Source organism: Pedobacter sp. CG_S7, assembly GCF_040544395.1.
Lineage (GTDB): Bacteria > Bacteroidota > Bacteroidia > Sphingobacteriales > Sphingobacteriaceae > Pedobacter.
Genome location: NZ_JBEONS010000012.1, coordinates 1 through 57,671, shown reverse-complemented (window position 1 = coordinate 57,671; position 57,671 = coordinate 1). Strand labels below are relative to the sequence as shown.

Annotated in this window: 59 protein-coding genes (1 of these 59 running past the window's edge); 22 read left to right on the top strand and 37 right to left on the bottom strand. The window is 37.1% G+C overall.

Features of this window, described 5'->3' with window-relative positions; genetic code table 11:
* Positions 1–1,589, bottom strand: the 5' portion of a protein-coding gene (locus AAKU52_RS08670; protein ID WP_354332363.1) for a RagB/SusD family nutrient uptake outer membrane protein. Its footprint begins 313 nt before the window's first position; the window shows 1,589 of its 1,902 coding nt (coding positions 1–1,589); its start codon is at positions 1,587–1,589; the stop codon falls past the left edge of the window.
* A 21-nt stretch (positions 1,590–1,610) separates the two neighbouring features.
* Complete coding sequence (locus tag AAKU52_RS08665; RefSeq protein WP_354332361.1) at positions 1,611–4,892, bottom strand: SusC/RagA family TonB-linked outer membrane protein; 3,282 nt, start codon at positions 4,890–4,892, stop codon at positions 1,611–1,613.
* A gap of 494 nt (positions 4,893–5,386) precedes the next feature.
* On the opposite strand from AAKU52_RS08665, the gene AAKU52_RS08660 reads away from it, so the two are divergent.
* The 3 genes from AAKU52_RS08660 to AAKU52_RS08650 are packed head-to-tail and all read left to right on the top strand — an operon-like array spanning position 5,387 to position 8,565.
* Positions 5,387–6,292, top strand: coding sequence for an ABC transporter ATP-binding protein (locus AAKU52_RS08660; protein ID WP_354332359.1), 906 nt, complete (start codon positions 5,387–5,389; stop codon positions 6,290–6,292).
* A 5-nt stretch (positions 6,293–6,297) separates the two neighbouring features.
* Complete coding sequence (locus tag AAKU52_RS08655; protein ID WP_354332357.1) at positions 6,298–7,629, top strand: ABC transporter permease; 1,332 nt, start codon at positions 6,298–6,300, stop codon at positions 7,627–7,629.
* A 15-nt stretch (positions 7,630–7,644) separates the two neighbouring features.
* The gene (locus AAKU52_RS08650; protein ID WP_354332355.1) at positions 7,645–8,565 is read left to right on the top strand and encodes a Ppx/GppA phosphatase family protein; all 921 of its coding nucleotides are present in this window, start codon (positions 7,645–7,647) and stop codon (positions 8,563–8,565) included.
* Here AAKU52_RS08650 and AAKU52_RS08645 read toward each other — a convergent pair.
* The 17 genes from AAKU52_RS08645 to AAKU52_RS08565 form a co-directional block, all read right to left on the bottom strand.
* Positions 8,555–9,124, bottom strand: a complete 570-nt coding sequence (locus AAKU52_RS08645; RefSeq protein WP_354332353.1) for a Maf family protein — start codon at positions 9,122–9,124, stop codon at positions 8,555–8,557. The two genes, AAKU52_RS08650 and AAKU52_RS08645, sit on opposite strands and share 11 nt — an antisense overlap.
* A gap of 82 nt (positions 9,125–9,206) precedes the next feature.
* Entirely contained in the window at positions 9,207–9,605 is a 399-nt protein-coding gene (locus AAKU52_RS08640) for a DUF4890 domain-containing protein (protein ID WP_354332351.1), read from the bottom strand.
* A 90-nt stretch (positions 9,606–9,695) separates the two neighbouring features.
* Positions 9,696–10,223 carry a KdsC family phosphatase gene (locus AAKU52_RS08635; protein WP_354332348.1) on the bottom strand — a complete coding sequence of 176 codons (528 nt, stop codon included), beginning with the start codon at positions 10,221–10,223 and terminating at the stop codon, positions 9,696–9,698.
* Between the two features lie 17 nt (positions 10,224–10,240).
* Positions 10,241–10,483, bottom strand: coding sequence for a Fe-S cluster assembly protein IscX (iscX, locus tag AAKU52_RS08630; protein WP_354332346.1), 243 nt, complete (start codon positions 10,481–10,483; stop codon positions 10,241–10,243).
* An 18-nt stretch (positions 10,484–10,501) separates the two neighbouring features.
* Complete coding sequence (locus tag AAKU52_RS08625) at positions 10,502–10,834, bottom strand: 2Fe-2S iron-sulfur cluster-binding protein (RefSeq protein ID WP_354332344.1); 333 nt, start codon at positions 10,832–10,834, stop codon at positions 10,502–10,504.
* Between the two features lie 40 nt (positions 10,835–10,874).
* A complete protein-coding gene (locus AAKU52_RS08620) occupies positions 10,875–11,642 on the bottom strand; it encodes a Rossmann-like and DUF2520 domain-containing protein (RefSeq protein ID WP_354332342.1) in 768 nt (255 codons plus the stop codon).
* Between the two features lie 6 nt (positions 11,643–11,648).
* Complete coding sequence (ccsA, locus tag AAKU52_RS08615; RefSeq protein WP_354332339.1) at positions 11,649–14,126, bottom strand: cytochrome c biogenesis protein CcsA; 2,478 nt, start codon at positions 14,124–14,126, stop codon at positions 11,649–11,651.
* A gap of 6 nt (positions 14,127–14,132) precedes the next feature.
* Positions 14,133–14,543 carry a cytochrome c maturation protein CcmE domain-containing protein gene (locus AAKU52_RS08610; protein ID WP_354332337.1) on the bottom strand — a complete coding sequence of 137 codons (411 nt, stop codon included), beginning with the start codon at positions 14,541–14,543 and terminating at the stop codon, positions 14,133–14,135.
* Positions 14,544–14,736: 193 nt separating this feature from the next.
* Positions 14,737–16,158 carry a Glu/Leu/Phe/Val family dehydrogenase gene (locus AAKU52_RS08605; protein WP_354332335.1) on the bottom strand — a complete coding sequence of 474 codons (1,422 nt, stop codon included), beginning with the start codon at positions 16,156–16,158 and terminating at the stop codon, positions 14,737–14,739.
* A gap of 145 nt (positions 16,159–16,303) precedes the next feature.
* Positions 16,304–16,522 carry a CcmD family protein gene (locus tag AAKU52_RS08600; RefSeq protein ID WP_354332333.1) on the bottom strand — a complete coding sequence of 73 codons (219 nt, stop codon included), beginning with the start codon at positions 16,520–16,522 and terminating at the stop codon, positions 16,304–16,306.
* Positions 16,523–16,574: 52 nt separating this feature from the next.
* Positions 16,575–17,237 carry a cytochrome c biogenesis protein CcsA gene (gene ccsA, locus AAKU52_RS08595; RefSeq protein ID WP_354332331.1) on the bottom strand — a complete coding sequence of 221 codons (663 nt, stop codon included), beginning with the start codon at positions 17,235–17,237 and terminating at the stop codon, positions 16,575–16,577.
* Between the two features lie 152 nt (positions 17,238–17,389).
* Positions 17,390–17,683, bottom strand: a complete 294-nt coding sequence (locus AAKU52_RS08590) for a hypothetical protein (RefSeq protein ID WP_354332329.1) — start codon at positions 17,681–17,683, stop codon at positions 17,390–17,392.
* 101 nt (positions 17,684–17,784) lie between these two features.
* Entirely contained in the window at positions 17,785–18,444 is a 660-nt protein-coding gene (locus AAKU52_RS08585; protein ID WP_354332327.1) for a heme exporter protein CcmB, read from the bottom strand.
* Positions 18,431–18,823 (bottom strand): hypothetical protein, encoded by a 393-nt coding sequence (locus tag AAKU52_RS08580; RefSeq protein WP_354332325.1) that lies wholly within the window; start codon positions 18,821–18,823, stop codon positions 18,431–18,433. Before AAKU52_RS08580 ends, AAKU52_RS08585 begins: the two co-directional genes overlap by 14 nt.
* A 14-nt stretch (positions 18,824–18,837) precedes the next feature.
* Entirely contained in the window at positions 18,838–19,170 is a 333-nt protein-coding gene (gene gldC, locus AAKU52_RS08575; RefSeq protein WP_354332323.1) for a gliding motility protein GldC, read from the bottom strand.
* 8 nt (positions 19,171–19,178) lie between these two features.
* The gene (locus AAKU52_RS08570; RefSeq protein WP_354332321.1) at positions 19,179–19,484 is read right to left on the bottom strand and encodes a hypothetical protein; all 306 of its coding nucleotides are present in this window, start codon (positions 19,482–19,484) and stop codon (positions 19,179–19,181) included.
* Positions 19,457–20,770: a DEAD/DEAH box helicase gene (locus tag AAKU52_RS08565; protein ID WP_354332318.1), complete on the bottom strand. Its 1,314-nt coding sequence runs from the start codon at positions 20,768–20,770 to the stop codon at positions 19,457–19,459. The genes AAKU52_RS08570 and AAKU52_RS08565 overlap by 28 nt, the downstream gene beginning before the upstream one ends.
* Positions 20,771–20,828: 58 nt before the next feature.
* Between AAKU52_RS08565 and AAKU52_RS08560 the strand changes: the two genes are divergently transcribed.
* Genes AAKU52_RS08560 through AAKU52_RS08540 form a run of 5 tightly spaced genes read left to right on the top strand, consistent with a single transcriptional unit; the run spans position 20,829 to position 27,176 of the window.
* On the top strand, positions 20,829–22,163 hold the full coding sequence (locus AAKU52_RS08560; protein ID WP_354332316.1) for a dihydroorotase: 1,335 nt from the start codon (positions 20,829–20,831) through the stop codon (positions 22,161–22,163).
* 1 nt (position 22,164) lies between these two features.
* Positions 22,165–23,289 (top strand): DUF3810 domain-containing protein, encoded by a 1,125-nt coding sequence (locus tag AAKU52_RS08555; protein WP_354332314.1) that lies wholly within the window; start codon positions 22,165–22,167, stop codon positions 23,287–23,289.
* Positions 23,290–23,312: 23 nt separating this feature from the next.
* Positions 23,313–25,169, top strand: coding sequence for a Fe-S protein assembly chaperone HscA (gene hscA / locus AAKU52_RS08550; RefSeq protein ID WP_354332312.1), 1,857 nt, complete (start codon positions 23,313–23,315; stop codon positions 25,167–25,169).
* Between the two features lie 38 nt (positions 25,170–25,207).
* Positions 25,208–26,164, top strand: coding sequence for a zinc dependent phospholipase C family protein (locus tag AAKU52_RS08545; protein WP_354332310.1), 957 nt, complete (start codon positions 25,208–25,210; stop codon positions 26,162–26,164).
* A gap of 37 nt (positions 26,165–26,201) precedes the next feature.
* On the top strand, positions 26,202–27,176 hold the full coding sequence (locus AAKU52_RS08540) for a YpdA family putative bacillithiol disulfide reductase (RefSeq protein WP_354332307.1): 975 nt from the start codon (positions 26,202–26,204) through the stop codon (positions 27,174–27,176).
* A gap of 37 nt (positions 27,177–27,213) precedes the next feature.
* On the opposite strand, the gene AAKU52_RS08535 is transcribed toward AAKU52_RS08540, so the two are convergent.
* The 6 genes from AAKU52_RS08535 to AAKU52_RS08510 all read right to left on the bottom strand — a co-directional run bounded on the left by AAKU52_RS08535 (position 27,214) and on the right by AAKU52_RS08510 (position 32,064).
* On the bottom strand, positions 27,214–27,684 hold the full coding sequence (locus AAKU52_RS08535; protein ID WP_354332305.1) for a DUF6428 family protein: 471 nt from the start codon (positions 27,682–27,684) through the stop codon (positions 27,214–27,216).
* Positions 27,685–27,746: 62 nt separating this feature from the next.
* Positions 27,747–28,076, bottom strand: a complete 330-nt coding sequence (locus tag AAKU52_RS08530) for an ArsR/SmtB family transcription factor (protein WP_354332303.1) — start codon at positions 28,074–28,076, stop codon at positions 27,747–27,749.
* A 242-nt stretch (positions 28,077–28,318) separates the two neighbouring features.
* Complete coding sequence (locus AAKU52_RS08525) at positions 28,319–28,978, bottom strand: VTT domain-containing protein (protein WP_354332301.1); 660 nt, start codon at positions 28,976–28,978, stop codon at positions 28,319–28,321.
* Positions 28,979–29,054: 76 nt separating this feature from the next.
* A complete protein-coding gene (gene dnaN, locus AAKU52_RS08520) occupies positions 29,055–30,179 on the bottom strand; it encodes a DNA polymerase III subunit beta (RefSeq protein WP_354332298.1) in 1,125 nt (374 codons plus the stop codon).
* Positions 30,180–30,547: 368 nt separating this feature from the next.
* Positions 30,548–31,078 carry an outer membrane beta-barrel protein gene (locus AAKU52_RS08515; RefSeq protein ID WP_354332296.1) on the bottom strand — a complete coding sequence of 177 codons (531 nt, stop codon included), beginning with the start codon at positions 31,076–31,078 and terminating at the stop codon, positions 30,548–30,550.
* 65 nt (positions 31,079–31,143) lie between these two features.
* Positions 31,144–32,064: a glycerophosphodiester phosphodiesterase family protein gene (locus tag AAKU52_RS08510; RefSeq protein ID WP_354332294.1), complete on the bottom strand. Its 921-nt coding sequence runs from the start codon at positions 32,062–32,064 to the stop codon at positions 31,144–31,146.
* A gap of 50 nt (positions 32,065–32,114) precedes the next feature.
* On the opposite strand from AAKU52_RS08510, the gene AAKU52_RS08505 reads away from it, so the two are divergent.
* From AAKU52_RS08505 to AAKU52_RS08495, 3 genes are all read left to right on the top strand, one after another.
* Positions 32,115–33,596 carry a glycine--tRNA ligase gene (locus tag AAKU52_RS08505; RefSeq protein ID WP_354332292.1) on the top strand — a complete coding sequence of 494 codons (1,482 nt, stop codon included), beginning with the start codon at positions 32,115–32,117 and terminating at the stop codon, positions 33,594–33,596.
* 217 nt (positions 33,597–33,813) lie between these two features.
* A complete protein-coding gene (locus AAKU52_RS08500; protein ID WP_354332290.1) occupies positions 33,814–34,527 on the top strand; it encodes a CAP domain-containing protein in 714 nt (237 codons plus the stop codon).
* 19 nt (positions 34,528–34,546) lie between these two features.
* The gene (locus AAKU52_RS08495; protein WP_354332288.1) at positions 34,547–35,020 is read left to right on the top strand and encodes a GtrA family protein; all 474 of its coding nucleotides are present in this window, start codon (positions 34,547–34,549) and stop codon (positions 35,018–35,020) included.
* On the opposite strand, the gene AAKU52_RS08490 is transcribed toward AAKU52_RS08495, so the two are convergent.
* Both AAKU52_RS08490 and AAKU52_RS08485 read right to left on the bottom strand, forming a co-directional pair.
* Complete coding sequence (locus AAKU52_RS08490; RefSeq protein WP_354332286.1) at positions 35,017–35,370, bottom strand: hypothetical protein; 354 nt, start codon at positions 35,368–35,370, stop codon at positions 35,017–35,019. The two genes, AAKU52_RS08495 and AAKU52_RS08490, sit on opposite strands and share 4 nt — an antisense overlap.
* A complete protein-coding gene (locus tag AAKU52_RS08485) occupies positions 35,354–35,674 on the bottom strand; it encodes a helix-turn-helix domain-containing protein (RefSeq protein ID WP_354332283.1) in 321 nt (106 codons plus the stop codon). Before AAKU52_RS08485 ends, AAKU52_RS08490 begins: the two co-directional genes overlap by 17 nt.
* A 238-nt stretch (positions 35,675–35,912) precedes the next feature.
* On the opposite strand from AAKU52_RS08485, the gene AAKU52_RS08480 reads away from it, so the two are divergent.
* Genes AAKU52_RS08480 through AAKU52_RS08470 form a run of 3 tightly spaced genes read left to right on the top strand, consistent with a single transcriptional unit; the run spans position 35,913 to position 38,702 of the window.
* Positions 35,913–37,691: an aromatic amino acid hydroxylase gene (locus tag AAKU52_RS08480; RefSeq protein WP_354332281.1), complete on the top strand. Its 1,779-nt coding sequence runs from the start codon at positions 35,913–35,915 to the stop codon at positions 37,689–37,691.
* Between the two features lie 15 nt (positions 37,692–37,706).
* Positions 37,707–38,408 carry an SDR family NAD(P)-dependent oxidoreductase gene (locus tag AAKU52_RS08475; protein ID WP_354332279.1) on the top strand — a complete coding sequence of 234 codons (702 nt, stop codon included), beginning with the start codon at positions 37,707–37,709 and terminating at the stop codon, positions 38,406–38,408.
* Positions 38,409–38,444: 36 nt separating this feature from the next.
* Positions 38,445–38,702, top strand: coding sequence for a hypothetical protein (locus tag AAKU52_RS08470; RefSeq protein WP_354332277.1), 258 nt, complete (start codon positions 38,445–38,447; stop codon positions 38,700–38,702).
* A 53-nt stretch (positions 38,703–38,755) separates the two neighbouring features.
* Here the strand turns inward: AAKU52_RS08470 and AAKU52_RS08465 are convergent, their stop codons facing one another.
* Together AAKU52_RS08465 and AAKU52_RS08460 are read right to left on the bottom strand one after the other, a co-directional pair.
* On the bottom strand, positions 38,756–39,649 hold the full coding sequence (locus AAKU52_RS08465) for a flavin reductase family protein (RefSeq protein ID WP_354332275.1): 894 nt from the start codon (positions 39,647–39,649) through the stop codon (positions 38,756–38,758).
* Positions 39,649–40,644 (bottom strand): fumarylacetoacetate hydrolase family protein, encoded by a 996-nt coding sequence (locus AAKU52_RS08460; RefSeq protein WP_354332273.1) that lies wholly within the window; start codon positions 40,642–40,644, stop codon positions 39,649–39,651. The genes AAKU52_RS08465 and AAKU52_RS08460 overlap by 1 nt, the downstream gene beginning before the upstream one ends.
* A gap of 379 nt (positions 40,645–41,023) precedes the next feature.
* Here AAKU52_RS08460 and AAKU52_RS08455 point away from each other — a divergent pair, with 379 nt between their 5' ends.
* From AAKU52_RS08455 to AAKU52_RS08445, 3 genes are all read left to right on the top strand, one after another.
* Entirely contained in the window at positions 41,024–42,190 is a 1,167-nt protein-coding gene (locus AAKU52_RS08455; RefSeq protein WP_354332271.1) for a homogentisate 1,2-dioxygenase, read from the top strand.
* A 45-nt stretch (positions 42,191–42,235) separates the two neighbouring features.
* A complete protein-coding gene (gene hppD, locus AAKU52_RS08450) occupies positions 42,236–43,366 on the top strand; it encodes a 4-hydroxyphenylpyruvate dioxygenase (RefSeq protein ID WP_354332269.1) in 1,131 nt (376 codons plus the stop codon).
* Positions 43,367–43,465: 99 nt separating this feature from the next.
* The gene (locus tag AAKU52_RS08445; protein ID WP_354332267.1) at positions 43,466–44,377 is read left to right on the top strand and encodes a YihY/virulence factor BrkB family protein; all 912 of its coding nucleotides are present in this window, start codon (positions 43,466–43,468) and stop codon (positions 44,375–44,377) included.
* 148 nt (positions 44,378–44,525) lie between these two features.
* Here AAKU52_RS08445 and AAKU52_RS08440 read toward each other — a convergent pair whose 3' ends face one another.
* Positions 44,526–45,104, bottom strand: coding sequence for a porin family protein (locus AAKU52_RS08440; RefSeq protein WP_354332265.1), 579 nt, complete (start codon positions 45,102–45,104; stop codon positions 44,526–44,528).
* 84 nt (positions 45,105–45,188) lie between these two features.
* A complete protein-coding gene (locus AAKU52_RS08435; RefSeq protein WP_354332263.1) occupies positions 45,189–45,485 on the bottom strand; it encodes a hypothetical protein in 297 nt (98 codons plus the stop codon).
* A 161-nt stretch (positions 45,486–45,646) separates the two neighbouring features.
* Here AAKU52_RS08435 and AAKU52_RS08430 point away from each other — a divergent pair, with 161 nt between their 5' ends.
* Positions 45,647–46,816, top strand: coding sequence for a tetratricopeptide repeat protein (locus AAKU52_RS08430; RefSeq protein ID WP_354332261.1), 1,170 nt, complete (start codon positions 45,647–45,649; stop codon positions 46,814–46,816).
* A gap of 1 nt (position 46,817) precedes the next feature.
* Here AAKU52_RS08430 and AAKU52_RS08425 read toward each other — a convergent pair whose 3' ends face one another.
* Genes AAKU52_RS08425 through AAKU52_RS08415 form a run of 3 tightly spaced genes read right to left on the bottom strand, consistent with a single transcriptional unit; the run spans position 46,818 to position 49,935 of the window.
* On the bottom strand, positions 46,818–47,402 hold the full coding sequence (locus tag AAKU52_RS08425) for a riboflavin synthase (protein WP_354332259.1): 585 nt from the start codon (positions 47,400–47,402) through the stop codon (positions 46,818–46,820).
* A gap of 4 nt (positions 47,403–47,406) precedes the next feature.
* Entirely contained in the window at positions 47,407–48,894 is a 1,488-nt protein-coding gene (accC, locus tag AAKU52_RS08420) for an acetyl-CoA carboxylase biotin carboxylase subunit (RefSeq protein ID WP_354332257.1), read from the bottom strand.
* 15 nt (positions 48,895–48,909) lie between these two features.
* Positions 48,910–49,935: a threonine aldolase family protein gene (locus AAKU52_RS08415; protein WP_354332255.1), complete on the bottom strand. Its 1,026-nt coding sequence runs from the start codon at positions 49,933–49,935 to the stop codon at positions 48,910–48,912.
* A gap of 488 nt (positions 49,936–50,423) precedes the next feature.
* Here AAKU52_RS08415 and AAKU52_RS08410 point away from each other — a divergent pair, with 488 nt between their 5' ends.
* Positions 50,424–51,281, top strand: a complete 858-nt coding sequence (locus AAKU52_RS08410; RefSeq protein WP_354332253.1) for an N-acetylglucosamine kinase — start codon at positions 50,424–50,426, stop codon at positions 51,279–51,281.
* A 65-nt stretch (positions 51,282–51,346) separates the two neighbouring features.
* Here AAKU52_RS08410 and AAKU52_RS08405 read toward each other — a convergent pair whose 3' ends face one another.
* Entirely contained in the window at positions 51,347–52,036 is a 690-nt protein-coding gene (locus tag AAKU52_RS08405; protein ID WP_354332251.1) for an NUDIX hydrolase, read from the bottom strand.
* Positions 52,037–52,149: 113 nt separating this feature from the next.
* Here AAKU52_RS08405 and pfkA point away from each other — a divergent pair, with 113 nt between their 5' ends.
* The 3 genes from pfkA to gap are packed head-to-tail and all read left to right on the top strand — an operon-like array spanning position 52,150 to position 54,994.
* Complete coding sequence (gene pfkA, locus AAKU52_RS08400) at positions 52,150–53,136, top strand: 6-phosphofructokinase (RefSeq protein WP_354332249.1); 987 nt, start codon at positions 52,150–52,152, stop codon at positions 53,134–53,136.
* A gap of 9 nt (positions 53,137–53,145) precedes the next feature.
* On the top strand, positions 53,146–53,988 hold the full coding sequence (locus tag AAKU52_RS08395; RefSeq protein WP_354332246.1) for a hypothetical protein: 843 nt from the start codon (positions 53,146–53,148) through the stop codon (positions 53,986–53,988).
* Between the two features lie 4 nt (positions 53,989–53,992).
* A complete protein-coding gene (gene gap, locus AAKU52_RS08390; protein ID WP_354332244.1) occupies positions 53,993–54,994 on the top strand; it encodes a type I glyceraldehyde-3-phosphate dehydrogenase in 1,002 nt (333 codons plus the stop codon).
* A gap of 84 nt (positions 54,995–55,078) precedes the next feature.
* Here the strand turns inward: gap and AAKU52_RS08385 are convergent, their stop codons facing one another.
* Positions 55,079–56,980, bottom strand: a complete 1,902-nt coding sequence (locus AAKU52_RS08385) for a TonB-dependent receptor domain-containing protein (protein WP_354332242.1) — start codon at positions 56,978–56,980, stop codon at positions 55,079–55,081.
* Between the two features lie 12 nt (positions 56,981–56,992).
* Positions 56,993–57,541: a carboxypeptidase-like regulatory domain-containing protein gene (locus AAKU52_RS08380; RefSeq protein ID WP_354332240.1), complete on the bottom strand. Its 549-nt coding sequence runs from the start codon at positions 57,539–57,541 to the stop codon at positions 56,993–56,995.
* Positions 57,542–57,671 lie beyond the last annotated feature (130 nt).

Genomic DNA, 57,671 nt, shown 5'->3' with positions numbered 1-57,671 from the left:
AAAGAAAGCTCCACACGGCGCTCATGAACAATCCGGTCAAAAGTTATTTCACCGGCCGTTAAAGGAATAATTAATCCTGCTCTTGCACGAACCTGGTTCATATAAAGCGCTGCAGCACCTTTATCACCTAATTCAAATGCCGCTTCGGCAGCATTTAGCAATACCTCTGCATAGCGGTACCGGATAAAAGGAACTTCACTATTTGTACCCCTAGAGCCTGCACCTGGAGATGGATCAAGGTATTTACGAATATAAAAACCACTTTGAGCTGTAAATTCTTTCCCACTTACCGGCCCATCAAAACCTACCACTTGAACGGGTGTGCTAGTTCCAGGCAAAGTTTTTTGTGCCCCTCTATCATCACCAGTAATAATGCTTCCATCTGCTAATTGATAGCCTGCCCAAATGTCTACTTTTCTACCTTTAAACTCAGTTCCTGGCAAAATCACTGTGCCTGCAAGTCTGGCATCACGACCTGCAAAAATATCCGTTTGATCTGTATAATAAATAGGATTACCTAAAATATCATTAGCCGGAATTGCGGCATAGGTATTGTCAAGTTTTTCAAAAGCCTGAACTAGGTTAAGAGATGGATTTAAACGACCACCCTCTTCCTCTTCTGCACCATAACGAGGTTGGTTAACTACAGTAAAGCCATGAACCTTACCACTTTTCAATTTAAAATCTTCAATAAAAATAGATTCTGGATTATTGTTTTTATCGAGAAAAATACTGGCGAAATTTTCAGATAAATTAGGCTTGCTATTATATAATGCATAAGTACCTGCCGAACCGCTTATAATTTCTTTTGCAGCTTTTAAAGCAATGGTGTAATAGGCATTGGACATGCTGGCAGGTATTCCAACCTCTCCGCCGGGTAGAGATACCTGAGCAGAATTAACACCATATTTTGCAATAGACCCAGCATACAATGCCGCTCTCACTTCCATAGCTAAGGCAGCACCCTTTGAAGCTCTCGACTTGGTATTTGCATCACTAGGTAAAAATCCCTTTATTGCTTCTGCTTCGCTAATTACAAAATCATAAATCTCAGATTCTTTTGATCTTGCCTTTTGAAGATAGGTAGGATCTCCTTTAAAGTCATAAAGCATCGGCTCTAAAATTAAAGGAACACCACCCATTCTTTTTACAACTTCAAAGTAAAAATTTGCTCTAAGGAAACGCGCTTCAGCCAGAAATCTAGCCTTATCTGAAGCCGATAAAGTTTTTGCAGCCTCTGCCCGAATAAGAAACAAATTTAATTCGCGGATATAAGCGTAAGAATCAAACCAATTAATACCCCATTCACCAAAACCCCAGCTATTTCGCTGAACAATATATGCTCTTCCATTTTCAGAAGGAAAGCTTTCGCTAAAATCGGCCATACTTGCCCAGTCTTTCACCGTCGAAAAATCTATCTGACGATTATATAGGTTTGCCAATATGGACAATACCTGTGCAGGATCAGAGAATGCTTGCTCATTATCAAGTATGGAGATAGGCTTAACATCCAAAAATTCACTGTCTTTTTTACACCCCCATGCACCAAGCATTAAAGTGAGTATAGTTATTTGAATAATCTTTTTCATAAAATTTGTTATAAAGATTTACTAAAAGGAAAGGTTTACGCCAAAGTTTATCACTTTGCTCTGTGGATATTGAAGTCCGTTCTCATCTGCTACCTCTGGATCAACACCAAAGCTTTTTAAATTATCAAATGAAAACAGGTTGTATCCATTAACATAAAACCTTGCTTTTTGAATCTTAATCTTGTTAATTAAAGTGCTTGGTAAGGAATAACCAAACTCAATCGTTCTCACTCTTAAATACTTAACATTATGAGCCCAAAATGTAGAACCGATATTATAATTCCGATGTCCGCCTTCATTAAATCTATTAGCGGGATATTTACCTGGAATCCATTTACTGTTTACATCATACATATCCTCCCGATGCCATCTATCTGTAAATATGGTGTTTAAATTACCATCATTTTGAAAGGCCCACCTTGTTTCATAGTTCTGATACCATGTGTAGCCTGCACCTCCAGAAAAATCAGCATGAAAGTCAAATCCTTTATAAGCTAATCCTATATTTAAGCCAAAATTGATATTAGGTTGTGTACCCACACCATAGCCAATTGGTCTTTCATCGTAACTGTTAATTTTTCCATCATTATTAAAATCTTTATAAATCAAATCTCCAGGAAGCATTGTTCTATTTCCTTGTCCATCATTATTAACCGGATAATTATTAATTTCTTCCATGGAAGCAAATTGACCAATCGTCTCATATCCCCAATTGATTCTAGCATACCGGTTTTCTTGAGAATTCCGATATTGATCCCATGAATTAAAGAAAACAGGATTATAAGAATCTAGATTTTTGGACCTGGAATAAGAAGCGTTGCCACCAAGAGTGAAATTTAATTCACCTGCATTGCCATTATAAGCTAATGATATTTCCTGACCAGTTTGCGCATCACTGTTCACGTTCTCCCGGGGCAAGCTATAGCCTAATTCACTTGGAACTAACACATCGTATCTTGTGCCAAGCAAACCTGTTCGTTTTCTATTAAAGTAATCGAAGGTACCTGATAGTTTGCCTTTGAAGAGACTAAAGTCTACACCTACATCGAATATTTTACTTTTAAGCCAGGATATATTTGTAATTGGAACACCCCTATCTCTTGACCCAACAACAGCTCGTCCATCTAAAATGGCAACTCCTTCATTATAATTATATCCTTCCAGGTAAGCAAATGGATCAACTAATCCTGCATCATCACCAAGAACACCATAGGAAGCCCTAAACTTTAGCTCACTAATAATTGGCTCATCACCTAAAAGGTTTTTAAAGAACCCTTCCTGTGAAACTCTCCAACCTGCGGAAACTCCAGGAAAATAACCTACGCGTTTATCTGGAGCAAATAAATAAGAGGCATCTCTTCTGGCAGATACATCTATAAAATACTTATTGGCAAAACTATAATTTAATCGTGCGATGTAACCGATCCTTGCTTCTCTATTTTCGCTATCATTATAAGAATCTGCTGTGTTAAAATAAATAAGCGGAAGCACATTAGTACTAGGTACAGCATGGATCCAATTTCGGAGTCTGTTATTGTTAATTCTTTCCCCCACTACCGTTGCATCAATATTATGGTTGCCAAAGGTTCTGTTATAATTCAATTGTAGCTGTGCACTTTGATTAATATTCTTTGCCTGCTCGCGCTCGCGCCAAGGGTTGGTACTACCTCCTGTAGCCAGGTAGGAATCATTTAATTTATTATAAGTATAAGTTTTATAGGTATACTCATGGTTATTTAAAACTTTATCAGCAATATAATAAGAATAAACTCCACTTAATTTTAAACCTTCCACTGCTGGTATTTGATATTCTGCTGTAAAGTTGGTTTGTAAAACACGCCAATCGTCACGATATCTACCCGCATTTTTATAATTAAGGTATGCCCAGTTGGTTTCATTATGTTTAATATCGTTCAAGTATTCAGGGTTATCATTGGCATAAGGTCTTTCCAGTGGCGTATTTCTTAAAATAGCAAATCGTGCCAACCAATAATCATCTCCTCCTGGCACCCCAGGATTTTCCCTACTTTCAATACGTCCATTTATATTGACACCCACCTTTAAGCCCGACGCAATTTTTGCCGTTACATTAGATTGGATATTAGTACGCATAAATTTAAATTCACGACCTAAAACAGAATTCTGATAAAGATGAGTACCCGATAAATAATAATTAATATTTTCAGAACCTCCAGTAGCATTTAAGTTTATGGAATTAAGTGGTGCATTATTTTTTAAAATAAAATCTTTCCAATCAAAACTCTGATAACCTAATTCAGTACCGGTTTTATATTTATCTAATTCTGCTGGTGTAATTGTTGTACTTCCATATCGATTAATTTCTGCATCTGCCCGATATCGCATATAATCATAAGAGTTGTCTAACACATTAACAAATCTTGACCAATTTTGAAACCCCATATAAGAGTCAATATTGATGGTGTTAGGTGTATTTAGTGCACCTCTTTTTGTAGTGACCACTACTACTCCATTTGCAGCACGCACACCATAAATTGCAGCAGAGGCATCCTTTAACACGGTAATACTTTCAATATCGTTGGGAGCCAAATTATTAAACTGACCAGCATCTTGCTGAATACCATCAATAACATATAGCGGATTACCAAGGTTACGTATCTGAATATTAGCGCTTGCTCCTGGTCGTCCATCTGGCATACGGAAAGTTACGCCGGGTAGTTTTCCTGCAAGTGCTGTTCCTACAGTAGATCCACCGTGTACACGCCCAATATCTTTTGACGTAATTGTAGAAATAGCGCCGGTTAGGGTTTCTTTCTTACGGGTTCCATAACCTACAACAACCACTTCTTCTAATTTACTGGCTTCGTCAAGCAAGGTGATATTAGTGATATTGGTTTGTCCTTCTTTCAGAGTGACCGTTTTACTAGCTCCTATAAAACCTATATAATAAAAGCTAATGGTATAAGTTCCTTCTGTCAGGTTGATGAAGCTGTAATTACCTTTGGCATCAGTAGCCTTGGTTTGTTTTATGGAACCATCAATTTTCACCGTTACATTAGAAAGCGCGATGCCGTTGTTATCGCTTACTTTTCCATTAATAATACCGGTTGGTGCTTGTGGTGGCGGAAGTAAATTTCGCCCGTTTCCTGCCATGCTTATCTGAAGGCATACTGTACTCAACAGAATAATGGTAAGGTTAATACGCATGCTCATCTGTTTTGTAAAAGCCGGCTGGAGTCGAAATATTCTCGAATTCCTACCCTGCATAAATTGGTTAGATGTATAAGCGGCAAGCTTATACACCAATAAATAGTAAAATTTCATACATCAAATATTTGGTTAGTAAGTTGATTATCAAATATGACGTTTTAGGCTTAGGTTACTCAACAGATTTGTATCAGAACTTCCTCATTTTGTCTCAATTTAAATGGGAACTCGGAAAGTTATGAGTAAAAGAACCACACGTCCTTTCCTTATCCTTGGTAGGTGGTTGGTAGGTCCTTGGCAGGTCTAATTGACCTACCAAGGACCTACCAACCACCTACCAAGGACCTACCATGGATCTGCCAACTTTAATTTGAAAAAATGCTCAATTATAGAATAATCTTTAGGTTTTTTAAAAATCGATTGAAGAATTGACTTTCACTAGAAATGGCGTTACCACAAAAAAAACTATAAAATTATTTATTACGAGCAGCAAACATTAATTTTAAAATTCATGTAACTTTTAAGGGCTTTCTGGTACTAATGTATACAGAATCAAAAAACACTTTGGTTCAGGAAATACCCGATTTCTATTAATAACTTAATAATTAAGCATGCTCCGTGTAAATAATATAGTAAAACAATACGCATCGCACCTTGCGCTGGATAATGTAAGTCTGGAGGTTGAAAAAGGAAAAATCTATGGTCTGCTTGGCCCAAATGGTGCCGGAAAAACATCACTCATCCGTATCATTACTCAAATAACGGCTCCAGATAGTGGCGAAATACTGTTTAATGGAAAAAGATTAAATACAGATCATATTTCGCAAATTGGATACTTGCCTGAAGAACGTGGCTTGTATAAAAAGATGGAAATTGGTGAACAGGTACTTTACCTGGCTAAACTGAAAGGTTTAAGTACTGCTGATGCTACCAAACGCGTTAAATTCTGGTTTGAGAAATTAGAAATGGGTAGTTGGTGGAACAAAAAAGTGGAAGACCTGAGTAAGGGTATGCAACAAAAAGTGCAGTTTGTTGCCACAGTACTCCATAATCCTGAACTTATTATCTTAGATGAACCTTTCTCTGGTTTTGACCCTGTTAATGCGGAAATTATTAAAAACGAAATCCTGGAACTTAACCGACAAGGGTCAACTTTCATCTTTTCTACCCATAGAATGGAATCTGTAGAAGAATTATGTGATAACATTGCTCTGATACACAAATCTAAAAAGATTCTGGATGGTGCTGTTGATGACATTAAAAATGATTACCGCAATAATACCTTTTGGGTAGAATACTATGGCATTCATGACCTTCCACACTTTTCGTCTGAATTCAATGTCCTTGAAACCGATATTACCAAAGGCAACACCAGAATAAAGGTGCAACTAAAGCCAGAACAAAGTGCTAATCAATTGTTGACTACCTTATTGCCTTATGTGTCTTTAAGCAGGTTAGATGAGGTAATACCCACAATGAATGATATTTTTATTGACAAGGTTAAACAAAAAGACTAAAAGCTATGAACAAAATTTTACTCATCATACAAAGGGAATATTTATCAAGGGTTAAAAAGAAATCCTTTATTGTTATGACCATGCTTACTCCTATCCTTATTGCAGGTTTTTATGGTTTAATATTCTATTTTTCCATTCAGGGAATTAAAGGTACAAGCAACAAAATTGCTGTAGTTACTGAAAACAAAACTTTAACAGAAAAACTTCCTTCTAATAAAAACAGGACTTATGAGTATGTTGATCAATCGCTTAAAGAGATGAAAGCCTCTTTAAAGAATTCTAGCTATGATTATGTGTTGTTTCTCCCAGAATTTGATTTAAACCACCCAAAAGGGATACAAGTACTGGGCACTAAACAAGCAGGACTTGCTCTTTCCAGTAACATTTCGGATGATATTGAAGAGCTGATCAGGATTCAAAAGCTTAAAGCTTCAGGTATCTCACAAGATGAACTTGATAAACTAAAGACATCGATTGACATTGATACCAAGAAAATTAACGAAAAGGGTCTGGAAGAAGATTCGAGCGCTGGTGCCAGTACCATTATTGCCTATGTTTCTGGTATTTTAATGTTCATGTTCATCATGCTTTATGGTGTACAAGTAATGCGGGGCGTTATTGAAGAAAAGACAAGCAGGATTATAGAAATCATGATTTCTTCGGTTAAACCTTTTCAGCTAATGATGGGGAAAATTATCGGTATTGCACTTGTTGGTCTGACCCAGTTTATTTTATGGATTGTACTTACTGCATCTATTTCTACCGTGGCGGTTAAAGTTTTTGTAGACAAAGATGATTTGAAACAGGCTACCAGTGTTTCTGCAACCCCATTAAAAGGAACCCCTGGTGCAGAAATAGCAGCCAGCAATGCCAGTCCGTTCAATGATATGCAGAAAAGTTTGGCAAACCTGGAGATCACTAAAATATTAACTGTGTTTATATTCTTCTTTATTGGTGGTTATTTATTCTATAGCGCACTTTATGCCGCTATAGGTTCGGCTGTTGATAGTGAAACCGAAACGCAGCAATTTATGTTTCCGGTAATGATGCCCTTACTTTTGGGTTATGTGCTCTCTTTGAGTGTAGTAACCAACGATCCTTATGGTCAAATGGCTTTTTGGCTCTCTATTATCCCCTTTACTTCTCCCATTGCCATGATGGTGAGACTTCCTTATGGTGTTCCAGATTGGCAGCTGGCTTTGTCGATGGGCTTATTGATTGTAGGCTTCATAGGCACTGTATGGGTAGCGTCGAGAATTTACCGTGTGGGGATATTAATGTATGGCAAGAAAACCAGTTTAAAGGAAATGGTTAAATGGTTTACCTATAAAAATTAAAACGTAACAACCGATATGAAAGCAGCCGTTATTGACTTGGGCACCAATACTTTTCATCTAGTTATAGCCAATATTGCTGATGGAAAAGTAAAAGTGCTTTATAAAACCAATATCCCGGTAAAATTAGGCGAAGGCCGTTTAAATGAAAACATCATTATACCTGAAGCTTTTGAGAGAGGGCTTCAGGCCTTATTGCAATTTAAAGAAGAAATTTCAAAACATCAGGTTACTATCGTAAAAGCTACAGCAACCTCTGCCATTCGCAGTGCAATAAATGGTAGTGATTTTGTAAAAGCGGCTAAAGAAAAAGCAGGAATAGCCATTGAAGTGATCAATGGTGAGCAAGAAGCCAGTTATATTTTCAAAGGGGTGCAAGCAACGGGCGTAATTACCCAAACTTCTTTAATTATAGATATTGGAGGTGGCAGTACAGAGTTTATCCTGTGCAGGCCGGATGAAGTGCTATGGAAAAAAAGTTATAACATAGGTGCAGCCAGGCTTATGCAAGCCTTTTTTAATTCAGACCCGATCAACGCTGCAGATCAATTACTTATTAAACACCATTTGGCAACTGAACTTAGCGATTTAAAGTTAGCTTGTACCTTGCACCGCCCAACTATACTCATCGGTTCTGCCGGCGCCTTTGAAACCTTCGCGGTTCTTTTGCAAAAAAACCTGGATTTGAAAAGTATTGCCTCCACACCTATCTCACTTCCCGCTTACAGGTTTTTAGCGGCACAATTAATTGCTTCAACACATCAGGAAAGAAAACAAATTGAAGGTTTAATTCCATTAAGGGTAGACATGATTGTGATGGCCGCTATGATAACGAATTATGTGTTGGATGAATTTAAATTGACAACAATCAATTTATCTACTTACGATTTGAAAATGGGGGTATTATATAGCTTAGCAAGTAAAAAAACTATAGAGTAGAAAGTGCTAAATATAATTTTTCTGTTGGCAAACCCATTACATTGGTATAAGAGCCAATAATTTTTTCAACTGCTACCATTCCAATCCAATCCTGTACACCATAAGCACCAGCCTTATCATAGGGATTATAATGGTCTATGTAGTACTGAATTTGTTTCTTGCTCAGGGCTCTGAAATAAACTTCGGTCACATCATAAAAAGAGGAAACCTGATCTGCAAAAGTCAGGCTAACCCCGGTATACACTTCATGACGGCCACCAGATAACTTTGTCAACATTTCCAATGCATGCTGAGCATCTTCAGGCTTGCCCAATATTTCATTGTCGTGCGCCACAATAGTATCTGCTGTAATCACTAAACTATCCTTGTAATCGGCCATAAATGCGCCCGCTTTTTTTTCGGCAATGTAAACAGCAATTTCTGCCGGATTAAGACCTTCTGGATAGCTCTCTTCCACTTCTTTCAAAACAACCTTAAAATCAAGGTCCATTAATGATAATAATTCTTGTCGACGGGGAGATTTGGAAGCAAGTATAATTGGAAGGTTTTGCGTATACATTATTATAATTTTATGCAAAAATAATAAAAGCGACCTAAAGCCGCTCTTATTATTTTAAAAAATCAATCTAAAAAATGGAAACTTACATTTTCTTATGTTCGTGGTGTTTCTTGTTTCCACCACGTTTTTGCATTGCAGCTTTTCTTTCTTCTTTCATTGCTATGTACGCTTTTTTCTGATCTTCCGTTAAAAGGGAATTAATTTTAGCATCATTAGCTTCTGCAGCCGACTTCATTTCCATGCGTTTGGCTTTTTGATCAGCACTAGCCTCTTTCATGTGTGTAGTCATCTGAGAAGCCTGCGCTGTATAAATGGTCAAAACTTTTGCTTTTTGATCTTCAGAAAGTTTCAACTTTTCAGCAAGTTTTTCTGTGTTTCTTTTCGCTCTATCTTCTGGTGACATTTTACGACCACCATCTTGTGCATTTGTCATGGTGATTACACCAAATAACAACCCGCAAATCATCAATAACTTTTTCATATTCTTTTATGTTTTGTTACTGATTAGTGAAGAAAACTACCGCAAGGTTTAATACTTATCAGTAACTATTTTGTTGCATTAAAAAAATGCTTACTTCGCAGAGTCGGAAGCGGAGGGGTTTTCATCGAACCATTGGCCCTGTACCTTTAATACTTTCTCAATTACATCCCGAACAGCGCATTTACCACCAGCAAGTGGAGAGATGTAGGTTGATATCGCTTTAATTTCTTGTACGGCATCTGCCGGACAAGTAGGTAAGCCAACCAATTGCATGACTTTATAATCGGGCATATCATCGCCCATGTACAGTACTTCAGCATGCTGCAAGCTATGCTGTTCTAAAAAATCCTGGTATACTCTTACTTTATCTGACACGCCAAGGTAAGCCGCTTCAATACCTAATCCGGCGAAGCGCTTTTGCATGGCTTGTCCGCTGCCACCTGAAATGATACAAACATGGTATCCTTTTTTCACGGCAAGCTGCAGTGCATAGCCATCCTTGATATTAAAAGTACGCAAAAACTCACCGCTGTCTGAAGCGAGGATATCACCATTGGTTAAAACGCCATCGACGTCAAAAACAAACGCGGTAATTTCTTTGAGTTTTTGCAAAAACATCTCTATATACTTTTAAACTAATCCTGATTATCACGCCATTCGTAAACCCAGGCAGATTGGATTTGCTCCAGGTGACCTTCATTACTTTCTTCTTTAGTACCTTTGAAGTTTGGTAATTCTAGCACCCACTGCAATAACTCAGTAAACCTGATGCGGTAAATTTTACCTTCATTAAATTCATCACCAAACTTTTCGTATAATTCCTGAGCGATATCTTCGTGATCGTTCCAGTATATGGGCAGAGAAAATTTATCTTGCATATTGTCTTTTTCTATTGATTAGTGGCCTAAAAATTCTGATTGATCGGGTATAGTAACTTCAATATCTCCATTAATTACCACACACTGGCAACCCAGTCTGGAAATAATTCTAGGGCGTACTGCACGGTCAATAAAATCTTCCTCTTTATCGGAGATCTCCTGTATATTGTCCATTCCCTTATTCACATATACATGGCATGTACTGCAACCGCAAACACCACCACAATTATGTTGTAACTCTATACCGTGATCAAGGCATGCGTCAAGCACCGATTCCCCACCAGCAATGGGAAGTTCCATGGGGTCTTTACCTTTTTCTTCAAAATTTATTCTTAATTTATAAATACTCATAATTTGTTTTCAAAAATAAGCAGCAAAAACGGCAATCTTGTTATAGATATGTTTTTTTAATGCTTTTGCTTAAAGTTTCATAGATATTAACGAGTTCCGGAGTGCTTTTTAATAATTGTAAATGCTTTCGCATTGTTAATTCATCATTCCTTATCGCCGGACCGGTTTGCACTTCTTTCGGCAAAGCTGATTGTACTTTAGCAGCAGTTTCGGTAATTAAAGGCTTAAGCATGTCAAAGTCCAAATGGTTTCGCTCAAGGATGTCTGCACTGATTTGGTATAAATGATTTGTAAAATTACAGGCAAAAACTGCAGCTAAATGTAATATCTTCCTGTCAACACTGTTTACCTGATAAATTAAAGGACCAAGCTTTGCTGCTATTGACCTCAATTTAGTTAAGGTTTCTTCCGAATCTGCTTCAATACATAAAGGAATAGTAGAAGGATCTATTTTACGATTTTTAGAGAATGTTTGAAGGGGATAAATTACACCGTAATTAGTCAAACTTAAATTTGAAAAGACATCCATCCCTGTTGCCCCAGAAGTATGTAAAACCAAACCTTTAAGTTCAGTTAATTTTGAAGCAACCTCAATTATAGCATCATCTTTAATACAGATCAGGTACAAATCTGCATCCTTATCAATTTCGTTTAAATTATCGATGGCCTGGCTTTTTAAAACACTTGCCAATGCTTGTGCATTAGCAAGTGTTTTACTCCAAATCTGGACAATTTCTGCACCGCTAGTTTTAAAAGCACTGGCGAGGTTTGTTGCCACATTTCCGGACCCAAGACATACGATTTTCATTATGACTTATTTCTTTCTGTTTAGTTCTTTTCTTCTTTTAACAATCGAAATACAGAAACCTACTACCATTACTATGGTACCTACCCAATAAAGGTTGATATAAGGAAATTCGATAGACTTAAACACAACCCAATCCTTTGCTTGCTGTGGCTTCTCATAAACTTGTAATTCTACTTTATTTTCATTTGGAAGAATTTTAGTAAATCTTAACCTTAAACTTAATTCCTCAATGTTTCTGGCAAAGTCAAACGTGTTATTTCCTTTAATCAAAAATAATGGTTCTGCTTTAAACAATTTACCATTAAGGTCAACCTCCAGAGGCAAGCCTACTGCGATATCTTTACCTTCAAGCTTCAAGTCTTTAACAACCGGCTTGAAGTTAAGTGCTTTTACAGTAATAATTCCGCTGCTGGTATGAATAGTATCCCCGGCACTGACAGTAAGAATTCTTGGTGCTTTGTAGTTCTCTTCTTCTGAATGCCCTTCATGAGAACCATGTTCTTCAGTTTTATCAGGAGCACTGGTAATGTGGGTATAAATATCAGTAGTAAGGTAATGTTTGGTATCTGGAGAAGCAATTAAGCCCATCTTTTCATTCACCTGAACATGAGGATTCAAATCAAAATCTTCTTTTACTTTACCTGTCTTTTTATCAATAACTTTGAAGTTAAGTTTGTAATAAGTATTAGGTGCAATAGTAGTATCACTAACATAAGTAACCGTATATCGACCCATTTCCTTGGGCTCACTTCTGTATAAAACCATGTTTTGACCTGGCTTCTCTACTTTTTCAAAATCTTTAACTGGAATAAAGTTACTGGCATTAATGGATATTGGTCTGCTGGTTGCCGCAGCTACCAACGCACCCAATAACAACAAAGCAAAACCCATGTGTGCAACAGCAGCACCAACAAGCTTACCTCTTCCACCGAAGCCTTGTGTAAGTACCCGGGCATTTGAAGCAATAGCGAAAATACAACTAAAGGATAGCAAGATATACATCAAATTACTGTAAACACCTGTTATCCAAACAAATAATCCAGTCACCACTACTGCAATCACAATAGAGGCCACTAAGCTGCTATAGAATTTACGGGGATCAGTTCTTTTATATTTCAAAAACTGGGAGAAACCAGAAATCATAGTCACCAATATTGCAAAGGGAGCCTGCCATTGGTTATAATATTTAATGGCATCAATTGGAGGGGCGAAATTAGTCCCAAATGCAGCATTAAATACCGGCACTGAGGTAGAGAAAATTACCTGGATACAGGCAACAGTAACTACTAGTGCTCCAATAAACATCCAGAATTCCCTTGAATAGGTTTCTTCATCTTTATTGGTGATGGGAAGTTCTTTCCACCTCAATATCAATAATACTGTTGGAATGGCAAGGAACACCACATTATATAAAATAAGATGGCCAAACATTCCTAAATCTGTAAAGGAGTGAACAGAAGTTTCACCTAAAATACCACTTCTGGTTAAGAAGGAAGCATACAATACCAATATGAAACTTAAAACAACCAATACAATAGCGGTAAAGAATGCATGCCCGGTATTTTTATAAGCAATCATTACATGGACTCCGCCAATTAACATTAACCATGGGATAATAGAAGCATTCTCAACGGGATCCCAAGCCCAGAAGCCACCGAAGTTTAATGCTTCATAAGCCCAGAAGGAACCCATAATGATCCCTGTACCTAGAATCATTACAGCAAATAATGCCCATGGCATTGCAAGTTTAACCCATTCTTTATATTGTTTTAACCATAACCCGGAAACGGCATAGGCAAAAGGAATTATCATACTGGCAAAACCAAGGAATAAAGTTGGCGGGTGAATAACCATCCAGTAATTTTGAAGCAATGGATTTAGGCCCCTGCCATCAGTAATAAACTTAAGGTAATGTTTGAAGTTCTCCGGATCAGCGAATACCACCGGTGCCATATCTTTAAGATTTACAGCATCCCTCAATAATATAAAAGGGGAACTTCCTATACGTTCGCCAAAAATCTCGACACCTAAAAGCATCGATGTTAAAAACACTTGAGAAAAGGAAACAACCGTCATTACACTGCTTTCCCATGATTTTGCTTTCCATATTAATAGCGCACCCAAAAAGGATTGCCAAAATGCCCATAACCAGAAACTTCCTTCCTGACCTTCCCAGAAAGCAGAAATAATATAGTAAACAGGTAATGCTTTTGAAGAGTGAAAATAAACGTAATAATATTCGTTATAATGATTAAGTATAAGGTAAAACAACGTAATTCCTATCGCTATTACACTGACCCAGTTAGTAAGAAAAGATATTCTTCCAATCAGCTGCCAAGACTTTTCTTCTGCCGGATTTTTACGGGCTGAAGTAGCAAGAAAATAAGCGATGGTGGAAAGCAAAGAAGCTGCAAATGCCAGTACAATAAAGAACTGTCCGATTTTACCGGGAAGGAGGGTTTCTCCAACAAATTGTATATCCATTAAAAATTATTTGTATTGTTTAACTTGTCCATCTTGCTTAACTTCTACAAGATCATCATTATATTTAGAGGGGCACTTCATTAAAATTTTAGAGGCATAGAAAGTATCATTCTTCATTTCTCCAATAAGGACTAATTTCTCAGAACGTTCAAAATCCTGCGGTTTGGCTCCATTGTAAACAACTTTATTCACAGCCCCTTTGGCATCTTTCATGTGAAAAGCAAAATGATTAGCATCTTTTTGGGCATCATAATACATGCCTTTTTCCTTTTCCCAATTACCAACTACATGAAATTCTCTTGAATCTTTAGCGGCTTCGCTGAATGTAGAATAGTTACTGGTATCTGCGTTTAGGCTAAATAAAACGCCAACACATATTGCGATGGTAATTAATCCTATTATTGCGCTCTTTCTCATTGTTTTTTAGATTTGAAGAATGACCTCAAAGATAAAAAATATACCTCCCCAAATGGTTTACAATTTCTGTAAATCAAATTAATGACAGTATATTGATAGTTCTCAAACAAAAATGACTTAGGCGAACAACAAAAAAAAAACCGCAGCGAATTGCTGCGGTTTTTTAATTATTCAATAAATTAAAACTAAGCACTTAAGGCCAAATCCCTAGGTTCATGTAAGATACGGCAATTTTATCGATAGATCCAACAAAAGCTGAAGTTCTTAATGTTTTTACTCCCGGCTTGTTCATTAAGGTTTCTCTAATTTCATGATAAGAGTGTATCATGGTATCTTCTAAACCAGAGTTAACTAACTCTAGTTCAGAGGCTCCCTTCACTAACATAGAACGATGTTCGGCAGGAATGCTCTTACCTGTTAAAGATTCAAGGGTATTAATTAAATTTGCATTTGAATTTTCAGCATAGCGATTTTCCATACGTCCGAAAGCAACATGGGAAAGATTTTTCAACCATTCAAAATAAGAAACCGTTACCCCACCTGCATTACAATACATATCAGGAATAATTATGCCCCCCATTTCGGTAAAAATAACCTCTGCTTCCGGAGTTGTTGGCCCATTGGCACCTTCAGCAATAATCTTCGCTTTTATATTTCTGATGTTATCTTCTGTAATTTGATTCTCTAATGCTGCAGGAACTAAAATATCACAAGGTTGTTCTAAACCTTCCATAGAATTTTTAAATTCTTTAGCACCAGGAAAACCTAGTATAGAACCGGTTAATTTACGATGTGCAAAAACTTCGTCAATATTTAAACCATTCTCGTTATAGATGGCTCCCTCAAATTCACATAATCCAACAATTGTAGCACCAAATTCAGCCAGGAATTTTGCAGAGTGATAACCTACGTTACCTAAACCCTGAACAATAACTTTTTTATCGCCAAGGCCTGCTTTAAGGCCTATTTTTTGCATATCCTCACCAACACTCACACATTCCCTAACGGCATAGGCAACACCTCTGCCAGTTGCTTCCTTACGGCCACGGATACCGTGTAGCGCAATTGGCTTACCGGTAACACAACCTAATGCATCCAGCTGACCAGGATTCATGGTCATATAAGTATCTGCAATCCAGCTCATTTCACGTTCACCAGATCCATAATCAGGGGCAGGAACATCAATACCAGGACCAATAAAGTTCTTTTTTATTAATTCTGTTGTATATCTACGAGTTATAGTTTCTAATTCACTGATGGTGTAATTTTTAGGGTTAATCTTTATACCCCCTTTAGCACCTCCAAAAGGAACATTAACAATCGCACATTTGTAAGTCATTAATGCCGCTAAGGCCATTACCTCATCTTCATTAACCATTTCACTGTAACGGATGCCGCCTTTAGTTGGGCTCATGTGATGAGAGTGCTCTACGCGCCAGGCATCAATCACTTCAAATCCATTTCCTCTGCGAATAGGGAATTGAAAACGATACACACTGTTACAAGCTTTAATTTGAGTTAGCAACCCTTCTGGATGGGAGGTAAATTGCGCGGCACTATCAAAATTCTTACAGACATCTGTAAAAAAATTTGTCTCGTTTGCTGTATTAGACATTTTTGTTTTTATGAATTTAGTTATTCGTTTTCTTAGGATGCAAATTTGCACTAAAAAAAACAATTAATGCAAATCAAAAACCCCTTAGTGTACTCGAAACACTACAGCAAAAAGTGATAAAAATCAGGGATTAAACCATTTAAAATTAGTTTTTAACTATTGTTTTTTTTTCTAATTTTTTTAATCTTCTATCTATAGTAAATAGGAATAGCAACAAACCAAAGAGAATTACGCCTACACAGACTACAACTACATAGATTTTTTCAGAACCATACAAGGTATCTGTTACTGTTGAAGAGCCATTTTGTGCAAATAATTGCAGCGTCATGAGCAGCATTAAAAAAGTTGCGGAAATTGATTTCATTGGTATATATTTTTTTTAAAGGTGATGAAGCTTTCAAAAGCTACATTTTAACTTATAAAGTGTTATTGCTTTTTTCTAAAGTACGAATGCGGTACAGAATGGTATAAATCCAGTAGCCGATCAATATCCAACCCAGGCAAGCGGGATAAAACACCATACGCATTCTGCTGTCTAAATCGTAAGAATTAAAACCTGGATTACCTCCATTTCCTGGATGCAGAGAGTCTGAAAGCCTTGGCAAGACAAACAATAAAACGACCATCATTGGGAATGCAAATATGTTATAAATGGCAGAAATTTTAGCCCTTTTTTGTTCTTCATCTATTGCATTGCGCAAAACTAGATAAGCACAATATAATAAAAGTGCAATAGCAGCAAAATTCTGCTTCACATCAAAACTCCATGCCTGTCCCCAGGTAAATCTCGCCCAAATAGCACCGGTCACAATTCCTAGTATTCCAAAAACAATACCAGCATTTACACTTTCAACGGCCTTTAAATCATCTGAAGAACTTCCTGAATTCAAGTATTTAATGCTATGATAAACTGAAACACCAAAAAGAACGATCATCGAAAACCACATGGGTACGTGGAAATAAAGATTTCTAATACTTTGATGTAAGATAGGTAAAGCAGGCACACTGCCTAAAAAGCCATACACGCTAGTATATACAACCAGGACTGCGCCCAAAATTTTCCACCAGGATTTATACATTGATATTGATTTTAATCAGCCCAAAGGTAATCATCTGTTTGTATATTTCTATTTTTAAGCAGCAAATGTAAAGCAGGGGTTGTCAGATTTTAGTCAGGATTAAACCTGAAGTGTTCCTATTAAATTGAAATCATGCCTTTTAGAAATTGTTATCAGACATGATTATGAAGCATATTATCTTGCTTTGTTGGATTGATCACTACAGCTTTATAATTTTTCCATCCCCTGTGACTGTAACTGATCACTACCCTTTCCCTAGGATGGTCAATTTCTGGCAACATTTCTAACAAAGTATATAATTTTTTAAATTCGGTTGGAATATCCAAATCATCAGGTAAGATGAGTTGGATTTCATCTCTAAATTCAAAGTGTCTCACCCCTTTCCATCCTGAATCTGCTAAGTGATCGCGCAGATTTTGATAAAGCTGTTCCTTGTACTTGTGCATAAATTAATTTAACAGGGTTTTTGTGCTAATTCAACGTATATAACTTCAAGTTCAAATTTACTAATTAAATGAGTATAACATAGCAGATGAGTTAATAAATACTAATCACGCCACAAATAAGGAAAAAGCAATAACGACACCGCCCCAACAAGTACATTGATCACCAGCAATAAACCTATTTCATCTAAACTTACACTCCTGTCTAAACCGTCAATTGCATTTTTTGTTAACTTAATTAACACTATCAAAACAGGTATAATTACTGGAAAACTTAAAATAGCCATCAACATGCCCCCATTTCCAGCTTTAGATGAAATGGCAGATACCATTGTAAATATGGTAGAAAAACTTAAGCTGCCTAGTAAGGTTGCAACAATATATAAACCCAAATCTTCAGGCACATAATCAAAAACCAGCATATAAAAACACAGGGCTATAATGGTTAAAACCATCATTAGCATCACATTATAAATGGTTTTTGAAATAATTAGAGCTATAGGACTCGCAATGGTATAAATATACAATTGCCTGCCCTTACTTTCCTGCAGGAAACTTTTCGAAACCGCATTGATAGAGGCAAATAACATGATGATCCAAAACAGCGCATTCCAGGTGATGGGCACGACACTGACCAAGGATAAAAAACAAACAAAAATGGTTGACACAACATAAAGCAATACGCCATTTAAAGCATATTTAGAACGCCATTCTAGCAGCAATTCTTTTTTAATTAAATGCTGTACCTGTTTAAACAATTGCATGCGCTGGCCTCCTTACCGTTACCAGGAATAAAGCACCAGTTAAAATGACAAACCATCCCCATTTATATTTAACCAATCCCGCAGCAAGATTAATTATCTTTTTAAAATGAATGAAGTTAAAAGAATCGTGAACTTTAAAATAAATTCCAACTAAAGTTAGGAGCACCAAAACAATTGTTGCCCAACCAACAAACTTCAAAAGCCCTGCTTTTTGAGTAAATGCAGCCACAAGCCCTAAAAGCACCAATATATAAAATATGACTGCTAGTCTTTGATCTACATCAAAATAGTTCCAGTTACCTAAAACCGGTACACGGAGCAAAGGACAAAATCCACCGGCTGCCATTACTACCGAACCTATAACACCCTGATTCCTCATGTTTTCAGCTCTAATTAATTCTGCTTAATACCCATTTTATCAGCAAAATGCGCACAATAATCACGTAGATCTTCCACAATAAGAGTCTCTCCAGTAGCTTTCAAAAAGCTATCACCCATGGTTTGTAAAGTTTCATAAAAAAACCTTTTCATTTCATCCACAGGCATGTCTTTGGTCCACAAATCTATCCTTAACGAATTCTTGTAATTATGGTCCCACAAGGCCAGCATCATAGATCTAACAGCAACCTGCTCTTTTGTTTCCGAATCCGTTGATTCCCATACCATAGTTTCAGGAACATTATTATCATCGAGCTCAACAGTGATTTTTATCTCAGCTTTCTTCATTTCTCTAATTAAAATAATACAATTTTTATAATAAGTATCAGTACAACAGTAAATACAACAAATGCACCCTCCACAATCCATAAGTTTTTCATGGATGGAATGGACTTCCTGAAAATCAAGTCAGAAATAAAGGAAACCAGGGCTCCCAAAATACATAAACCAAAAAGCAACAAATTGATACCACGTTCTACATGTACGCCAAAACCTTTAAACACAAAAAAACCACCGGCCACTAAGCACAATGCTGTGATTAAGTTTAAAGGCGTTAGCCTGATTTTGGACGCAGTTACTTTTTGAACTTTTTCTTTTTCCATGTAGGCGTTCTGTCGTTTTTCTTTGGTGCCGGCGCAAAGACTTTCTTCTTCTCATGAAAAGCCCCCATAAAAGTAGGATCATCTTTTTTCTTTTGAATATCAATTTCCTTTGCAATGGCCTGTCGTTCTTCAAAAGGAGTTTCTTCCACAAAAACATCAGCGGGCAAAGCTACAACAGGAATCTGTTGTCTGATCAGTTTTTCTATCTTCTTGATGTAATATTTTTCTGCTTCCGTACAAAAAGTTATCGCATCACCTGTAGAAAAAGCCCTTCCTGTACGACCGATACGGTGCACATAATCTTCAATAATGATAGGAACATCAAAATTAATAACATGGCTAACTTCAGTAACATCAATACCACGGGAAGCCACATCAGTAGCTACCAAAACCCTAATATTACCTTCTTTAAAACTATTGATGGAGTTGATTCTTGTGTTTTGCCCTTTATTAGCATGAATTACCCTTACCGCATCAGCACCAAACCTTCTTAAAATAAAACTAAAGATATTATCGGCAACAGTCTTTGTTTTACAAAAAATAATCAGCCTTTTAAACTCTTCATCATTCTTCAATAAATTTTGAAGCAAGTTGATTTTCGTTTTAAAGTTTGGCACTTCATATAAACATTGTGTAACCGTTGCTGCAGGAGTAGCCTGCAGGGAGGTTTCAATAATAGTGGGGTGTTTCAAGAAATCACCGGCAATTTTCTGCACCAGTTCACTCATTGTAGCAGAGAATAAAAGATTTTGTCTGCGGCGTGGCACAACTTCTAAAATTCGGTGTATGGAACCAATAAAGCCCATATCCATCATTTTGTCGGCTTCATCTAAAACTAAAAACTTGATGTATTGCGTGTTGATATGTCCGGCAAGGTATAAATCTAAAAACCTTCCGGGGGTTGCGATAATCAAATCTACACCTTCTTTTAGTGTAGCAATTTGGGTTTTGGGACCTAAGCCACCGTATATCACAGCTGATCTTAAATCCGTATATTTAGAGAACATTTTCACATGTTCAGCAATTTGCATGGCAAGTTCACGAGTTGGCGCAAGAATTAAAGCCCTTGCAGACTCACCCTGTGCATATTTTAGTTGCATCAGCATCGGTAAAACATAGGCAGCAGTTTTTCCTGTTCCGGTTTCTGCTATCCCACATATATCCTGTCCGGAAAGCACGGGTGCGATAGCTTTTTCCTGTATTGGCGTTGCTACGGTAAACCCCGCATCTTCAACGGCATTTAAAATTTGTCGGTTGAGATTGAACTCTTCGAATTTTTTGGGCATTTTGCAAATATACGTTTATTTATAGGATGGATAATTACATTTTTATAGCTTTGGAGCTATGGATACCATTCTGATAAAAGCAGCCACCCTTGTTAACGAAGGTCAAATCTTTGTTGCTGATGTATTGATTAAAAACGGATTGATAGAAAAAATCGCGCCGAATATCAGTCACCCCCAAGCCAGGGAAATCAATGCCCAAGGTTTGCACTTGCTGCCCGGCATGATCGACGACCAGGTACATTTCAGGGAACCAGGATTGACGCATAAAGCAGATATTTTCTCAGAAAGCATGGCTGCAGTTGCCGGAGGGATCACTTCTTACATGGAAATGCCCAATACAGTACCGAATACATTGACGCAGAAACTGCTGGCAGACAAATATGAAATTGCCTCAGAAATGTCTCTTGCCAATTACTCTTTTTTTATGGGTGCTTCTAACAATAACCTGGAAGAAGTATTAAAAACAGACCCAGCCACAGTATGTGGAATCAAAATATTTATGGGCTCATCCACAGGGAATATGTTGGTGGAAAATGAAAAAGTATTGGAAAACATTTTCAAAGATGCGCCAATGCTGATCGCTACACATTGCGAAGATGAGCAAACCATACAGCACAACCTGAAGGTTTTTAAAGAAAAATACGGCGACAACCTCACCATTGAAATGCATCCTTTAATTCGCAGTGCTGAAGCTTGCTATCTTTCTTCGTCGATGGCTGTAGCATTAGCAAAAAAACACAATACACGTTTACATATCCTGCATATTTCTACAGCGGGGGAAGTTGCCCTGTTTGATAATCAACTTCCATTAAAAGAAAAAAGAATCACTGCAGAAGCCTGCATTCACCACCTTTGGTTTGACGACAGCGATTACGCCACCAAAGGAAACTGGATTAAATGGAACCCTGCAGTAAAAACCGCTGCAGATAAAGATGCCATATTAAAAGGTTTATTAGATGGGCATATCGATATTATTGCCACAGACCATGCACCACATACCATTGAAGAAAAGGAACAACCTTATTCACAGGCCCCTTCTGGAGGCCCCTTGGTGCAACATGCTCTTTCTGCTTTATTGGAAATGTACCACCAAAAGAAAATAAGCTTAATACAGATTGTTGAAAAGACCGCACATAACGTTGCTACCTGTTTTAATATTGATAAACGCGGTTTTATTAGAGAGGGTTATTGGGCCGACTTGGTACTGGTAAACCTAAATGACCCGGTTACGGTTACTAAAAATAATATTTTTTATAAATGTGGCTGGTCACCATTTGAAGGACAAACCTTTCAGGCTGAGATCACTCATACCTTCGTTTCTGGCAACCTAGCCTATGAAAAAGGCAAGTTCACTACCAACGAAACTGGAAAAAGATTAGCTTTCAATAGGTAATATGACTGAAATCTACAGGAAAAGCTGGAGGAAGTTAATCGTTACTTTAGTCATTACAGGAGTTGTATTTTTGTGGGGACTTAACAGCAGCCTCACCGAAAACCTGTATTCCAACACCTTATACCCTGTTATTTCTGTAACCTTAAGAACCATCAGTTCCATTTTCCCATTCCCTCTTGGTGATGTCTTATACCTTCTTTTGGTCGTATATATCATCAGGAGTATTTATATTTTTTCTAAAAATCTTTTTAAGAAGAAATTAAACAAAACCCATCGCCTGTTGGTACCATTACAGGTACTCAACTTCACCTTAATCCTATATATTGCTTTTAAACTATTGTGGGGTTTAAACTATTCCCGTCCTTCAGTTTCTAGCAACCTGGGTATTAGCAATAAAAAATACAGCGAAAAAGAACTCGTGTTTCTAGCAGAATTACTGATTAATAAAATCAACCACCTAGAAAGCTTAAAAAAGACACATCCACTTATTAAGAAAAGACAATACACTATAATAGAATTGCAGGCCCGGGCCACGAAGGCCTATTATAAAATGAGTCAGGAACAAGCCTTCTTCAGGTACCGCAGTCCAGTTGTTAAGCCAGTTTTAAACAGTTGGCTCATCACCAAAATTGGCTTAGAAGGCTATTACAATCCTTTATCAGGCGAAGCCAACGTCAACATGCGCTTACCACAAGAAGACTTACCCTTTATAACTTGTCATGAAATTGCACATCAAATTGCTGTAGCCCGAGAAGATGAAGCCAATCTGATCGCTTACCTGGTAGCTACGAATAGCACAGACCTCAATTTCCAATATTCAGGCTATTACGCCATTTTAAGAAATGTACTTTTTGAAGTCAGGCTTATCGCCCCTCAACATTATGAAGCCCTGTATAAAAGCATCAATCTGGCTACGCTACAAGAGTACAAAAACGGTATGGCATTTTGGCAAAAATACAATAACGAAATGTTTGGCTACATGAGTGCTACCTTAGATGGTTTTTTAAAAATCAATAACCAGTATAAAGGTGTAGACAGCTATCAGGACATTGTTTTATGGGTCTACAATGTCCATGAAAAAGAAATAAGAGAAAAACATTACAGCCTTAAAACAAAAATCCCTTAAAACATTCCTAGATTTGTGAGACTATGGCAAAAATATCCATTAACCTGGCAACAGGTTCTTTACAACAAGAAGAAATCATTGTTGGTATTGATTTAGGCACCACCAACAGTTTGGTAGCCTATATTAATCCAGAGAAAAATCCACAAGTCATTAATGATATGGGCAGAGGTATATTAGTACCCTCAATTGTTCACTTTAATGAAAAAGGAGATGCGCTTGTTGGCAATGAAGCCAAAGAATTTTTAACCACAGACCCTGAAAACACCATTTTTTCTGTAAAAAGATTATTGGGCCGCTCCTATAATGATGTGGCAGCACATCAGGATACTTTTTCCTACAAGGTGATAGACGACGATAAGGAATCACTGGTTAAAATTAAAGCAGGCAACCGCTTTTATACACCCATTGAATTATCGGCAGAAATATTAAAAGAATTAAAAAGCAGGGCAGAGCATTCTTTAAAAACACCGGTTAACCGGGCAGTAATTACCGTTCCTGCGTATTTTAACGACAGTCAGCGCCAGGCCACACGTGATGCTGGAAAACTTGCTGGTTTAGATGTTTTGAGGATCGTTAACGAACCTACCGCAGCAAGTTTAGCTTATGGTATAGGTTTGGATCCTTCAGAACATAAAACCATTGCAGTTTACGATTTAGGTGGTGGTACATTTGATGTATCTATATTAGCCATACAGAACGGTATTTTCGAAGTATTGGCTACCAATGGCAATACTTTTTTAGGTGGAGATGATTTTGACCGTGCCATTGTTCATTACTGGATAGAAAGCAACAAATTAAAAGAGGCCGAATTACAAGCCAACCCTGGTTTAATGCAGCAACTGCGTTTAAAAGCAGAAGAAGCCAAAATTGCACTGACGACACAAAACATTTACAACGAAAAGTTGGGTGATATATGGTGCAGCATCACCAGGATTACTTTTCAGGAACTGATAAAAGTTAGAGTGCAGGAAACACTTGATTCTTGTAAGCAAGCGCTTAAAGATGCTAAACTGAAAACTACAGCTATTGATGAAGTGGTATTAGTTGGTGGTTCAACCCGCACACCTTATGTGAAACAACAAGTAGCCGATTTTTTTGGTCGCCAACCACATGACCAAATCAACCCCGATGAGGTTGTTGCCCTTGGTGCGGCCATCCAAGCAGATATTCTGGCGGGTAACCGTTCAGACATCCTTTTATTGGATGTTACACCATTATCCCTTGGTATAGAAACCATGGGTGGCTTAATGGATGTCATTATTCCAAGAAATGCAAAAATACCTACTAAAGCAGGCCGCCAATATACTACTTCTATCGACGGACAAGTGAACATGAAAATCTCCATTTTTCAGGGGGAACGTGACCTGGTAAAGGAAAACCGGAAACTTGCGGAGTTTGATCTTAAAGGGATTCCAGCGATGCCTGCGGGTTTTCCAAAAGTAGATATCAATTTCCTTTTAAATGCTGATGGTATATTAACTGTTCAAGCAGTAGAATTACGCTCGGGTGTTAAGCAGGAAATAGAGATTACCCCTGCTTATGGCTTAACTGATGATGTGGTAGAGAAAATGTTGGTTGACAGCATTACTTATGCTAAAAGCGATGTAGCCCAACGCATGCTTATTGAGGCCAAAAGTGAAGGTGAGCAATTGGTTTATACTGTAGAACGTTTCATCAGTAAAAATGGACAGGTATTAGACGAAGAAGAAACCAAAATTACATTGGTACATATTGAGGCATTAAAAGCTGCTTTACAAGATGGAGACAAAGATTTGATTCTTAAAAAAGCAGATGACCTGAACGAGTTTACTCGTCCTTTTGCAGAACGCTTAATGGACCTCGCGGTATCAAAAGCCATGAAGGGTAAAAGTGTAGATTAAATTACCAGCACAGCTTTAACTTTAGCTAGCTTTATGTAATGAAGGTTTTCCTGATTTACGTACTGCTTTTTAGCCTGCTGTTAACTTTAAGCTCCTGGGGCTTTTTTGCACATATTCGAATTAACCGTCTGGCTGTTTTCACCATGCATAGTGGCACAGCAAAGTTTTATAAATCCAATATTGTTTACTTAAGCAATCATGCCGTAGATCCCGATAAACGGCGTTACGCAGATACTGCAGAAGCAGCACGCCATTACCTTGATGTAGAGCTTTATGAAAAAGACATCGACAGCATTCCACGGAAATGGGATGATGCCGTGAAAAAATACGGACAAAAAAAGCTGCAGGAAAACGGTGTTCTCCCCTGGCATATACAACGCAGTTATTACAAGCTTGTAAATGCTTTTAAACAAAGAGATTCTATTAAAATCTTAATTTATTCTGCTGCCATTGGCCATTACATTGCCGATGCCCATGTACCCTTACATACCACAAGCAATCATAATGGGCAACTCAGCAACCAGCTGGGCATACATGCATTTTGGGAAAGCAGGCTACCAGAATTATTCTCGGGGCAATACAATTATGTGGTAGGGAAGGCACCTTACCTGGAGGATCCTTTAAAAGAAGCCTGGAAAATTATTAGCCATACCCATCTTTTGGTAGATTCAGTTTTAACTTTGGAGGCCAGGCTTCGTACCAGTTTCCCAGGGCACCTCAAATACAGCTTTTCAAAAAGAAACAACCTGTTACAAAGACAATATTCTGAAGCTTATTCTAAAGCTTACCATGAAGCCATGAATAAAATGGTAGAAAAACAAATGCGCTCGGCCATTATATTGACCGGTGCTTACTGGTATTCTGCATGGGTAGATGCTGGTCAGCCGGTATTAGAAAACTTAAAAAAAGCTGAACCTTCAGTAGCCGAAAAGCAGGAAATGAAAAGAGAATATGAGAAATATCTCCAAGGAAAAATAATAGGCAGAGAACCCTAGCGCTATTTTCGCTGCAAATTGACTAAATTTGCCATTAATGGATGTTATAGATGTATTTATAATTGGTGCGGGCCCTATAGGCTTAGCCTGCGCAATAGCAGCACAGCAAGCGGGCTTGTCTTGCGTCATTGTAGAAAAAGGCTGTTTGGTTAACTCCCTATACAATTATCCTCAAAACATGACCTTCTTTTCCACTTCAGAGAAACTAGAGATTGGTGAAGTGCCCTTTGTGTCCAACAATCCAAAACCTACCCGTGCTGAAGCATTAGAATATTACCGCAGAGTGGCTCTAAAATTTAACCTGCCAACCCATTTATTTGAAACGGTTGAGTCGATTAAAAAAGAAGTTGTGTTTGAAATCAGGACTTCCAGAGGATTTTACAAAGCGAATAACGTTATTGTATCAACGGGTTTTTATGACCTTCCAAATACCATAAATTTCCCCGGTGAAACATTGCCAAAAGTTATGCACTATTATAAAGACCCGCACTATTATGCCATGCAGCAGGTAATTGTGGTGGGTGCCAGCAATTCATCTGTAGATGCAGCTTTGGAAACCTATAGAAAAGGTGCCCAGGTAACAATGGTTATTAGAGGTGCAGAAATAAGTGACAGGGTAAAGTATTGGGTGCGCCCAGATATTATTAATAGAATTAAAGAAGGCAGTATTACGGCACATTTCAATTCAACGCTTAGCGCGGTTCGGCCGTTAGAGGCTGATATACATACCTCAAACGGACTGATTACCATACCCAATAATTTTGTATTAGCGCTTACAGGTTATCGCCCTGATTTTAATTTGCTTCAAAAATTCGGTGTAAATCTTTCTGCAGATAATAAGTTGATTCCAGAACATAACCCCGCAACCATGGAGACCAATCAAAAAGGCCTTTACCTGGCTGGGGTAGTTTGCGGAGGGATGGATACGCATCTTTGGTTTATCGAAAACTCCAGGGAGCATGCGGTAAAAATCATTAAAAACATACAATCAAAAATCAATGCCTTGAATTAGTACTCACAAAAAGCTCACCCCCCTCTTTGTAATAGAGCTAACAACAGCCACCCCCAGGCGTGCATACCGCTGCTGAATTAGCAAGATTTGTCAATTGAATTTTTTGTTTTTCCTCAGGAATACCACATTTATCCATTGCAAGGCAAGCAGTCTTTTTGGAAATCAGTAAGAAGCTTTTGCCGTCATAAGCCAAATCATATTTACCGATTGTCTCTGCCTGATATTCCACTTCAATCTCTAAATCTTCCATGCCTAGTATCTTTTCTGAAAGTGATATGATATTTAGCAATTTGCTTGCTTTAAGGCGGTGTTCAAAATCATTAGCATCCCACAACTGAAAGTTAGCTACTTTTTCATGACGCACGGTGCCACCACAGTCAATAAAATCCTTTGTAATGATTCCTACTTCTGTTACATGGAAGTGCTCTGGCACAAGATTACCGTTTTCCAATTGAAAATTAACGCTTGCAGCGTCAGCTAAATAGTTTTTGATTTCTGATAGTTTCATAATTGAGCTATTTATAGTAATTATATTATTGCAATTTAACGATTAATGTTAATAAAAAAAGGTCAACAGCAGTTTGCTGCACCTTTATATGATGCTAGGAAAGCACCTATTTGTGTTTCCAATAACTTCCATGTTTTAGGATTAATGCAATAGCAAACGCTAACGCCTTCAATTGTTCCCTGTATAATCCCTACGCTTTTTAATTCTTTCAAATGCTGGGATATAGTAGCCTGAGCAAGGCCCAATTCGGTTACAAGATCGCCACAAATACAGGTGTCTGAAATAAGAATTCTTTGCAGAATTGCAATACGCGCAGGATGAGCCATCGCTTTTAACAGCTGCGATAACTGGTTCTGTTCAGCCGTGAATATTTCAGATTTTGTAAGTCCCATGTATTGCAATATTACGATTATAAAATGAAGATTAAAAATATAATTTAAATTCCAACATTGGTATGACTTTGCTTATTTTTATTTCCATGCAATTGCGACGAATGCATGTAAATAAAAATTCAATAAAACCACCAAATAAAAATTCCATAAGTAAAGATTTAGTTAAACGCTAAGCTCTAAATAAACAGCTTCATTAAGCTTAAGAAATGAATTCATTAAAATAGAACAAATGAAGAGAAAAACTACACTACCTTTTCTTCCTTTTTCTTCATTTTTGATTTAACCGCAGCAAATATTGCAGGGAGGAAGGTTACAACAGCAATGAAGATAATAACGATATCAAAATTGTTTTTTACAATCGGTATTTGTCCGATGAAATAACCTGCTAATAATAAACTCGTTATCCAGGCAAAACCACCTGCAACATTATAATAAGTAAACCTTCCGAAAGGCATTTTAGCGATACCAGCTACAAAAGGCGCTATGGTTCTGAAAATAGGCAAAAACCTACTGAAAATAATAGCTTTACCACCATGTTTCTCAAAAAACTCATGCGACTGGTGGTAATACTCCAGCTTCAGGATTTTATTCTTCTCACTAAAGACCCGAATTCCTAAAATACTGCCAAGCTTATAATTCAGGCTATTCCCTAGTATAGCAGCAATAATTAAAATTAAGAGCATGATCCAAATACTCAAACCAGTATTTCCACCTGCAATTAAAGTACCCATGGCAAATAAAAGAGAATCACCAGGTAAAAATGGCGTTACCACAAAACCTGTTTCCGCAAAAATGATTAGGAAAAGAATAAAATAGGTCCAGGTTTGATAATTCTGAATAATCAACTCCAAATGCTTATCAATATGGAGGATAAAGTCAATAAATTGCGAAAAAAATTCCAATGCTTTTTTAATTAAGTAGCAAAATTAATAATATCATAGCAATTACCATGACTTCATTAAACGGTTAAATGTCATATTAATTATAATTGTTCAGCATAACAGGCATCACCAACATAAGCACGTTTTCATTTTCATCATTGGTTTGAGGAATCAATAAACCGGCACGGTTTGGTGTAGAAAGTTCTAAAGTAACTTCCTCACCGCTCAGGTTGGTCAACATCTCAATTAAGAACCTTGCATTGAAGCCAATTTCAAGGTCTTCTCCTTCATATTGACAACTTAGACGTTCATGAGCTTCATTTGCGAAATCTAAATCCTCTGAAGAGATATTTAACTCACTACCATTAATTTTTAAGCGAACCTGATGGGTGGTTTTATTAGCAAAAATAACTACCCGCCTTAAGGTATTCAAAAACAAGGCACGGTCGATCACTAATTTATTAGGATTATTAGCTGGAATAACCGCTTCATAATCTGGATAACGTTCGTCAATTAAACGACAAACCAAATTAATATTATCAAATTTAAAGAAAGCACTCGTAGCATTATAATCTACAGAGACATTGATATCTCCGGTAGGCAATGCCGCTTTCAATAAAGTCAATGCTTTTTTAGGCAGAATAAAAGAAGCAGTTTTATCTGCTTTGCTATCTGTGCGTCGGTATCTGACCAATTTATGAGCATCTGTAGCAACGAAAGTAATGTGCTGATCAGAAAGCTGGCAATATACACCCGTCATAGCCGGACGCAACTCATCGCTACTCACCGCAAATATGGTTTTGGTGATGGCTTCGCTCAACACGGATGCAGGAAGGTTTACCGAAGAAGCATTTTCTACTACAGGTATTTTAGGGAAATCGTCCCCATTTTCACCACTCAATTTATATTTCCCTTCACCAGCACTAATTTCAATAGAGAAGGTATTGTCGTCTATATTGAAAGATATCGGTTGATCTGGAAGTGTTTTTAAAGTATCCAATAAGATTTTTGCCGGCACAGCAACTTTACCATCCTCTTTAGACTCTACAGGCAAAGAGGTTGTCATGCTGGTCTGCAGATCTGTGGCAGAAATGGTGAGGTTGCCTTCTTTAATCTCAAAAAGAAAATTTTCCAATATCGGCAAAACAGTACTGCTGCTTGAAGCACCATTTACCGTTTGTAAATGTTTTAAAAGTGTAGAAGTGGAAACTATAAATCTCATAATATCTTGTCAATTCTCAAAAATATAAAAATAACCTTGCATCCGTAGGTTTACTGGCATAATGTTGAAAAAATAACATGCATTGTTGCTTTTCGCTCTTTCAGAACCGATAAAATTAACCTCCGCTAATGGAAAATTTAGGGTTAACGCAATCATAACGCAATGGTAACACAATGATAACGCAATAAATGATTGGGTAAACATTGCTATAAAATTGTTTTTTCTACGCTTAATTACTGTGGCTATTAGCCGGGTATTATACAGTTGTTAGCTATTTAATGCAAAATCAAAATGGCGATGGGGCAAAAATAAAAAAAAGGCATCCAGAATTTCCGGATGCCCCTTAATCGTTTTCACGAGACTATTTTTTACAACCCAAAGTTGAATGCTGCTCTAATACCAACAAATGAACGGGTGTTACTATTTTTAGACCATCCTTCATAGCGTACACCCAAATCAATAGCTGCTTTGTCGGCTACTGGAAATTCGACACCAATACCTGGTGCATAAGCGAAAGCAGTTTTACCACCATCTTCAGTAGAAAATGCGGCACCTAATTCTCCACCACCATAAAAGTTCTCGGCAAAGAAATACCTGATACCAGCTTTAACCGGAATAGTTCCAAAACTATTAGTAAATCCTAAAATTTCCTTACTTTTAAAACTGATGTAACCTGCACTTGCGGTAAAGTTTAAATTAGTAGCTACTGGCACCTGGTAAACCAATGAACCACCGACACCTAAATTATATACGTCGCCAAAGTTACCAACTGGCAAACCGAATTCTACACCCACACCTAATTTCTGACCGTTCATTGCCGGATCTTTTTGTGCTTGAGCGGTAAGGCCCGAAAAGGCTAAAAAGCCTGTAATTGCTGTAAGTAAAAGTATTTTTTTCATATTCGCTCTTTTAAAATAAGGCAATAAACTCACCTTGTTTATTACCTTATCAAAAATTTTGCCAATCAATTGCTAGTATGCAAAAATTTACTTTTTAACCGCCGGTCTGCCCGGTATTGGTCGAGTTCCTTACCAGCACCAATTAAGTCATCGGTTGATAAAAATGCAGCACCATCTGCTACTAAATGGTAAAAAACTTTACGGCCAGGATTAGCTGCAGCACTTTTGTCTAAGTTACCCATAGTGCCTAATATGCAGGCAATCCCTTTGCTGTTTAAGTAACTATAAACAGCTTTATCCGGAGCCGAAACACCTACAAAAGCAACAATTCGGTTATTGGGCACCCCCATTTTATTTAAACGATCCAGGTCTTCTTTTCCTTTTATCGAAGCAGAAATCATGAGGTCGGGCGCTAATTTATGAAACGCTGCTGCTTGCCCCGAGTTATAAGTAATAACAATAGAATTACTCTCTGAATGGGTTTGGCGTATAGCCTTAATAATTTTTTCGTAGGGAACTCCTCTTTTGATGTCTATTGTAAAAAGCACTTTATTTTTCCCCCAGCGCAAAACTTCTGTTAGCGTCGGAATTTTATATTTGGTTACCTCGCCCTGTTCGTCTTTTAAGCTAAAGGATTGTAATTTCTGGTAGGTATATTGTTCTATCAACCCAGTTCCAGTAGTGGTGCGATCCAGTTTATTATCGTGCATAATCACTAATACCGAATCTTTACTTAATGCAACATCAAATTCTATAACCACAGGCTGGTACCGGGTGGCATTTTCAAAGGTCGCTATACAGTTTTCTGGAAAACCCGGCATCGGCCCTCCCCTATGGGCACTTAGCAAGGGGTAAACGGTTTTTTTGGCATCTAAAAACTCCCGCAACTCAGCGGTATTCCTGAAAGATAAATGGTGTTTTTTTTGTGCGCTGCCAGCCATAGAAAAAAGCAACAGCAGCAGCAAAAGTAAATTGAATCGTTTCATGGCCAAAAATAACAATAAAATTATGCTCAACTTGCTATCTTTGCAATACTATGGCCAAAAATAACAGCGACGAACAATTCAAAAATGTAATATCCCATGCTAAAGAATATGGTTTTGTATTTCAAAGCAGCGAAATTTATGATGGACTAAGTGCCGTATACGATTATGGGCAATTGGGTGCAGAATTAAAAAACAACATTAAAACATACTGGTGGAAGGCCATGGTACAAATGCATGAAAATATTGTAGGTATTGATTCTGCAATTTTTATGCATCCTAAAGTATGGAAAGCGAGCGGACATATAGATGGTTTTAATGATCCTATGATTGATAACAAGGATTCTAAAAAACGCTACCGTGCCGACCAGATCATTGAAGATAAAATTACCCGTTACGAGAAAGACGGTAAAACAGATAAAGCGGCACAATTACAGACCGACATGGACAATGCTTTAAAAGCTGAAGACCTGCACCGCTTAAAAGCGCTCATCGAAGAACATGACATTGTTTGTCCGGTGAGTGGCACTAAAAACTGGACCGATGTGCGCCAGTTTAACCTGATGTTCAGCACACAATTTGGTGCTATGGCAGAGGGTTCTGATGAAGTTTACCTTCGTCCGGAAACTGCACAGGGTATTTTTGTGAACTTCTTAAATGTCCAAAAATCGGGAAGAATGAAAATCCCTTTTGGAATTGCTCAAATTGGTAAAGCCTTTAGAAATGAAGTAATTGCCCGCCAATTTATCATGCGCATGCGCGAGTTTGAACAAATGGAAATGCAATTCTTTGTGCGCCCGGGTGAAGACCAGAAATGGTTTGCCTATTGGAAGGAAGCACGTCTAAAATGGCACATGGCCTTGGGTACTTCGGCTGATAAATATCGTTTTCATGACCATGTTAAACTTGCCCATTACGCCAATGCTGCAACAGATATTGAATTTGAATTCCCTTTTGGCTTTAAAGAAGTGGAAGGTATTCATAGCCGTACAGATTTCGATTTAACGCAGCACCAGGAATTTTCTGGTAAAAAAATGCAGTATTTCGATAACGACTTAAATGAAGAGGGTAAGCCTTTTGGAAATTACGTGCCTTACGTGATTGAAACTTCCATCGGCTTAGACCGCATGTTCTTATTAACCATGATTAATGCTTATGAGGAACAGGATTTAAGCGAAGGTGATAAAAAAGATAGCAGAATAGTGTTACGCCTACACCCTGCCCTTGCACCCTATAAAGCGGCAATTTTACCGTTAACTAAAAAAGATGGTTTGCCAGATAAGGCTAAAGAAATTATGGAAGCGTTGAAATATGATTTCAATATCACCTACGAAGAAAAAGATTCTATCGGCAAACGCTACCGCAGACATGATGCCATAGGTACACCATTCTGTATCACTATTGACCACCAAACGTTAGAAGATGATACGGTTACTATCCGCCACCGCGATACCATGGAGCAGCAACGTGTGGAAATTAAGGAACTTGATTTCTTGATTTCTAGTAAAGTAAGCTGGAAAAATTTATTAAAGTAAAAAAAAATTGGATAAAATATAATGCCCTCAAATAGTGTGTGCACTTTTTGAGGGCATTAGAAGCTTTTGGTAACCACACTTCAGACTTTTCAAAATTCAAGATATTCCTTGCAAAACATTAACAGCAAAGCCAATGTTAAACATAATATTGATGAAAATAATAACTCAAGATAATACACCTTGATGCTAAAAAGCCTAATCAAACGTTTAAGATAATATGAGATCGATCTTCGTTCTACTTTTATTCTCTGCTTTGTTTTTTGTGCCCAAACAAGGTGCTGCAGCGACAAAGAAAACTTACATTTCAGAAAATGAAAAGTGGAGCAACAGGGAGCTTGACTTAGCCAATACGGCAAAAAACACCGACTATTTAAGCTTAGAGGAGCAGCAGATTATATTTTACATGAACCTGATTCGCATGGATGGGGTAAAGTTTTTCAACACCTATTTTAAAGCTTTTGTAAAAGACCATAACCAGCGCATGAAACAATACAGTAATTACAATGAGCTGAAAATTAATGTTTACGATCGTTATTATAGGGGATTAGAAGTAGACCTTAAAAAGGTAAAGAACTTAATTCTTTTCTACCCAGATGAAACTTTGACTTATGTTGCTTTGCAACATGGAAAAGAGATGAACAAAAGAAATACGGCAGGTCACAAATCTTATGATGGCCGTAGTCCGCAAGATAGGATGGAAAAATATTATCCCAACAGGGCTATGGCTGAAAACCTTGCCTTTGGTTTTTCACAAGGATTAGCTAATGTATGTATGCTTTTATTAGACAAAGGAGTGCCTGACCTTGGGCACCGAAAAAACATACTCAATACTAAAGGCTTAAATATTGTTGGGGTAAGCATTCAACCCCATCCAGCGTATAAATACTCAGCGACGATAGATTTTGTTGGCATTCCAAATCTAAAAAATTAACTTCGCCCAAAGTTTAACCATGCGCAAAGCCCTATTAAAGCTTATAGATTTTTTTTACCCCCCATTTTCAACTTTATTATCCCTGCACACTTTCAGGTATATTGCTTCTGGTGGTACTACTGCAGCAACTGGTATAGTGGTGTATTTCATAGCCTACAACCTCATTTTAGAGCAAAATGATGTACATGTAGGATCTTTACTCATCACCGCACCAATTGCAGCATTAGGCATCGAGTCTTTCATAACATTCCTTATTGGCTTTATCCTCAATAAATACCTTGTCTTTACACAATCCAATTTAAAAGGCAGGATACAATTGTTCCGTTATGGCTCTGTAGTGCTTACCAATATCTTATTAAATTATGCTTTTCTAAAAGTACTTATTGAGGCATTCAATTTTTATCCTACTATAGCTAAAATTATTACAACTGCAATTCTCGCCTTGTTTAGTTATTTTTCACAAAAACACTTCTCCTTTAAAGTAAAAATTTAGGCAGATATCTTTTTGTTAAGTTTCATTTGTAACAGTGCTATTTTCTCTTGAATTTCTATTAGCCAATTGCTGGATATTTCCAGTTCTTGCAATGTAGCCTCAATAGCCTCATTGGTTTCCTGGTGGTTAGGATTTCCATAATCCAGCACAACGCTTTTACGAACTTTATAAATATTTGCCAGCATACATAAATGCTCTAAATTGAGCACACGGTTGCCATTTTCTATTTTAATGTATTCTTTTAGGTTTATACCTAACATATTGGCCACTGTGATTCTATCATAAGAGTGACTTTCTCTAATCAATTGCAGAGATTCTGCTAATTCGCTGGTATTACTTAAGCTTTTCATGAAGGTCTATTAATTTACTTTGTTCTGAAATAATTAATTGATGGCATTGACGAAGTTTCTCTTGGGCTTTACTATAACGCTCCTCCAAATATATTGCTTCTGGATCATCATTATCTAATAAGGCATCACATTCTACCTTTAACGCATCTGCAATTTCTTGCAAGCGTGGCATACTTAATACATAAGCACCTTTCTCCATTTTGGTATAAGTGTTCGTGTTAACATTGATGATGCTGGCCAGGTTACCCCTTCCAAGCCCTCTTTTCATCCTCAAGGTGGCAATTTTTAATAGAATTGTTTTCATGGTTAATCAGTTTTATTCGTGGTTGTTTAATAGAAATTATTATCAATATTCTGAGTAACCAAAGTATATAAATTATTTTACAAAAGAAAATAATTTATATTAAGGAATATTAATTTTATTCGACCCTTAAAACCCCCTATTTAAAGTCATAAAAGCAATACTATTGCATTTGCACTAAAAATTATTTGTTTAACTTTACATAATCAGGTCTAATTTCAGGATATAAAAAAGTGAAATAATGAACAATTTTAATGACTTTAACAATTCTCAGGTTGCAAAACTGCCTAGACATTTAAGACAGTTTATTGTAGACCAACATTATGAAAAATATACACCTGTCGACCAGGCTGTTTGGCGATATGTAATGAGACAGAATTACAGTTATTTAAAGCAGGTAGCCTATTATCCTTACATTAAGGGTTTACAAAGTGCCGGCTTAAGTATTGAGCATATTCCTGATCTGCAAACCATGAATGATAACCTAGGTAAATTGGGTTGGGGTGCCGTTACTGTGGATGGTTTTATCCCTCCTGCGGCGTTCATGGAATACCAGGCCTACAGGGTATTGGTGATTGCTGCAGATATCAGACAAATTAACCATATTGAATATACCCCAGCGCCAGACATTATTCATGAATCAGCAGGGCATGCACCTATAATTGCTGATCCAGATTACAACAACTACCTCAGCTATATTGGTACTATTGGTGCAAAAGCAATGTTTTCTGCTCAAGATTTTGAACTGTATGAAGCCATTCGAAACCTATCCATTTTAAAAGAGGCTGTGGCGGTGAACGAGGTAGAAATTGAAAAGACCGAAATCCTGTTACGTAAACTTGCGGATAATCTCGGTGAGCCCTCAGAGATGGCTTTATTAAGCCGTTTACATTGGTGGACTGTGGAATATGGATTAATTGGCAGCCTTGAAGATCCAAAAATATATGGCGCAGGATTGCTGTCTTCTATTGGTGAAAGTGCCAGCTGCAGGAATCAGGAGGTTAAGAAAATTCCTTACACCATTGACACCATTAATTATAATTATGATATCACTAAACCGCAACCCTATCTTTTTGTGACCGAAACTTTCCAAAACTTAATTGATGTATTGGAACAATTTGCAGACACCATGGCCTTTAGACGTGGTGGTGCTGAAAGTATAAAAAAAGCCATTGCCTGTAAAAATGTTGCAACGGCTGTTTATAGCTCTGGCTTACAGGTTTCAGGATTATATACAAATATGATTGTGGCTACTCCAGGTGACTTGAATTTCATAAAAACTAAGAGTGGTACAGCTTTGGCATTTGCCAATAAACAACTGGAAGGCCATAGTAAATTTTATCATAAGGATGGCTTTTCCTCGCCAGTTGGCAAATTAAAAGGTATGGATATGCCATTGGAAAATCTTAGTATCGAAGAATTAAAAGCTTTAGGTATAGCTGTTGATGAAAAGGCCGATTTTACTTTTGAAAGCGGAATCCACGTGCAAGGACTTGTAACATCCATATTGCAACGAGAAGGTAAAAACATTTTAATTGTTTTGGAAGAAGCTACAATGAAGGAAAGCGCTGGAAATGTATTGTTCCAACCTGAATGGGGCACCTATGACATGGCCATTGGAGAAAAAATTGTCTCCGTTTTTAATGGTGCTGCAGATAAAGACGCCTTTGAAGAAATTACTTATATCAGCCCTAAGCAAACACAAAAAATTATTTATAGCAATGCAATGGAAGAGCTCCATGAAATCTATGCAAAAGTACGTGCAATCAGGGAGCAGGAAAGCATGGAAGAAGAGCTACCTGCACTGTTTGAATTCCTTAAAAAAGACCATCCAACCGATTGGCTCTCTGCATTGGAAATCCTAGAAATTACTTACCATAGAAAATTGTTTCCAGATTTAGAAATGCAGCTCCGCGCTTATTTATTGTACAAATCAGAACATGTACCTGAACTCAAAAAGTTAATCACAGATGGATTATACGTCATTGAAAACCCAGTTAATCAATTAATTACAGAATAATAAGAGACCATATAAATGAATATTATACTTACCGGTGCCAGTAGTGGCGTAGGCTTTGAAGCCGCTTTAGAATTTGCTTTAACAACAGGAAATAAAATTGTTTGCATTGCCCGCTCTGCTGATAAACTTAGAAAACTTTTAGAAATTGCCAAAGGTATTAATCCGGATTGCACCTTATTGCCTGTTGAGTTTGACATTGTCAACGATGATTATGCTGCCTTAACACCATTTTTAGAAACCCAATTAGGCCGTGTAGATATCTTAATCAATAATGCCGGGGTATTAATTAACAAAGCTTTTATGGACACCACTGCGCAGGATTTTGTTGATATTTTGCAAACTAATGTAGTGGGCCACGTAAATATGATACAAAATGTATTGCCCCTAATGCACCGTGGGGCACATATTCTAAATATTGGTAGCATGGGTGGTTTTCAGGGTAGTGTAAAATTCCCTGGTTTAGCTGCTTATTCTTCAAGTAAAGCCGCATTACACGCTTTAACGGAGTGCCTTGCTTTTGAACTTGCCGATAAAGGGATTAAAGTAAACTGCCTTGCTTTGGGTTCAGCACAAACAGAAATGCTGGAAAAGGCTTTCCCAGGATACCAATCGCCGGTAATGGCATTTGAGATGGGAAAATATATCGCTGATTTTGCCCGGACTGGCCATCAATTTTTCAACGGTAAGGTACTGCCTGTAGCAGTAACCACCCCTTAGAAAAATCAGGTTGTTTTTTTATATCTTTAGCCCTGTATGAAAAAAAATCTTACTTTTTTTTTAGTGTTCTTATTCGCTTTACCAGGAAAATCACAGAGTAATATTCCGCTGAAATTTCAGGGCACAATACAAAAGCCGGCGCTTGAATTACCAGCACAGCAACCCGGTATTGCACTGATCAAGTTTGCTAAAACGCTGATCGGCATCCCCTACCGCTATGCTTCCAGCAACCTGGAAAAGGGTTTTAATTGCTCGGGCTTCTTAATCCTAAAATACGTTCCACAGGGCAGGTAAACTGAAATGAATTGCTATTACAAAAGCAGCTTCATGAAAGCGGTGAGTATCATTTAGCTTTCCAATAATACAACTTTTAGGGCTTCGGCTACTTTGCCCTGCTGCAAGAACTGCTTTGCAAGTTCATGTAATTCGCGCTGTCGGTTATTGGCATCGCCGATTGTGGCATCTAATACTTCTTTAACTTCAGCATCATTGCGGATCTCTTCTATCTCTTCTGGATCTGGTAAATGTTCTATATTGCCCAGCATCCCAAGGTCATTTCCTGTAAGTACAAAAGAATTCCTTACACCCTGAGGCAATGCATCTACTCCTATCCCTAATGTGGTTAAGGGTTTAGCTACTTTGAAAAGGTTTTCTGCTGTGACGCGGCAGTACCAGTCGCCGCCTAAACGTGCTACCAAATCTATTTTTGCCTGATCTATTTTTCCAGTTTCATCGAGAATCTCTTCTTTGATGTGTATCAGCTTAATTTCTGCAAGTACCAGGTTTCCCGCTCCAGGATGCTCACCCAAATGGATTACTTCTTTCACAATACATTCCATTTGCACTGGTGCCTCGGCTACCCGGGGTGGTTTAACCAATTTGGAGGCCAGCATGGTAAACCCAGATTTTTCAAATTCGTTGACCCCTTTGGCGTATTCTGTACTAGCCAGACTGCACTGTTGCACCATAGCATAGTTCACGATATTGATGACACACTCTTTGACTGCCAAAACATTCTCAAGGGAATGTTTTGTGGTATTATCGCGCACACGCCGTGCTGGTGAAAATATGACCAGTGGTGGATTGGTGCTGAACATGTTAAAAAAACTAAAAGGACTTAAATTTATATTGCCCCCTTTATCTATAGTGCTGGCGAAACAAATTGGTCGCGGCGCAATAGCGTACTGCAGGTAGTTTTGCAATTGCGCCGGACTAAGATCAGAAGTTTTTAAAGTCAGCATTATTTTTTGATTGCCAATATAGAAAAATCAGATTCTGCTTTCGTAATGATGTTAATTAAGTTACCCAGGCCCGTAATTTCCATTTCTACTTCATCACCATCCTTTAACCATTGCGGTTTATAATTTGGATCATTAAGTAATCCTGTACCGTTTAATTCTAAGAAACAACCTGTTCCAACAGTACCTGAACCAATTACATCACCGGGTAAAACATCCACCCCATAAGCACAACGCTCAATAATTTCTGCGAAAGTCCAATCCATATCAGCTACGTTACCTGTAGAAACTTCTACACCATTCACTGTACAGGTCATTTTTAAATTATAGGCATTACCGTTATGTCCAGGTTTTGCAGTAGTTTTATATTGGGCTAATTCATCAGGAGTAACCAACCAGGGGCCAATTGTAGTTGAGAAATCTTTTCCCTTAGCTGGCCCTAAATTGAGCACCATTTCTTCCATCTGTAAAGTACGTGCACTTATGTCGTTCATGATCATGAAACCTGCAATGTAATCATCAGCTTCGGCCACAGTAAAGTTGCGTCCTTTTTTACCGATTACCGCAGCTATTTCAAGCTCAAAATCAAGTTTCTGAAAGTGATCTGGCATACACACAATTTCTCCGGGGCCTTGAATAGCATTGTGGTTAGTAAAATAAAATATCGGAAATTGATCAAATTCTGGAATCATGTCTACCTTGCGGTTGCGACGAGCTGCAGCGACATGCTGTCGGAAAGCATAGCCATCGCGACATGAAGATGGGTGAGGCACCGGGGCGAGAAGTTCAAAAAAAACTTCCATTTTAGGCTCAATTACTCTTGATTTAATCTGGGCATCAATTTTCTTTGCCCTTTCCATCAATACATCGCCACCTTTCAAAAATGCATTCATATCATCTGGCAATTGTTTGTCGCAAGAATTTAAATTATAAATATGCCCATTTACGAAAACACCTAGGTGCTCTGTTTCTTCCGTCTTATAAGATACTAATTTCATAATTTTAATTTTTTTAAGTGCATGCAAGTATCAGTTTTTGACCCTGCTCTTCATACAATAATAAGGTTTATATAATAAAAGCTAGAAAAAACTAACCCAAACCAGGTTAAAAAAAAACAACATCTTAAACTGAAATATTTTACTTGTTAGGATGAAGATAAATTCGTTACTTGCATATAACAAAGTATGACAAGAAAACCTATAACCTATCAGAAACAACTCTCCAGTCAAATACTGGAAGCTTTTAGATATGCTATGCTTTCGAAAATCATTTTTGCGCAATATTCCTTTTAAGCCGTTTCCCAACGCAAGTTAATAAAAACGTTTTCACGCTTTTATCGTTACCTAATTACTATAAGTTAACCAAATACCTAACGCTATGCCAATATACCATACATTAGGATCAATTCCTCCAAAACGTCATACCGTTTTCCGTAAACCTGATGGAAAACTTTATGCAGAAGAACTGGTCTCTACCGAAGGTTTCTCCAGTCTCTACTCCCTGGTTTATCATTGCCACCCTCCAACCATGGTTAAATCTTTTGGCGAACCCTATTCGGTTGCTCCTAAAATAGCTAGAGAAAAACATTTGCGCCACACCAGTTTAATTGGTTTTAACATAAAACCTGAAGATGACTACCTGCAAAGCAGAAAAGCAGTACTAGTTAACAGTGATCTGCATATTTCACTGGCAGCTCCACGAAAGTCAATGACAACTTATTTCTACAAAAACAGCCAGGCTGATGAGGTTATTTTTATTCATGAAGGCAGTGGCACCTTAAAAACAGGGTATGGAAAAATCAAGTTTGAATATGGCGATTATTTAATTGTGCCTAGGGGCACAATTTACCAATTGGAATTTAATGACAAAAACAACCGCCTGTTTATTGTGGAAAGCTTTAGCCCCATCAGGAGTCCAAAACGCTACCGCAATGAATATGGCCAATTGATGGAACATTCTCCCTATTGTGAACGAGATATTAAGCGCCCCACAGCCCTGGAAACCATTGATGAATATGGTGATTTCAAGGTTTTGATAAAAAAACAAGACATCATTTATCCTTATACCTATGCCACCCATCCTTTTGATTTTGTGGGCTGGGATGGCTTTCACTATCCATGGGCATTTTCAATTCATGATTTTGAACCCATTACCGGACGTTTACATCAACCTCCACCTGTACACCAGACTTTTGAAGGACATAATTTTGTGATCTGCTCATTTGTACCACGGAAATATGATTACCACCCTTTAGCTATTCCAGCACCTTATAACCATAGTAATGTAGATAGTGATGAAGTACTTTATTACGTAGCTGGGGATTTTATGAGCCGGAAAAGTGTAGAAAAAGGACAAATTACTTTGCATCCGGGAGGCATTCCCCATGGCCCACACCCGGGTACTGTGGAAAAATCAATTGGAAAAGAAATGACCGATGAACTTGCAGTCATGATTGATCCTTTCCGTCCATTGATGCTAACCGAAGAGGCCTTATCCATTGAGGATGAAAACTATCATAAAAGCTGGCAGGTCAATATTGAATAAAAACTGAGCATAAACTAACTAACTCCATTATTAAATAAAAAAACAATGTCAACACAAACATTCGCAGAAAAGATCTCCATGGCGCAGGATTTTCTGCCAATTAACGGTACTGATTTTATTGAATTTTATGTGGGTAACGCAAAACAAGCGGCACATTATTATAAAACGGCTTTTGGCTTTCAGTCATTAGCTTATGCTGGCCCAGAAACCGGGGTGCGCGAAAAGGCTTCCTATGTATTAAAGCAAGGTAAGATACGGTTGATATTGACTACCGCCTTAAAATCAGACAATGAAATTGCTGAACACGTTAAATTACATGGCGACGGTATAAAAGTATTGGCTTTATGGGTTGATGATGCCTATAGTGCTTTTGAGGAAACTACAAAACGTGGCGCTAAACCTTATATGGAACCCGTTACGCAGACAGATGAGTTTGGTGAAGTTCGTCTATCAGGCATTTACACTTACGGAGAAACCGTTCACCTATTTGTGGAACGAAAAAACTACAACGGTGTGTTTTTACCAGGATATAAAGAATGGAAAAGTGATTATAATCCTTCCGACACTGGCTTAATGTATATCGACCATTGTGTAGGGAACGTAGGATGGAACCGTATGAACGAAACGGTGAAATGGTATGAAGAGGTAATGGGGTTTGTGAATATCCTAAGTTTTGACGACAAACAGATCAATACAGAATATTCTGCATTGATGAGTAAGGTAATGAGTAATGGCAATGGTTTTTCTAAATTCCCAATCAATGAACCTGCAGAAGGAAAAAAGAAATCGCAGATTGAAGAGTATTTAGAGTTTTATGAAGGTGAAGGAGTGCAACATGTGGCTTTGGCAACCAGCGATATTATAAAAGCGGTAACAGAACTAAAATCCCGGGGAGTAGAATTTTTAAGTCCACCGCCAGAAGCTTATTATAACATGATGCCTGATCGTGTAGGACATATTGATGAAGAAACTGAAAAAATAAAAGCTTTGGGAATCCTTGTTGATTGTGACGAAGAGGGCTATCTATTGCAGATTTTCACCAAACCTGTGGAAGACCGTCCAACTTTATTTTTTGAAATCATACAAAGAAAAGGGGCGCAATCTTTTGGAGCAGGAAATTTCAAAGCACTATTTGAATCGCTGGAAAGAGAACAAGAATTAAGGGGAAATTTATAGTCCTTTGTTTTATTACCGCTTTGCTGTAATGAATAAAGCATATACTCCTTATCTCGCAAATAATAACTATTTTCGGTCTTTAAAAAGTCAACATAAGGGATGTTTGAAAATTTATTACTTGAAGCAAAGCGATTTATTGTACATTTTAACCTGGCATTTAAGTTGTTCCAAAAGAATGACCCTTTACGTTTAGCCGGTGCCACCGCTTTTTTCGCCAATTTCGCATTACCTCCTATTCTATTGATATTAATCAGGATTTTTGGTTCTTTTATGGATAGGAAAGTTTTTGCAAATCGTCTTTTTGAAAGGTTATCAGGTTTATTTGATGACCCTACTACAACACAGGTTAGAGAAACATTAACAAATATTAGGGGGCTTGATCAACACTGGTACGCAACACTAATTAGTTTTGTGTTTTTTCTATTTGTAGGGACCACACTTTTTAGTGTTATCAAAAGTTCAATGGATCAGATCTGGTCTATTGGAATTAAAGAACATGCCACCTTCTTTTTTAAATTAAAATTGAGAGGCCGGGCCTTAGTTGTGATTGTACTTGCAGGTATTTTATTTTTTGTGGGCTTAATGACAGATAGCATTCAAGCAATAATAGGTTCTTACATCAACCCAACAGCTCCTTTATTTGGTAAATTTTTTCTAACGGTATTAAATCAGGTATTATTTATTTCTATAGTTACAATTTGGTTCACAGTTTTGTTCAGGTTTTTAACAAACGGAAGACCTACCTGGAGAAATGCCATCCTTGGAGGTATACTAACAGGTATATTATTTACCTTGGGGAAATACATACTTAGAATTATGCTTCCACTCAGTAACATTGGAAACATTTATGGTGCCTCCGGATCAATTGTACTGATCATGTTATTTGTGTTCTACTCTTCTTTTATTTTTTACTTTGGTGCTTGTTTTGTAAAAATACTAAGTGATGCACATCAAACACCAATACGTCCTATAAAAGGTGCATTCACTTATGTGATTAAAGAAGTGAATTAATATGCTTATAAACTAATTCTTTCCTAAACATGCATTTCATACACGGTGATTTGATTGGGTAAGCTGTTTCCATTTAAATTCTAGCACAAAAAAAAGGGTAAACAGTGAATGTTTACCCTTTTATATAATTTGTTAAAAACTAATGTTTCTAGAACAATTTCAATGCCAATCCTAAAGTAAATAGATTCAACTTTGTATCCGGATTGTTATTAACCTTAGACAATCCTTTTTCATACCTTAAGTCCAGGCCTAATTGACCAAAATCTAATCCGGCACCAAATTGCCATGCAATATTTTGTCCTTTAAAGTCAAGCCTTGAAACATTTCCAACAGCATCACCAAATTTCTGCTCATCATCAAGAACAAAAGAAAATACAGGTCCCGTATTTAAGCGCAATCCTATTCCTGCTGCACCAATTTTTGTTCCAATTAAAACCGGAACATCCAGACTTGTAAACCTAATATTATTCTCAATATCATTCTGAACAATCTTTGCATTTTTACCAGACAAGTATAATTCAGGTTGTAAATGAATGCCTGCCGCACCAAAACGTGTCCATACACCGACATAATAACCAGCGCGGTTATCACTGCTAAATGTATTATCAGTCGTTAATTTTGAGAGGTTAGCCCCCCCTTTTACACCAAATTGAACACTTGGCATCAACTGACTGAATGCTACTCCGCTCAATAACATCAGAAATGCAGATAAAAATATTTTTTTCATAAAATTTAGATTAATAAACATTAAAATAGGAATGATTTATAATTGTAAAAATAAACTTATTTTGATCCAATCTCAGGATATATTTTATTGAGCTGCGTTATTTATAGTTTGTTGATCTTTAAGGGAATCAACATTATTTTTATCACCAAAGTTTTGCGTCTTATCTGCAAAATATTGTAAAATACTTACAATGGTATCTAAATTATCTGATACACGTTGGTGCATATCTGGCAAATCTTTTTCTAGTCTTTTATCACCCAACTCCATATTATCAACCTCTATTTTACCTATTTTTTGAATAATGGCTTGTTGAGAATGTTGTAAATCATCTAATTCTCTAACAATCTTTTCCATCAATTCAAACTTCTTTAAAGTATTCATATGCTTAGTTTTTTAAATTCAACTTTTAAACTATAATCTATACTACCAATTACCCGGCCAAGTTGTTTTTACTTTTTATAATTTGGGCTAAAATCAATCTTTCTTGGAATAATCAATAATAACTAATAATTTAGTTTAAGATAAGCAGCTAACAACAAAGTATGGATTCGATAAAAAAGCTCTTTTTACTATTGATAATAGGCATTGCTCCATTCACTGTACATGCCCAGGAAAATGATAAACATATAGTGGAACCAGACAATAGTCTGCTATTGGAATATTACCAAACTCAACATTATGAAGACGCAGCAAAATACTTGCAGCAGTTTTACAATGAAGATTCACAAGACGTAAAAATACTTTCTCAACTTGGTTATGCTAACCTGATGGCCGGTATGTTGCCAGAGGCAGAAAACATATACCTTAAATTATATGCACAGCAACCTTTAAACTTACCTGTATTGTTTAACCTGGCTACCATTCAAGAAAAAAGAGGTAATGAACAAAAAGCAAAATCTTTTTATATGGAGATTATAGCGCTAGACAGCAACAACTTTAATGCTTACAAGCAAGTGGCCAATCTAAGCAAAGAAAATACTATAGCAGAAAGAGTTAAGTATTTTAAAAAAGCTAATGAGCTTAATCCTAAGGAAGCAACTGTTATTGTTGACCTATGCAAGATTTATTTTAAAATGAACCTCTATAATCAGGCAAGTGAAATATTAGAACCAGCTTTAAAAGCTGACTCTGCCAACAGACAATTGCTGAAAACAAAAATCCCTATTAGCATAGCTGCTAAAAAATACAATGAGGCCATTCAAACTGGACAAAAACTTTTAAGCTATGGAGACAGTTCTATTTTTGTAATGAGCAGCTTAGCTAAGAATTATTTTTCAGTTCTTGATTATAGAAACGCACTGACTTATTTTCTAAAGGTCAAAGATAAATCCGTAGCTAATGAAACTCTATTTTATAATATTGCTTTGACTTACCGAGGATTAAAAGATTATAAAAATGCAAACCTATATTTAAACAATGCCATCAAAGAAGGGATTTCTGCAAAAACAGCATCCTATTATGGTTTACTGGGCGATTCTTTTGAAAACATCAATAAGAATGAAGATGCTATCAGCGCCTATAGAAGAGGGCTGCTTTTTGAAAACAACGGTAGTCTTTACTACAATATAGCACTGGTATATGAAAATAAGCTTAATGATAAAAAGAACGCTATTGCTAACTATAATTTATATTTAAAAAATTTCAAGGAGATAGATAAAAGTCCAAAACTAGCCATTTTTATCAAAAACAAAATTGAAGATCTAAAAAGATAACCTACCTGACCATCAGGCGGGCTACATATTTCCCAATGATATCAAACTCAAGGTTTACGGAATCTCCCACATTTACCTCATGAAGGTTAGTATGCGTAAATGTATAAGGGATAATAAACACCGAAAACTCGTTCAAACCAGCATTAACTATTGTTAAACTAATTCCATTTACACAGGCAGAACCCTTTTCAACAGTTACATTACCTACCGTAGCATCGTATTTGAACCGGTATTCCCAACTACCATCCAATTGCTCTCTTTTAATACAAACGGCAGTTTGATCAACATGACCTTGCACAATATGTCCGTCTAAACGACCATTCATTTGCATGCAGCGTTCCAGATTGATTTGGCTACCCAAAACCAGGTTATCTAAATTAGATTTCCCAAGTGTTTCCTGTATTGCAGTAACGGTATGAGTAGCATTGTTAACATTAACCACTGTTAGGCAAACACCATTATGGGCAACACTTTGATCTATTTTTAATTCGTGGCTAATAGCAGACTGTATAGTAAAATGAACATTAGTACCCTCTGTTTTCTTTTTTATTACTTGTCCTAAAGTTTCTATAATACCTGTAAACATATATTTATAATTGTATTCTGTTTTTTCTCCATTGATTGCTTTGAGTTGCAATTACTGGTGGCTGACTAGCGATTGTTGATTTGTTTTTTAAAGCCACAACGGCTGAAATGGCGGCAATAAACGCTTCATCCTCAGCATTACTTTTAAGGCTGTCGGCATTGAAATATTCACTTACAAAGTGAGTATCAAACTTACCCGAGGTAAAAACTTCATGCTGCATTACAAATTTACCAAAGCCGAGGGTGGTTTGTATGCCCGTAATGTCATATTCCTCTATAGCCCTAACCATGCGGGCAATTGCCTCTTCACGATCTTTACCGAAGGTAATCAATTTAGCAATCATCGGATCATAATAAATAGGAATCTCCATACCTTCTTCAAAACCATCATCAACCCTAACCCCATTACCTTTTGGCGTCCGGTAGGTTTGAAGCGTTCCAATATCAGGCAAGAAATTATTTAAAGGATCTTCCGCATAAACCCTCAATTCTATGGCATGGCCATTAATTTTAAGATCTTCTTGTTTAAAAGATAACTTCTCGCCCCTGGCAATTTTAATTTGCTCTTTAACAAGATCTAACCCAGTAATGAACTCGGTAACCGGGTGCTCCACTTGCAGACGAGTATTCATTTCCAAAAAAAAGAAATCCAGGTTTTCATCTAAAATAAACTCTACCGTTCCTGCACCCACATAATTAACAGCACGCGCAACATCTACAGCACATTTACCCATTTGTTCTCTAATTGCTGCTGTTAACACGCAAGAAGGAGCTTCTTCAATAACTTTTTGGTGGCGCCGCTGTATAGAACACTCCCTTTCAAAAAGGTGAACAATGTTTCCATGCGTATCCCCTAATACCTGGATTTCTATATGCCTTGGTGAAGAAACATACCTTTCAATAAAAACAGACCCATCCCCAAAAGCAGAAGTAGCTTCACTTACTGCAAGCTGCATCTGTTCTTCAAAATCAGCTACGCTATTAACAACACGCATTCCTTTACCTCCACCACCTGCAGCAGCCTTTATTAAAATGGGGAAACCCACTTCAACAGCACGGCCTTTAGCCTCTTCCACATCTGTAATGGCTTCCTCAGTTCCCGGCACCATTGGAATATTATACTTTAAAGCCGCAGCCTTAGCAGATAACTTATTACCCATAATTTCCATTGCTTCAGGTGTTGGGCCAATTAAAATTAAGCCTGCGGCCTTAACCATTTTAGCAAAGGCTGCATTCTCCGACAAGAAACCATATCCGGGATGAATAGCTTCTGCACCTGTTTTTTTACAAGCGGCAATGATATTTTCGCCAACAAGGTAACTCTGACTGGATGGCGCCGGACCTATGCAAATAGCTTCATCAGCATAACGAACATGCAATGCTTCACGATCAGCTTCAGAAAAAACCGCCACTGTTTTAATTCCCATTTCCTTGGCCGAGCGCATGATACGCAAGGCAATTTCACCTCTGTTAGCTATTAAGATCTTTTTCATGTATTAAGAAAAGGTTTATGATGGCTGCAAATGTATCAGGATTTCAATGGCCTGATCAATCATTTCTGAAGAAATATCCAAATGCGTCACAAATCTAATGGTTTTCGGACTAGTGGTGTTGCATAAAAGGCCTTTTTTGCGTAAAGATTCCACAATATGCGCTGCACTAAATTCAGCAGCCACCTCAAAAATTAAAATATTAGTTTCAACAGGCATTACTGCTTTTACATAATTTAACGTTTCCAATACCTGTCCCAGCACTTTTGCATGGTGGTGGTCCTCTGCCAATCTTTCCACATGATGATCCAGGGCATAAATACCTGCTGCCGCTAAAAAACCAGATTGCCGCATTCCCCCACCAAATACTTTTCTAATTTTCGTTGCTTTTTGAATAGTTTCTTTTGAACCCAATAACACAGAACCTACCGGTGCACCTAAGCCTTTAGACAAACAAATTGAAATGCCATCAAAATATTTTCCATAAGCTGCAGCCTTATCTCCTGTCGCTACCAAAGCATTAAATAACCTTGCTCCATCAAGGTGAAGTTTTAAACCTTTTATATTACATAAGGTATGAACAGGCGCAATTTGATCGAGGGTATAACAAGCACCACCACCCTTATTTACAGTATTTTCTAAAACGACTAGGCTAGTATGAGGATAATGAATATTTTCATCATTGATCTCCACCTCTATCATTTCTGCAGTTAAAACACCTCTGGGTGCATTCAATAACCTAACAGAAGACAAAGAGTGATAAGCAATGCCGCCTCCCTCATACCGGTAAACATGAGCAGTCTGATCACAAATAACCTCATCCATAGGCTGGGTAAAGCATTTAATAGCGATTTGATTTGTCATCGTACCAGAGGGACAAAACAATCCAGCCTCCATATGAAACATAGCTGCAACCTTATTTTCTAGCGCATCAACAGTGGGATCCTCCCCAAAAACATCATCGCCAATTTTTGCACTCCACATGGCATCCATCATTCCCGCAGTTGGTCTGGTTACTGTGTCACTTCTTAAATCTATATTCATATATTAATTTTGAGTTACCTTCTATACAAATATTGGTTTTTTATTAATTAAACTCCGACAATTACTTAAATTAATGCAAAAAAAATGACTGGCACTCCTCACTATTACGATTATGAAATAACCGGCTAAAAGACAGTTTTAAGCTGTATTTTTAACATTATTTCCTTTTTAAACAACCTAAATCCCTTGTTTAAAAAATGTGATATCACCATAAATAAACCTGTAAAATTTGTAAATTAGAATAACAAATGTAATTTAGGCTTAGTGTTTATTTAACAATAACCTATTTCAAAGGTTGAATTGATAAAAAAACATTAGATTTTAAGGTTTATGAATCAATAAAAAAAGCGTTAAAACAGACCCAATTCCAATAAAACGAAAGACTAAATAAACCAAGACAAATTATACTTTACTAAATTAAATTATGAAAAAAAACAACACAAAAGCATTAGGAATAATTACATTTATCCCGAAAAAACAAAATTAAGATGATAGTTATTGCAGATGGTGGTTCAACCAAAACCAATTGGTGTTTAATTAATGAAGCCGGTAGAAAGATTCATTTTAATACAGAAGGATACAATCCTTATTTTTCCGATTCCAACTATATTGTAGAATCCTTGAGGAAGACGTTACCAGATCATATAGAATCAGATAAACTTTTAGAAGTTTATTATTATGGCGCTGGTTGCTCAACCGATACCAATAAAAAAATTGTGGGAGATGCAATGCAACAAATTTTCCCAAACGCAAAAATAAATATAGGGCATGACCTTTTAGCTTCGTGCCGTGCACTTTTGGGCGACGAACCTGGTTTTGCCGCCATTTTAGGAACAGGAACCAATAGCTGTCTTTATGACGGAACCGATATTACCCTCAATATTGATTCATTAGGTTATTTCCTGGGTGATGAAGGTAGTGGCTGTTTTATAGGTAAACGTATTTTAAGCGATTACATGAAAGGCTTTATGCCTAAAGGCTTAAGAGAAAGTTTCTATGACAATTTTGCTTTAACCAACGACGATATTTTTGATAACATTTACAATAAACCCTTGCCAAACCGTTTTTGCGCAAGCTTTAGTAAATTTTTATACGACTATAAGGAAACTTACGAAGATTATACCTTCTCTACAATTGAATATGCATTTACAGCATTTTTCGACAACCTTGTAGTACACTATCCAAATTACAAAAAATACACCTTAAATGTTGTAGGTTCAGTTGGCTATAGTTACAGAGATATATTAAGTGTTGTAGCGGACCGTTACGAAATGGGCGTTGGTAAGCTAATTCGCTCTCCTATAGACGATTTAGTAGATTATCACCTTAGCAAATCAAGAAAATAAGCTAAATACTTTTCATAAAAAAACCGGAAGAATCGATCTTCCGGTTTTTTTATGTCTTATGGGTTTTAAAAAGAGATCTCTTTACCAAATAATTTTGCATACTTCCTTCTGTCAAATTTATAAAGCATGGCTGCACGGAACGACACCCCTTTTTGTTTCTCATCTAACTCTTTCAACACACCAAAACTTAGCATCTTTTTCCTGAAGTTTCTTTTATCTAATTTCTTACCTAAAATCAGTTCATAAACATTTTGCAATTGAGTTAGTGTAAACTTCTCTGGCAATAATTCAAAAGCAATTGGCTGATGTTTAATTCTGCGTTTGATCTTTTCCAGTCCTTTTTCAAAAATCATCTGGTGATCAAAAGCTAACCTAGGAAGGTCGTTAACATTCTTCCAAAAAGCTTTTTTAGCATAACTGCTGATAGGTTTTACTGCTTTGTCGCCGCCAAGGCGTAATAAAGCATAATATGCAATACTGATTACCCTACCCTGTGGATGTCGGTTTACATCACCAAAGGTGTAAAACTGCTCCATAAAAATATCACCAAGACCCGTGAGTTCTTTTAATATCCTTGAAGCAGATTGATCCAGACTCTCATCCGAGTCAACAATATTCCCAGGCAATGCACTCCAATCCTTAAAAGGTTCTTCATTTCTTTCAATTAGGAGAATTTTTAATTCACCTTCATCAAATCCAAAAACAACACAATCAATAGAGAACGTTGAGTTAAACTGTGGTAGGACTTCTTTCAAACCGTTAAATTTTTAAATATAGAAGCAAAAAAACACGCTTATTGCAATATTACATAAAAAAAACACAATTAAATTACTTAGTGTAACAAATACACACTATATTCGTAATATAAATGAAGCCAAATATAAAAAATATAGCTGTACTTACCTCCGGAGGAGACGCCCCGGGAATGAATGCTTGCATTAGAGCAGTTGTTCGGACGGGCATCTACAATGGTATAAATATGTTTGGAGTTAGACAGGGCTACCAGGGATTAATAAACGATAATATTATTCCAATGGATGCACGCTCTGTAAGTAACATCATCCATTTGGGAGGTACAATACTAAAAACTGCCCGTTGTTTAGAATTTAAGACGGAAGAAGGCATGGAAACAGCCTATAAAAATTTAAAAGCCCGTGACATCGATGGCTTAATTGTAATTGGTGGTGATGGTACTTTTACTGGTGCCCGCAATTTCTCCAACAAATACGACGTCAAAGTAATCGGTATTCCTGGAACGATAGACAATGATCTATATGGTTCAGATTTTACTTTAGGTTATGATACGGCCATTAACACCGTTATTGAGGCCATTGATAAAATAAGAGATACTGCAGATTCACATGACAGGTTGTTTTTTATTGAAGTAATGGGCCGTGACTCTGGTTGTATTGCCTTAAGAAGTGCGGTTGCAAGTGGTGCAGAAGCGGTATTATTACCAGAACGCCACACCAGTACTGATGAACTTGTTGCCCAATTAACTATAGGTGCCCGCACAAAAAAATCATCAAGTATTGTAATTGTTTCTGAAGGCCATAAAGCTGGCGGTGCTTATGATATTGCCAAACAAGTAAAAGAAAGGTTTAATCATTATGACACAAAAGTAACTATTTTAGGTCACCTGCAACGTGGGGGCAGCCCGAGTAGCTTTGACCGTATTTTAGGTAGTCGCCTGGGTTTTGCTGCTGTTAACGAACTGTTAAAAGGTAGTACCCGCCAAATGGTTGGCTTACGTGGCAATGAAATAAAAACTACTAACATTGAAGATGCCCTTAGAAACCACAACTTCAAATTGGAAAGTGACCTGTTAGAAATGACAAAAGTTTTATCCATTTAACTATTATATATGATAGCGGTAGTATACAGCGGTTCAAAAACTGCATTCTGGAAAATAGCAAACGATGGGAAAACCATTGCAGAATGTAGTATGCCCGGTATAAACCCTTATTTTAATGATCAAAAAGCTATCTTGCAATTATTGCATAAGAAAATCGTTTTGATCAATAATGCAGAAAGCATCAAAAAAATGTATGTTTTTGCTGCAGGTGCAAGTACACCAGCAAAAAGAGATGAATTGACTAAAACACTTTCCTTGTTTTTCAAGAATTCAAAGATCTATGTAAAAGATGATCTATATGGAGCTGCTGTTTCAGCTTGTTTTACCGACAGTGGTGTTGTTTGCATTTTAGGCAGTGGTGCACATTGCGCCTATTTTGATGGCAAAAACATGGAAGATAATAATTTTGGACTTGGATTTATACTTGGCGACGAGGGTTCTTCAAATTACTTGGGCAAAAAGCTTTTATCGAGCTATTTAACTGAAAAACTGCCAGAGGATTTACGTGTACTACTGGAAGCAAAATACACCCTAGACAGAGCCTCAATTTTGGAAAGAGTGTATAAAAAACCATTAGCACAACAGTACCTAAGTTCATTTTTCGACTTCTTTATCGAAAATAGAGACCATAATTATATACAGAAATGTGTGGATGATGCGTTTGAAACGTATATAAAAATATATTTACTGCCAACATTAAAAATACATCCAGGGAAAGAAATACATTTCGTTGGTATAGTAGCCGGGCACTTTCAAGACAGGTTACGTGCCATTGTAAAAAAACACGGATTTGAAATTACTACCATAACTAAAGAACCTATATATAATTTACTTAACTACTATTCAAATTAATAATATGAGCAAAATTGGAATAAACGGCTTTGGCCGTATTGGCAGACTCGTTTTTAGAGCTGCATTAAAAAAAGGTTTAGATATTGTTGCTATAAATGACCTAGTTGAGCCAGATTATATGGCTTACATGTTAAAATATGATTCTACCCATGGTCGTTTCGACGGAACTATTGAAGTAGTAAACGGGCATTTGGTTGTTAACGGAAAAACTATCCGCATTACTGCAGAAAGAGACCCTGCAAATTTGAAATGGGATGAAGTTGGCGTGGAACTTGTTATAGAATCAACAGGATTATTTTTAACTGAAGCGGATGCTTCAAAACATTTAACTGCAGGCGCTAAGAAAGTTGTTCTTTCAGCTCCGGCTAAAGATGATTCTATCCCTACTTATGTAATGGGTGTAAATCATGATCAATTGACTGCAGATCAAAAAATTGTTTCTAATGCATCATGTACAACCAACTGTTTAGCACCAATCGCTAAAGTGTTGAATGATAATTTTGGAATAGTTGAAGGTCTAATGAGTACAGTGCATGCTGTTACTGCAACTCAGAAAACTGTTGATGGACCGTCTGCAAAAGACTGGAGAGGTGGCCGTGGTGGTTTCTCTAACATCATTCCTTCCGCTACAGGAGCTGCTAAGGCAGTAACGAAAGTTATTCCTGCGTTGAAAGGTAAATTAACAGGCATGGCTTTCCGCGTACCGGTTGCTGATGTTTCAGTTGTAGATTTAACTGTACGCTTAGAGAAAGCGGCAACATATGAAGAAATTAAAAAAGCCATGAAAGATGCCTCCGAAGGGTATTTGAAAGGCGTGTTAGGATATACAGAAGATGAAGTTGTTTCTTCTGACTTTATCGGGGATGATCGTGCATCTATTTTTGATGCCAATGCAGGTATTGCATTGAATGATAACTTCGTAAAAGTTGTTTCCTGGTATGATAACGAATGGGGCTATTCATCAGCTTTAGTGAAATTCGTAGAATACTATGGAAATTTAAAGTAAAACCCGTTCATACAGGTTTATATTTGGTTAGAAAAGGGATGTGCGTGGATGCGGCATCCCTTTCTTGTTTAATAACCTCTCCTCTTAGCTTCCTCCCTTACTTCCACCACTTTTAACATCATCATTACTGATACTTCTCTTATTCTTTTTTATAGAATCTTTCAATTTTCCAAAGCGCCAATTTAAGCTCGCATTAAATGAACGATGGTAATTTTGTGAAGAGTATCGCTGTGTAAAGTTAGGACCTTCGGTAAAAGTGGTGTAATACCTGTATTTAGTAAATGGGTTATTGATTCCTGCAGAAAGCGTCAGTTTATCTTTAACAAGCTCCTTGCTACCACTAAAAGAAATGAAATTATAAGAACTTGACTTGCCTTGCAATAATACCTCAGCAGCATAATAGCTAAAACTCGCATTAGCGCGCCAGCCATGTTCAAACTTATAACCCGTATTCATGTAGCCATTACCAGTTAATCCATCATTTTTAGTCATCAATCCATTTATGGTACCTTCAATTCTTTTATAACCCAGGTTTCCGTTGAGGCTCATATTCCATTTACTGGTTATCGGATAATTGACGTTTAAATTCATGTTCACCGTTTTATCTCTCCCTACATTTAAAAAAGTAGAATAAGTAATTTTATCTGCATCATTGTAAACAGAAACACGTTGCACTGTGTTATTGGCGAAATTATAGCTTAAACCAATATTAACAGAGCCTTTTTTAAACTTACTGTAGCCTAGCTCGAAGTTGTTACTCAGTACCGCTTTAAGATTTGGATTTCCTGTTGATTGGAAATTAGGAACAGAACGGTCTACGAAAGGATTAAGGTTATCAATTCCTGGTCTTTGTATCCTTTGTGTATAACCAAAATTCAAGCTACTGCTATTTTTAAATTTCCGGTTAGCTGAAAAAGTGGGGATAATACTGAAATAATCAGTATTAACATTAGAACCAGTACTAATGAAATCTGCATTAACAAATGTACCTTCAACACGTGCGCCTAATTTAAACCCCCAGTCTTTTAAATTGATTGCATAAGAATTATAAATGCCAATAATATCCTGGTTATTAACATATTTATTAGTGCGTAAAGGATCTAAGATGTAGTCTCCTACTGCTTCGTCAAAATTCTTGTATTCAAAATTACTGTTGTTATCTCTTAAAATTCCTTTTAAACCACCTTCTATATTCAACTTTTTTATTGGATGGATATAATCTAGTTGTATGGTTTGTTCTCTCGAACGACTGTCATTTGTCTGGGTATAATTGGCTTCATTAAAATTAACCCTATTGCTAAAATTAAGTTTATTCACTTGCGGATTATTGGAATTACTGTATTTATAAGAAAAAGTCAACAAGCGTTCCTTATTACTTTTAAAACCTAACTGGTAATTCAAGGTGGCATCCATACCTCCCCAATCATACCGGTTTTTGCCTAACAAATCATAAGCTATATTCTGGTTGCCATCAACCATTCTTGATTCCTCATGTGTGGTCGATTTATTATATCCTCCATAAGGGTTCAATTCTGCAGTGATTAAATTCAAGGTATCGATTTCATAACTCATTTCTGTACCACCATAGCGGTAGTTATTATCGAATTCACGGGATCCAATATTCGATAAAGTGGTGGGGTTATCCCCACTAGTTGTTCTATTATTTGTGTTTACAGTTGCTGGAGAACTGTAAAACCCCGTCCCTCCATAAGCTGTTATCCCAAACTTCTGTTGCTTTAAGGTAAGGAAACCTCCTAATCCTGGTCCGCCAACAGGCCCCTGTTCTCTTAAATTTAAACTAGCATTATAGCCGTTGTCTATTTTTTTTGAAGTAATGATATTGATAAGGCCTGCTAAACCTTCGCTATCATATTTAGATGGTGGTGTTGTTATTACTTCTATTTTTTGAATGGAAGATGCTGGTATACTTCGCAAAACATCTTTCGGACTACGGGCAACCATATTTGAGGGCTTCCCATTGATCAAAATCTTATAATTTCAGCTACCTTTAAGTTTGATATTATCATCAGCATCTAATGATAAAAGCGGCACTTTTCGCATCATATCCAAAACCGTTAAAACTTTGCTCTCAGGGTCAGCTTGTATGTCATAACTTATCCTGTCTACTTCTTGCTTAATAATGGGCCGGTCACCACTAATAGATACCTCTTTCAAATTATTGACCTGAGTAGCAACAATGATATTCCCTAAATCAGCATCATTTTTTTCAAAAGTAATATCTACCGCTACATTTTTAGCATTATAGCCTATAGCAATCGCAGTTACCATGTATTTTCCAGGTGCTAATTTATCAAATCTGAAAACACCGTTAGATTTGGTCACCATAGTTTTGATGACCACATTATCCAATTTGAGCGCAATTGTCATATAGTCTACGGCATTTTTTGTAGCCGAATCTATTGCAATACCTTTGATGGATCCCGAAGTATTTGTAGTAATGGTTGCAGCATCTTGGGCATAGGCTGGTTTGCTCACTATGTTTAATAGTGAAAACAAAAAGATAATCAAGACAAAAAATAGCTTCATTAAATAACGTTTAAGTTTATATATTCTACCTCCAAAGTAACTACTCAGGTACCTCTATGATGAAGCAATAGTCAAGAAAGCATTTAAGATGGCCTGCTCATTTTTCTTGCAGGTGTCGGTAATAGAACGC

Bases quoted from the DNA above. Each gene is read 5' to 3' on its own strand.
- AAKU52_RS08665 (WP_354332361.1), bottom strand. From the start codon at position 4,892: ATGAAATTTTACTATTTATTGGTGTATAAGCTTGCCGCTTATACATCT.
- AAKU52_RS08660 (WP_354332359.1), top strand. From the start codon at position 5,387: ATGCTCCGTGTAAATAATATAGTAAAACAATACGCATCGCACCTTGCG.
- AAKU52_RS08655 (WP_354332357.1), top strand. From the start codon at position 6,298: ATGAACAAAATTTTACTCATCATACAAAGGGAATATTTATCAAGGGTT.
- AAKU52_RS08650 (WP_354332355.1), top strand. From the start codon at position 7,645: ATGAAAGCAGCCGTTATTGACTTGGGCACCAATACTTTTCATCTAGTT.
- AAKU52_RS08645 (WP_354332353.1), bottom strand. From the start codon at position 9,124: ATGTATACGCAAAACCTTCCAATTATACTTGCTTCCAAATCTCCCCGT.
- AAKU52_RS08640 (WP_354332351.1), bottom strand. From the start codon at position 9,605: ATGAAAAAGTTATTGATGATTTGCGGGTTGTTATTTGGTGTAATCACC.
- AAKU52_RS08635 (WP_354332348.1), bottom strand. From the start codon at position 10,223: ATGTTTTTGCAAAAACTCAAAGAAATTACCGCGTTTGTTTTTGACGTC.
- iscX (WP_354332346.1), bottom strand. From the start codon at position 10,483: ATGCAAGATAAATTTTCTCTGCCCATATACTGGAACGATCACGAAGAT.
- AAKU52_RS08625 (WP_354332344.1), bottom strand. From the start codon at position 10,834: ATGAGTATTTATAAATTAAGAATAAATTTTGAAGAAAAAGGTAAAGAC.
- AAKU52_RS08620 (WP_354332342.1), bottom strand. From the start codon at position 11,642: ATGAAAATCGTATGTCTTGGGTCCGGAAATGTGGCAACAAACCTCGCC.
- ccsA (WP_354332339.1), bottom strand. From the start codon at position 14,126: ATGGATATACAATTTGTTGGAGAAACCCTCCTTCCCGGTAAAATCGGA.
- AAKU52_RS08610 (WP_354332337.1), bottom strand. From the start codon at position 14,543: ATGAGAAAGAGCGCAATAATAGGATTAATTACCATCGCAATATGTGTT.
- AAKU52_RS08605 (WP_354332335.1), bottom strand. From the start codon at position 16,158: ATGTCTAATACAGCAAACGAGACAAATTTTTTTACAGATGTCTGTAAG.
- AAKU52_RS08600 (WP_354332333.1), bottom strand. From the start codon at position 16,522: ATGAAATCAATTTCCGCAACTTTTTTAATGCTGCTCATGACGCTGCAA.
- ccsA (WP_354332331.1), bottom strand. From the start codon at position 17,237: ATGTATAAATCCTGGTGGAAAATTTTGGGCGCAGTCCTGGTTGTATAT.
- AAKU52_RS08590 (WP_354332329.1), bottom strand. From the start codon at position 17,683: ATGCACAAGTACAAGGAACAGCTTTATCAAAATCTGCGCGATCACTTA.
- AAKU52_RS08585 (WP_354332327.1), bottom strand. From the start codon at position 18,444: ATGCAATTGTTTAAACAGGTACAGCATTTAATTAAAAAAGAATTGCTG.
- AAKU52_RS08580 (WP_354332325.1), bottom strand. From the start codon at position 18,823: ATGAGGAATCAGGGTGTTATAGGTTCGGTAGTAATGGCAGCCGGTGGA.
- gldC (WP_354332323.1), bottom strand. From the start codon at position 19,170: ATGAAGAAAGCTGAGATAAAAATCACTGTTGAGCTCGATGATAATAAT.
- AAKU52_RS08570 (WP_354332321.1), bottom strand. From the start codon at position 19,484: ATGGAAAAAGAAAAAGTTCAAAAAGTAACTGCGTCCAAAATCAGGCTA.
- AAKU52_RS08565 (WP_354332318.1), bottom strand. From the start codon at position 20,770: ATGCCCAAAAAATTCGAAGAGTTCAATCTCAACCGACAAATTTTAAAT.
- AAKU52_RS08560 (WP_354332316.1), top strand. From the start codon at position 20,829: ATGGATACCATTCTGATAAAAGCAGCCACCCTTGTTAACGAAGGTCAA.
- AAKU52_RS08555 (WP_354332314.1), top strand. From the start codon at position 22,165: ATGACTGAAATCTACAGGAAAAGCTGGAGGAAGTTAATCGTTACTTTA.
- hscA (WP_354332312.1), top strand. From the start codon at position 23,313: ATGGCAAAAATATCCATTAACCTGGCAACAGGTTCTTTACAACAAGAA.
- AAKU52_RS08545 (WP_354332310.1), top strand. From the start codon at position 25,208: ATGAAGGTTTTCCTGATTTACGTACTGCTTTTTAGCCTGCTGTTAACT.
- AAKU52_RS08540 (WP_354332307.1), top strand. From the start codon at position 26,202: ATGGATGTTATAGATGTATTTATAATTGGTGCGGGCCCTATAGGCTTA.
- AAKU52_RS08535 (WP_354332305.1), bottom strand. From the start codon at position 27,684: ATGAAACTATCAGAAATCAAAAACTATTTAGCTGACGCTGCAAGCGTT.
- AAKU52_RS08530 (WP_354332303.1), bottom strand. From the start codon at position 28,076: ATGGGACTTACAAAATCTGAAATATTCACGGCTGAACAGAACCAGTTA.
- dnaN (WP_354332298.1), bottom strand. From the start codon at position 30,179: ATGAGATTTATAGTTTCCACTTCTACACTTTTAAAACATTTACAAACG.
- AAKU52_RS08515 (WP_354332296.1), bottom strand. From the start codon at position 31,078: ATGAAAAAAATACTTTTACTTACAGCAATTACAGGCTTTTTAGCCTTT.
- AAKU52_RS08510 (WP_354332294.1), bottom strand. From the start codon at position 32,064: ATGAAACGATTCAATTTACTTTTGCTGCTGCTGTTGCTTTTTTCTATG.
- AAKU52_RS08505 (WP_354332292.1), top strand. From the start codon at position 32,115: ATGGCCAAAAATAACAGCGACGAACAATTCAAAAATGTAATATCCCAT.
- AAKU52_RS08500 (WP_354332290.1), top strand. From the start codon at position 33,814: ATGAGATCGATCTTCGTTCTACTTTTATTCTCTGCTTTGTTTTTTGTG.
- AAKU52_RS08495 (WP_354332288.1), top strand. From the start codon at position 34,547: ATGCGCAAAGCCCTATTAAAGCTTATAGATTTTTTTTACCCCCCATTT.
- AAKU52_RS08490 (WP_354332286.1), bottom strand. From the start codon at position 35,370: ATGAAAAGCTTAAGTAATACCAGCGAATTAGCAGAATCTCTGCAATTG.
- AAKU52_RS08485 (WP_354332283.1), bottom strand. From the start codon at position 35,674: ATGAAAACAATTCTATTAAAAATTGCCACCTTGAGGATGAAAAGAGGG.
- AAKU52_RS08480 (WP_354332281.1), top strand. From the start codon at position 35,913: ATGAACAATTTTAATGACTTTAACAATTCTCAGGTTGCAAAACTGCCT.
- AAKU52_RS08475 (WP_354332279.1), top strand. From the start codon at position 37,707: ATGAATATTATACTTACCGGTGCCAGTAGTGGCGTAGGCTTTGAAGCC.
- AAKU52_RS08470 (WP_354332277.1), top strand. From the start codon at position 38,445: ATGAAAAAAAATCTTACTTTTTTTTTAGTGTTCTTATTCGCTTTACCA.
- AAKU52_RS08465 (WP_354332275.1), bottom strand. From the start codon at position 39,649: ATGCTGACTTTAAAAACTTCTGATCTTAGTCCGGCGCAATTGCAAAAC.
- AAKU52_RS08460 (WP_354332273.1), bottom strand. From the start codon at position 40,644: ATGAAATTAGTATCTTATAAGACGGAAGAAACAGAGCACCTAGGTGTT.
- AAKU52_RS08455 (WP_354332271.1), top strand. From the start codon at position 41,024: ATGCCAATATACCATACATTAGGATCAATTCCTCCAAAACGTCATACC.
- hppD (WP_354332269.1), top strand. From the start codon at position 42,236: ATGTCAACACAAACATTCGCAGAAAAGATCTCCATGGCGCAGGATTTT.
- AAKU52_RS08445 (WP_354332267.1), top strand. From the start codon at position 43,466: ATGTTTGAAAATTTATTACTTGAAGCAAAGCGATTTATTGTACATTTT.
- AAKU52_RS08440 (WP_354332265.1), bottom strand. From the start codon at position 45,104: ATGAAAAAAATATTTTTATCTGCATTTCTGATGTTATTGAGCGGAGTA.
- AAKU52_RS08435 (WP_354332263.1), bottom strand. From the start codon at position 45,485: ATGAATACTTTAAAGAAGTTTGAATTGATGGAAAAGATTGTTAGAGAA.
- AAKU52_RS08430 (WP_354332261.1), top strand. From the start codon at position 45,647: ATGGATTCGATAAAAAAGCTCTTTTTACTATTGATAATAGGCATTGCT.
- AAKU52_RS08425 (WP_354332259.1), bottom strand. From the start codon at position 47,402: ATGTTTACAGGTATTATAGAAACTTTAGGACAAGTAATAAAAAAGAAA.
- accC (WP_354332257.1), bottom strand. From the start codon at position 48,894: ATGAAAAAGATCTTAATAGCTAACAGAGGTGAAATTGCCTTGCGTATC.
- AAKU52_RS08415 (WP_354332255.1), bottom strand. From the start codon at position 49,935: ATGAATATAGATTTAAGAAGTGACACAGTAACCAGACCAACTGCGGGA.
- AAKU52_RS08410 (WP_354332253.1), top strand. From the start codon at position 50,424: ATGATAGTTATTGCAGATGGTGGTTCAACCAAAACCAATTGGTGTTTA.
- pfkA (WP_354332249.1), top strand. From the start codon at position 52,150: ATGAAGCCAAATATAAAAAATATAGCTGTACTTACCTCCGGAGGAGAC.
- AAKU52_RS08395 (WP_354332246.1), top strand. From the start codon at position 53,146: ATGATAGCGGTAGTATACAGCGGTTCAAAAACTGCATTCTGGAAAATA.
- gap (WP_354332244.1), top strand. From the start codon at position 53,993: ATGAGCAAAATTGGAATAAACGGCTTTGGCCGTATTGGCAGACTCGTT.
- AAKU52_RS08380 (WP_354332240.1), bottom strand. From the start codon at position 57,541: ATGAAGCTATTTTTTGTCTTGATTATCTTTTTGTTTTCACTATTAAAC.